Genomic DNA, 57671 nt, shown 5'->3' with positions numbered 1-57671 from the left:
ACGATCAATACTGTCGAGTAGCTTATCACTTGGGTTTTCATTGATACCCATGGTACGGTCGCCCTGCACATTACTATGCCCACGCACTGGACATAGCCCCGAACCCGGTCGTCCGATATGGCCGCGTGCCAGCATCAGATTCGCCAGCATATGAATATTGGCAGTGCCGTGACGATGCTGGGTAATCCCCATACCCCAACAGAAAATAGCCGTTTTTGCATCGAGATACATCTGGGCAATGGATTGTAAATGTTCAGGTGAAAGTCCGGTGTGCTTGTGAATTTCTGGCCATTCAGTCCGGTCAATTTCCGCCAGCATCTCATCGAAGCCGATGGTATTCATTTCGATAAAACTGCGGTCGAAAACGCTATGCTGTCCTTTGGCAAGAGCTTGTTTATCCCATTCCAGTAAATGCTTCATCACCCCGAACATCAGCGCGTAATCACCGCCAATTTTGGGCTGGAAGTAATAGCGGCTGATCGGGGTACTGCCATTGGTCATCATTTCCAAAGGAGCTTGCGGATCTTGAAAGCGCTCCAAACCACGTTCTTTAATCGGATTAATCGCAACGATGTTACCCCCGCGTCTTGAGACCTCTCTCAGGGTGGCCAGCATCCGCGGATGATTAGTGCCGGGGTTATGCCCAAAACTAAAGATGGCATCTGCCTGATCAAAGTCATCCAGAATAACCGTTCCTTTACCTAAGCCAATGGCATCTTTCAAGCCCACACTGGTGGTTTCATGACACATATTGGAACAGTCTGGAAAGTTATTGGTACCAAAGCTTCTGACGAACAGCTGATATAAAAAAGCCGCTTCATTACTGGCTCGTCCCGAGGTATAGAATGCCGCCTGATCAGGATGGTCTAAGGCTTGTAAATGTTTGGTAATCAGCTGAAATGCATCATCCCAAGAAATCGGCACATATTTATCCGTAACAGGATCGTAGCGCATCGGGTCGGTTAAACGCCCTAAGTCTTCAAGATAAAAATCACTCTGCTCGGCTAACCAGCTGACCGTATGCTGGGCAAAAAACTCTGGTGTCACCGTTTTACTGGTGGCTTCAAAAGCAACGGCTTTGGCACCGTTCTCGCAAAAGTTAAAGGCATGGGCATCTTTTTTCTCTGGCCATGCACAACCGGGACAGTCAAAACCGGTCGGCTGATTGATATTGAGTAAAGTAATCGAACCTTTTTTAAGGATATCCTGACGTTTGAGATTGCGTGCCACACTCAATAATGCGCCCCATCCGCCAGCGGGCTGGGTATATGGCTCAATTCTCGCGTAGCCATTATTTTCTTGTTTATGAATTGTTTGTTCTGAATGATCCATTACATCGCCCTCAGCTGAGCTATTTTCATTTCTTACTGCTCTAGTAAGTAACATGAATCTGCTGATTTTTCTATTCCAGATTTGTCTTATTCTCTGATCGTGAGACTGGCCAGTGCTATCCTGCTAGACAACGAATTAAACAAAAAGGTATTGGCACCGCTGGCTTGCCTCTAAGATGGATCAAGATTGAACTCAGGTATGTATTGGGTTGAGCAAATTACTTATTGGCTGAACTGAGTTGCTGTGCTTCAGTGGTATTATCCTTTTGCTGCGACGGCATATAATCGGGTTGATTACTGACTGCCAGAAAGAAAAACACCAGAAATAAACAGCCGAGCAAAATACTGATACCCACTGCTAAATAGGGAAATTTGGATTGCTGTTGCGACATGAGGTCTGCTCCTGTTCAAAGATTAAGAAATGTTTAACCTTGTTTATATCGTGGACAAAACTTTAAAACTGGCACCATTTTGAATCCGGGTCTGCATATATTCAGCATAGACCGACAACTTCTCGAAAATATGTTCGGAATAAAACATATCTTCAATCAGATGCGCAGCCTGCTGTTCGGTGAACTGGCCAATATTTGCCACCAATCCGGCATTCAGACTGGAAAATAAGGTACAAATTCCTTTATGGAATTCATCTTTATTCTTAAACAACAGTTGGCGCATATTGATCATGTCATGATTCACTTGAGGTACATCCTGATCGCTCTCAATCACCGTAATTCTGACCTGTAGATAATCTTGCAATATTTTGAGCTGATGCATATCGATCGGCAGATGAGTCACCAGAAAAATATGGGAAATATCTGTTCTGCACAGGGCTTTCACCAAACTCCGAAAAAGAAAATCCTGCTCATTTTTCGGATCATGCACCAGCTCTATATAAAGTTTTAAGCTATCAAGCACCTCTTCGATCTTGAGATGAATACTTTTCTCTGCCTGATAATATTGATTTAAAACGGTCAATACAGCAGCGGTGATGGGCGTGGTATAAATCACTGGCTGATTTAGATTGGCAATAATAAATGGCGCAAACACATAAGCCAGATGACCCTCATTTTCTGCAATGGGGGCCTGGGCAATGTAGGTGACTTTTTCTTTAGAAAAATCTCTAAGCACCTTGCCTCTTAACAAGGTTGCTTCAAGATTGACATATTCAAGTTGTAACTGTTCTTGTACTGATTGCGATGGTGCCTTGCCCTGAAAAAGCTGGGGCAATGCATTAAGCTCTGGGGTTATAAACATAATTAAACGCCATTCAGTCCGAAGTAAGGTCAGATAAACGACTTACAATGCTTGATCATTATTTAACACACTGTATCGTTGTGTATGCTATTTTGAATGAGCATCTTGATACTGAATAGCTACAGAATTTTGCTAAAAAAATATAACAGATTACTTAGCTCAAGCTTATCTGTTATAAAAAAACAAGAAGAAATTGTACCTACTCATATACAGCAGAACACGGGATGATGAATAAAACTTAAAAGGCTTTTAAATCCAACTAGAACAGTCATAAGGTTCTATGTATTTTCAGTCGTTTAAGTCCGTTCTTTCACATTTTCCTAGCGACTGCTTTACTCGTCTGTTATAGGAGAGGATATATGGATCTCGGTTTTACTGCCTTAGAATTAGCCCGAATACAGTTCGCCTTTACTGTTTCATTTCACATTATCTTTCCTGCCACCTCGATTGGTCTGGCCTGTTTTCTGGCCATGCTGGAGTGGAAATGGCTTCGTACCCAAAACCCGATTTATAAGGATCTGTTCAAGTTCTGGATCAAGATCTTTGCAGTTGCCTTCGGTATGGGCGTGGTTTCCGGTGTGGTGATGAGCTATCAGTTCGGAACCAACTGGAGTGAATTTTCCCGAATCGCAGGGAGCGTAACCGGCCCCTTACTGACCTATGAAGTACTGAGTGCTTTCTTCCTCGAAGCGGGCTTCCTCGGCATCATGCTGTTCGGTTGGGGAAGGGTCAGTCCCAAGGCACACTTTTTTGCCACCTTGATGGTTGCCATCGGCACCTGTATTTCCATGTTCTGGATCCTGTCCTCCAATAGCTGGATGCAAACCCCGCAAGGATTTAGCATTGAAAACGGGATCGTGATTCCTACCGACTGGTGGGCGATTGTTTTCAATCCATCCTTCCCTTATCGCTTGGCGCATATGGCGGCGGCGGCATTTTTAGTCTCGTCACTTCTCGTGGTGGGTACTGCCGCATGGCATTTAATTAAAGGCCGTCGCGATGAACTGGTCAAAAAATCATTTTCAATGGGTCTGTGGATGGTTCTAGTCACTTCATGTCTGCAAGTGGTGATTGGTGACAATCATGGTTTAAATACCTTAAAGCACCAGCCCGCCAAACTGGCAGCCATTGAAGGACACTGGGAAACCAACCATAACGAATCCATGCCACTCTTGCTTTTCGCCATTCCAGACATGGACAAAGAGGAAAATCTGTATGAAATCGGAATTCCACACCTCGGCAGCCTGATCCTGACCCACTCGCTGGATGGAAAAGTCACAGGTTTAAAAGACTTTGCAGCTGAAGACCGTCCCAATGCCACCATTGTGTTCTGGAGTTTCCGCGTCATGGTCGGTCTGGGCATGCTGATGGTACTGCTTTCACTGGTTGCTTTATGGCTGCGTAAAACCGGCAAACTGTATGGCACTTCATGGTTTCACAAATTTGCTTTCGTCATGGGACCGGCAGGTTATATCGCCCTGCTTGCAGGCTGGGTCACCACTGAAGTCGGACGCCAGCCCTGGGTGATTTATGGCGTGATGCGGACCAAAGATGGTCTGTCGCAGACCGTTACCGCCGATCAGGTCGGCATCAGTCTGATTATTTTTGTCGGGGTCTATACCATCGTTTTTGGTAGCGGTATTTACTATATGCTGAAACTGCTGAAAAAAGGTCCTGAATTTATTGATGCCATTGAACATGAACCCGCAGGTCCGGGACATTTCAAAACACCGATGCGCCCACTGAGTGCTGTTGATGAAAGTATTGACGGGCAAGATCAAAGTAAGGAGAAACGCCATGATTGATTTATCTCTGATCTGGGTCGGTATTATTGGTCTGGGCGTACTGATCTATGTGGTGCTGGACGGTTTTGATCTCGGCATTGGCATCCTGTTCCCCTTTATTAAAAACCGTGAAGAGCGCGATGTGATGATGAATACTGTCGCGCCGGTCTGGGATGGCAATGAAACCTGGATGGTGCTTGGTGGTGCAGGCTTATTTGCTGCTTTTCCACTGGTCTATTCCACCGTGCTTTCTGCCCTGTATATGCCAATTACCTTGATGGTGATTGCATTAATTTTCCGTGGTGTCGCCTTTGAATTCCGCTTTAAGGCCAATCGTACCAAGCATTTATGGGATCTGGCCTTTATCTGGGGCTCGGTCTTGTCCAGCTTCTTTCAGGGCGTGATTCTCGGAGCATATATTCAGGGAATCCAGACGACCAACGGGATTTTCTCAGGCTCGGGTCTGGACTGGCTAACCCCTTTCGCACTGTTTACCGGACTGGGTGTGGTGGCCATGTATGCAGCACTGGGTTGTGGCTGGCTGATTATGAAAACAGATCACGAATTACAGGACCAGATGTATCGGTTAATGCCGAAGCTGATCATCCTGTTATTTGTAGTGTTTGCCGGGGTCAGTCTTTATACCCCGCTGACTCACCCTGAAATTGCAGCACGTTGGTTTGCCTTGCCAAATCTGCTGTATTTTAGTCCTGTACCGGTTTTGGTGTTGCTCTTTACTGCCTTAATTTTAAAAGCCTGTCAAAAGCGTCAGGATCTTAAGCCATTTATCTACACCCTGGCACTGGTGTTTTTGGCCTTCACCGGTTTTGTCATTAGTTTATGGCCGCATATTATTCCGCCATCGGTTACGATCTGGGAGGCAGCAGCCCCTGCTTCGAGTCAGAAATTTGCACTGGTCGGTGCGGTGATTCTTATTCCGATCATCATTGCCTATACCATCCTTTCCTACTGGGTGTTTAGAGATAAGGTCCGTGTCGGTGATGCAGGTTATCACTAAGGAGGAAGGTTGCATGAAAATAAAATCTCAGCATTTAAGTTCAACGCAATGGTTTATAATCTTATGGTTACTTGGATTTTTTGCACTCGCCATAATTGCTGGTCTATTTAGACTACTATTGATGTTTGCTTATTAGAACTAGGAATGGAGCAGCTTTTTTAACAAGGCTGCTCTGTTTATTCGGATCAGCCCTATTTTATGTATAAATCAGAACAGTTAGCGCATAACCTGAAACTTCTCATTGAAAACGGGACATGGAAGCCTCATACCAAACTGCCATCTTTACGTGAACAGGTCCAGCGCTCAGGCTTTAGTCTCATTACTGTCATGAATGCGTATCAGGAACTAGAAGCACAAGGCCTGATTTATTCCAAAGAAAAATCAGGGTATTTTGTCGCTGAGCACAATCATATCCAGATTCCGCAAGCCTATTCAGTGGTGTCTTTAAATCCGAAGATTGAAATTAACTCGCTGGTATTTAAATATCTTAAATCAATTCAATCCAAACATATCAGTCCATTAGGCTCTGCTTTTCCAGACAGTCAGTTGCTCTATCCCCCCAAACTGATTCAGATCATGGGGCAACTTTCCCGTAATCGGCAGAGTTATGATCAAACCACCAATCTGCCACCGGGCAATTTAGCGCTCAGAAAACTGATCGCGCAACGCTATTGCATGCAAGGCATCCCCACGGATGCAGATGACATTGTGATTACATCTGGCGGCTTGGAAGCCCTGAATCTTTCGCTGCAAGCGATTACGCAACCAGGCGATTATATTTTGTTGCAGCAAACCATTTTTTATGGAGCCTGGCAGGCTGCAGAGCGTTTAGGACTCAAGGTGATCACCATTCCTGAGCATCCGCAACATGGCTTTGATATAGAAGCTTTTGAACAGGTCATTAAAAATTATCCGATTAAAGTGTGTTGGTTTATGCTCAATGCACATAACCCGATCGGATTTACGGTCAGCGAGGAAATTAAATATAAGATTGCCAAACTATTGCATGAGCATCAAATCCATTTAATCGAAGATGATGTCTATGAAGAACTGTTTTATGGCAATCAAAAACCTTTGCCGATGAAGTATTTTGACCAGCAAAATCTGGTGCTGCACTGCTCTTCTTTTTCCAAAACCCTAGGTTCAGGTTTCCGTATGGGCTGGGTTTATGCAGGCAAATTTTCCGAGCATATTCAGCATCTACAGTTAATGAGCACCATTTCAGCCAATGCGCTGATCCAGAATGCACTGGTTGAGTTTCTCTCTCACCATCATTATGAAAAGCACCTCAGAACGCTCAGACGTGCTTTGGAGAAGAATAAAAAGCAGTTCTTTCAATATCTCAAGCAGCATTTACCTAAAGGCTGTAAGGTCTATAATTATCCGAGTGGCTATTTTCTCTGGATTCAATTGCCCGATAAAGTCAGCAGTATGAAAATCTATGAACAATTGATCCAGCAACAGGTCGGCGTTGCTCCCAGTCCTTTATTTAATGTATTGCCTTCACATCAACATTTTATCCGTATGAACTGCTCTTTTGAATGGACGGAACAGATTGAACATGCTGTCGTGCAATTTATCAATGCCATTCAAAAAGAAGTACTCATCTAATTAAATTTCGGGAAAGCATTTTTGAATAATAAATTATGAAAATCTTTTCCAGTTCCATAGAAATAAAAAAACGACCTTAAAACATGCGTCTTAAGGTCGTTTCAAAAGCACAGCTCAATTAGCCTGGGAAGATACCACGCTCTTTACGTGCTTTTAAGATACGCTCACAACCCAAGATAAAGGCCGCTGTACGTAAAGTACATTCTTTTTCGCTTGATTTATGCCATACATCGTTAATGGCTTGAATCATTAGCTTGTCGAGTCTTTCGTTAATTTCTTCTTCAGACCAGAAGTAGCTCGACATATCCTGAACCCATTCGAAGTAAGATACGGTTACACCACCCGCATTACAGATTACGTCAGGAACAACCGTGATACCACGTTCAACCAGGATATCATCTGCTTCTGGATAAGTCGGGCCGTTCGCACCTTCAAGAACCAGTTTTGCCGATAAGTTTTTCGCACGTTCAACCGTGATCTGGCTTTCTAAAGCAGCAGGGATCAGGATATCCATGTCTACTGTCCAGAACTCTTCATCGCTGATGACCTGAGCACCTTCAAAACCACCCACACCTTGATGAGTTTCCATGTAGGTTTTTAATGCAGCTAGATCAATCCCTTCAGGATTATAAATCGTACCGGTATGATCCTGAATGGTCACGATTTTAGATTTTGAATCACCGAATAGATATGCAGCTTCACTACCCACGTTACCAAAACCTTGAACCGCAATTTTAGCGCCTTCTAAAGGTAATTTGATTTTTTCAGCAACTTGCTGACCTGTGATAAATACACCACGGCCTGTTGCCTTGATACGACCCAGCGAACCGCCTAGGTGAACCGGTTTACCCGTTACCACACCTGTTACCGTATGACCTTGACCAGATGAATAGGTATCCATGATCCAGCCCATCACGTTTGGATTCGTCCCTACGTCAGGTGCAGGAATATCTTTTTGTGGGCCAATAATATGGCTGATTTCACTGGTATAACGGCGTGTTAAGCGTTCTAATTCACGTGGAGAAAGCTGACGCGGATCGACACGGATACCACCTTTTGCACCGCCGAATGGTAAATTCACCACCGCAGTCTTAATTGTCATCCATGCTGAAAGAGCCATTACTTCATTTAAATCTACATCTGGGTGATAGCGAATACCGCCTTTACCCGGACCACGTGACAAGTTGTGTTGTACACGATAACCTTCAAAATGACGGATAGTGCCATCGTCCATAACAATTGGCACGTCAACGATCAAAGCACGTTTTGGGCGCTTTAATGTATCCACATAACCTTCTAGACCTTCTAGATATGGAGCAACACGCTCGATCTGTTCAAGATAGGTTGCCCATGGACCGTCATTTTGAGAGACATAAGATAAATTAGACATGTTTTAACCTTTTGATGAATTCACATGATCCATCAATCAAATATGTAGTTAAAAATTATATAAGCGGCTAATTTGGCAGTTCTACTGTCCAAATCAAACCGTGGATTACATTCCGCCACATCAAAAACTTTAATCTTTCCGGTTTCCTTAATGGCCTCTAGTAATGGGTCAAAGACTGATAAATCAATTCCTTTTACCGCAGGTGCACTTACACCTGGAGCAATGCTAGCACTAAATACATCAAGATCAACTGTAATATACAAATAGTCAACTTTTCCGATAAAAGCATCGATTTTTTCGAGTAAAATTTCAACGTTTTTCGGTTGTAATTCAAAGTCGTAGATATAACTGCAATTTAGTCGATCTGCCGTTTCAAAAAGGACTCGAGTATTTGAGTGTTTTGCCACCCCGATACACAGATAATGAAATTCTTGCTGATGCTGTTCAGACAGTCTTGCTGCATTTAGAAAAGGCGTACCTGAGGTGACATGTTCCGCTTCACGCAAGTCAAAATGTGCATCAAAATTGATGATACCGATTTTCTTATCCGGCTCATGATTTTGCAGGTATTGAAACAGACCTGAAAAGCTACCAAAAGCCACTTCATGACCACCGCCTAAAACAATCGGTTTCATGCCCTGTTTTAGACTACGTTCTACCTGATCGGCCAGTTCAGCCTGTGCCTGTTCCAGTTTGCCATTGTCACATAGCACTGTGCCCAGATCTGCAATTGTCACCGCTTGATGGACAGGCAAGTTTGCCAATTGTGCCCGAATCATATCCGGGGCATCGGCTGCACCTAAACGGCCTTTATTGCGTTTCACCCCTTCATCGGAACTAAAACCGATCAAAGCGAATGACGCGTGCTGCTGCGTATTGACCACCTGATGGAGACGTAAATGTGCTTCACCGTCACCATCGTGTCGTCCTTGCCATTTAAATGAGTGATTCATTATCAATACCACGTTTTAAAAATAAGCCTAGGCTTAGATCGAAATTTCATTGCCATGCTGAATGATGCGTTTTGGCAAATCGCCCCCTAACCAGTAAACGATTTCTGAAGGATGCTCGATGTCCCAGGCAACAAAATCTGCCACTTTGCCCTGCTCCAGACTGCCATGCGTGTCTTGCAAACCCAATGCATGTGCTGCATGAAGCGTTACCGCAGCTAAAGTCTGTTCAGGGGTTAAACGGAATAAGGTACTGCCCATATTCATCATTAAACGCAAAGATAAAGCTGGCGATGTACCCGGATTTAAATCACTGGACAAGGCAATCCGCACACCATGTTGCTGCAAACTCTGCAACGGCGGATACTGGGTTTCTCTCAAGAAATAAAATGCGCCTGGCAATAACACTGCAACCGTCCCCGCAGCAGCCATGGCTTTCACATCCTCTTCTGTCATAAATTCCAGATGATCTGCCGACAAAGCCTGATAACGCGCGGCCAAACTTGAGCCACCGAGCGAAGAAAGCTGTTCTGCATGCAGCTTGATTGGCAAATTTAAAGACTGGGCTGTTTTAAAAACACGCTCAACCTGAGCAGGAGAAAATGCCAGATATTCACAAAAGGCATCGACTGCATCAACCAGACCTTCCTGATGCAATTTTGGCAGCATGTCATTACAGATATGCTCAATATACGCATCGCTTTGATCCTGATATTCAGGCGGCAAAGCATGCGCTGCCAGGCAAGTACTGCGAACCGTCATCGGCAGAGTTTCTGCAATCTGACGAATCACACGCAGCATTTTGCGTTCGTTGGCGTAATCCAGACCGTAACCTGATTTAATCTCAATGGTGGTGACCCCATCTTTGAGCAGGCAACGAACGCGCTTCAGTGCTGATGCAAGCAACTGTTGTTCACTTGCTTCACGCGTGGCACGAACCGTACTGGCAATTCCACCACCACTCGCCGCGATCTCGGCATAACTGACACCTTGTAAGCGTTTTTCAAACTCAACACTACGGTTGCCGCCAAATACACTATGGGTATGACAATCAATTAAGCCGGGAGTCACCCACGCGCCATTCAAATCAATAGTTTCGGAATAAGCATCGGCAGGAACATCGTCAAAGGTTCCAATCCAGTGGATGTGCTGCCCCGAAGTGACCATTGCAGCATGTTCGATACTGGAATATTGCCCATTTTGCATGGTGGCAATATGACAGTTTTTCCAAAGCTTTTTCATTCACATTTCCTCTCACTGCTCAGGTAGGATAAGTACCTGAGCAGTTTGATCTTTAGCTTTCCATTTCGATATTTTGTTGCAAGCTTGCGCTTTCTTTTACCGTATCTTTCTTCGGCTTCACCCAGATGCTATACGCAATCCAGAGTAGAACTAACCAGGTTGCACCGACATAAATTGCAGGTCGTGAGTCCGGGAAATACCCCATCATGGCTAAAATAAACAGCATGAACGCAATTGCAAATGCAGGGGCATACGGCCAGCCAATGACTGGGAAATCCAGTGCCTTGATTTCTTCTTTCGATAATTTACGACGCATCGCAACCTGAGAAAGTAGAATCATCAGCCAGACCCAAACGGTTGCAAAAGTCGCGATTGAAGCAATAATGATGAAGACATTTTCAGGAATCAGATAGTTCAGCAAAACACCAATTAATAACACGCCTGCCATCACCACCACGGTCATCCAAGGCACACCGTTTTTCGAAATTTTCTGGAATACTTTTGGCGCTTGTCCACGGTTTGACATTCCGTACAGCATACGTCCTGCACCAAACACATCACTATTGATGGCAGATACAGCCGCTGTAATGACCACAATATTCAGAACGGTTGCTGCTGATCCAATGCCCAGATTTTCAAAAATCTGTACGAATGGACTGCCCTGACTACCAATCTGGTTCCACGGGAAAATCGACATCAATACAAAAATCGTTAGGACATAGAACAACAGGATACGTACCGGCACGGCATTAATCGCTTTTGGAATCGAAGTTTTTGGATCTTGCGATTCACCAGCAGTGATCCCGATAATTTCAATCCCGCCAAAAGCAAATACCACCACAGATAAACAGGCAACCAAACCTGCAATACCATTTGGCATAAAGCCTTCATGAATCCATAGATTTTGAATGCCTGTGGTAAAGCCACTGTGGTCCGCATGGAAACCGTAGAACATTAGCCCCAAACCACCAACAATCATGGCCACAATGGCAGTGACTTTGACGATGGAGAGCCAGAACTCAAGCTCGCCAAAGACCTTGACATGAATCAGGTTGATTGCACCCAAGAACATGATCAGTGACAAAATCCAGATCCAGCGTGGCACATCGGGATACCAGAATCCCATATAGATTCCGAATGCTGTCACATCGGCAAGTGCAACGATGATCATTTCGAAAACGTAGGTCCAGCCGGTGGTAAAACCTGCAAGCGGGCCAATATATTGAGAAGCATAATGACTGAATGAACCTGATACCGGGTTATGTACCGCCATTTCACCGAGTGCGCGCATCACGATATAAATTGCAATCCCTGCAACAATATATGCGAGTAATACGGACGGGCCTGCCATTTTGATGGCAGTGGCCGAACCGTAAAAGAGTCCTGTCCCAATGGCTGAACCCAATGCCAAAAAACGAATATGGCGGGTGTTTAGCCCCCGCTGTAATGTGGAGTGCTGTGACATTATAATCTCCAATCCTTGAGGAAATTTAGTTAGATTCGGCCACTCCATGTGACCGATTTATTGATCACACTTCAGACAAACTCGGTAATAGCTTCGGAATGAGTAATTCGTTCAGGCAACCACTCGCGAGCAATTCACTTGCCTGCTCGATATCTGGCGCAAAGAAACGATCTTCACTGTAGTAAGGCACTTGATCACGCAACACTTTACGCGCACGCTCAAGTTTTGGAGAACTCTTCAATCCTTCACGGAAATCAAGACCCTGACATGCACCTAGCCATTCAACTGCAAGGATGCCGCGAACGTTGTCAGCCATATACCACAAGCGTTTCCCAGCATTCGGCGCCATGGAAACATGGTCTTCCTGATTTGCAGAAGTCGGTAAACTATCAACACTGGCAGGATGTGCAAGTGCTTTATTGTCACTTGCTAACGCAGCGGCTGTTACTTGAGCAATCATGAAGCCAGAATTGACTCCACCATTGGCAACCAGGAACGGCGGCAACTGTGACATGTGACGGTCCATCATCATCGAAATACGACGTTCAGACAATGAACCGATTTCTGCAATCGCCAATGCCAGATTATCCGCTGCCATGGCAACAGGTTCCGCATGGAAGTTACCACCCGAAATCACATCGCCTTCAGCAGCAAAGACCAATGGGTTATCCGATACCGCATTTGCTTCGATTTCCAGTACTTCGGCTGCTTGACGGATCTGGGTTAAACACGCCCCCATCACCTGTGGTTGGCAACGTAGTGAGTACGGATCTTGAACCTTGCTGCAATCTTCATGTGAATGAGAAATTTCACTTGATTCAGTCAACAAGTCACGATAAGCCGCAGCCACATCAATTTGACCACGTTGACCACGCACTTCATGAATACGTGCATCGAATGGCGCACGCGAACCCAGCATGGCTTCAACGCTTAAACCACCGCACACTGTTGCCGCAGCAAATAAATCTTCTGCTTCAAACAGACCACGTAAAGCATAAGCGGTTGAAACTTGTGTACCGTTTAACAGTGCCAAACCTTCTTTCGCCGCTAAAGAAATTGGCTCTAGTCCTGCAATTTTAAGTGCTTCAACTGCCGGCAACCATTCACCTTTATAGCGTGCTTTACTTTCGCCTAATAACACCAGAGACATATGTGCCAGTGGTGCCAAGTCACCTGAAGCACCAACAGAACCTTTGAGTGGAATATGCGGATAAACTTCAGCATTGATTAAAGCCAAAATCGCATCAATCACTTTACGGCGAATCCCAGAAAAACCACGTGCCAAGCTATTTGCTTTAAGCAACATAATCAGACGTACCATCGCATCATCAAGTGGCTCACCTACGCCAGCAGCGTGTGACAGTACCAATGAGCGTTGTAACTGTTCAAGGTCTTCTGGTGCAATTTTGGTTGATGCAAGTAAACCAAAACCGGTATTGATCCCGTAGGCAGTACGGCCTTCATTCACGATTTTTTCGACACAAGCAACACTTGCATTAATGCCAGCAGAAGCGCTGTCATCGAGTTTCACTTTGATTGGGTTTAAATAAGCGTGGCGCAGATCTGCTAAGCTAAGTTTGCCGGGTTGAATTAGAAGTTCCATTATTGGCGTCCTGTTTTGCACTCTATTGTTCGCTTACGATGCTGTTTACACAATTGCAAAAAGCATCGTAATGTCCTTGTCTGTTTATTGCGTGATCATCGGCAAGTTCAAGCCTTGCTCTTTAGCACAGTCAATTGCGATGTCATAACCCGCATCGGCATGACGCATCACCCCTGTTGCAGGGTCATTGGTCAGTACACGTGCAATACGTGCTGCTGCTTCATCTGTCCCATCACACACAATCACCACACCTGAGTGTTGCGAGAAGCCCATACCTACACCACCACCGTGGTGCAATGACACCCAGGTCGCACCACCTGCTGTGTTGAGCAAGGCATTCAATAATGGCCAGTCCGATACGGCATCAGAACCATCTTTCATTGATTCAGTTTCACGGTTCGGACTAGACACTGAACCTGAATCCAGATGGTCACGACCAATCACGATTGGTGCTGACAACTCACCACTACGCACCATTTCATTAAATGCCAAGCCCAGTTTTGCACGTAAGCCTAAGCCCACCCAGCAAATACGTGCAGGCAAACCTTGGAAGCTAATACGTTCACGCGCCATATCTAACCAGCGATGTAAATGTTCATCATCTGGAATTAACTCTTTTACTTTGGCATCTGTCTTATAGATATCTTCCGGGTCACCTGACAGCGCAGCCCAACGGAACGGACCAATACCACGGCAGAACAATGGACGGATATAGGCAGGAACGAAGCCCGGGAAATCAAAGGCATTTTCTACGCCTTCATCTTGTGCCATTTGACGGATGTTGTTGCCGTAGTCAAAGGTTGGCACACCCATTTTCTGGAAGTCCAGCATGGCTTGAACATGTTGCGCCATCGATTGTTTAGCCGCTTTCACCACCACTTCTGGCTCAGTTTTAGCACGCTGACGGTATTCTTCCCATGTCCAGCCAATTGGCAAATAACCATTCAATGGATCATGGGCGCTGGTTTGGTCAGTCACCATATCTGGATGCACACCACGACGAACCAATTCAGGTAAAATTTCAGCAGCATTGCCATGCAGTGCAATCGAAACTGCCTTACCTTCTTTGGTATATTTTTCAATACGCGCCAAAGCATCATCTAAATCAGTGGCTTGCTCATCGACATAACGGGTACGTAAACGGAAATCGATACTAGTTTGTTGGCATTCGATATTAAGTGAACATGCACCTGCAAGTGTTGCAGCTAAAGGTTGTGCACCGCCCATACCGCCTAAACCAGCCGTTAATACCCAGCGACCTTTCAAGTCACCGTTATAATGCTGACGACCTGCTTCGACAAAGGTTTCATAAGTGCCTTGTACAATGCCTTGGCTACCAATATAAATCCAAGAACCTGCTGTCATCTGGCCATACATTGCCAAACCTTTCGCATCCAGTTCATTGAAATGTTCCCAGTTCCCCCAATGTGGCACCAGATTCGAGTTGGCAATCAAAACACGTGGCGCATCTTTATGGGTTTTAAATACGCCTACCGGCTTACCGGATTGAACCAATAAAGTTTCATCTGTTTCTAAATTCTTTAACGTTTCAACAATCTTGTCGAAACATTCCCAGTTACGTGCAGCACGACCGATACCACCGTAAACCACCAGTTCTTTTGGATTTTCTGCGACATCAGGATCTAGGTTATTCATCAACATACGCAGTGGCGCTTCTGTTAACCAGCTTTTGGCATTGAGCTGTGTACCACGCGGTGCGCGAATTTCTACATCACGAAATTTTGTTGTCGTTGTTGTCACAATCGGACTCCTTCCATTGAGTTTGAACCAGCAAATTAATCTGCTTTTACTGTATAGCAATGTATTAACTTGTATATACATCCATATACTACACAAAACTTTTATATTGAAAAGATGCTTTTCAATTCTTTTATGAAAATAAATTACAAACTAATGAAATAAATAGATTTATTTTTTGATTGACAATAAAAAACACATACAACCTGTGGTCATATGTGTTTTTTAAAAAGTCTAAAAATTAGATTTTTGTGAGCTCAATGAGACAGGTCTGCTTTAAAAACTGTGACTTTATAAGCAATTTTTTTAATGTTTTTTGCTGCTCAATCTTAAGGCTTTGCTGGTGTGCCAAATGAAAAACCTGCTGATCAACTTCAATTTCCAAGGGTTCTGGACTCTGATTAAAAATAAAAATCAGATCGGCTGAACTGAACATCTCAGTGCTTGCTGACTCAAACAGCCATTGGTAGCGAGAACGCCATTTTTCAGGATTATAGATCAGATTAAAGTCCCGAATTGGTCCATCAATCAGTTCACAGCTGGTCTTTCGATCGCCACTAAATTGCGCAGATTGTAAAGTTTTCAGATGTTCAGAATCATCTTCAATATTCAATACGATGCCAGCACCTTCCAGTACCGTGAGGATACGCTGCATGCCCTTAAATAGGGAAAAATCACCCGAAGTTTTGACATCTGCCATGGAAATACGCCAATCAAACGTATCCAGACTGTCACCGTCACTTCGGGCAAGTTCAATGGTATAACCCGCCCCGTTTTTCCATAGCATCTGCTGATAATCAGCTATGTCTAAGTGTTGAATCATTGGGTAAATTTACCTTCCAGATAATAACGACTACCCGGATAAATCAATCGGGCACTGGAAATCAGCTGTTTATTCGACCAGGTACGACGACGAATCAACAGACAAGGTTCGGTCTTATTAATTTTTAGCCATTTGCACTCTTGTGCTGAAGCTAAAATTGCGGTGACCACATGCTCACCTTCCGTCACCGGCGCTTTCGACATTAAATACGCATTGGGTGTAATGCTTTTAAAGTCTTGTGCCAAGTAATCTGGAATCAACATCGGATCGACCAGACGATCTTCGATCTGAACAGGTACATCATTTTCATAATGCACGATGATCGAGTGAAAGAGCTTTTGCCCTTCCCGAATCTGCATCAGCATACTTTGTTCGGCATTGGCCTGAATCTGTTCCAGCACCAAGACTTCAGCATGATGTTTGTGGTTTCGGGCAATAATTTCTTCGGCAATATTATTGACATGAAATAAAGCGGTACGCCCTTGTCCTTCTGCAACAAAAGAACCGACACCCTGAATACGCACCAATAAACCTTCACTGGTGAGCTCGCGTAAAGCCCGATTCACCGTCATGCGACTACAGCCTAGTAAATTGACCAATTCACTTTCTGAAGGAATCTTTTTATTAACAGTCCAGCTTCCCTCATAAATCTTTTGTGAAATCATTTGTTTCACACGAAGATACAAAGGAACCGGACTATCTTCTTCTAAGGACAAATCTAAATCGTTTTGCTTTGTCGCTCTTGACATTGGCTAAAACTCATACTAAATATTCTAAGTCATTGTATATTGAATTAAGGCAAATTGTATATACAAGCCTATACAAATAAACAATTTAGACGAAATAGTACCCAAATCACCGTTTGAACCACCAAATTGATTGCGCCCTACACCGTATATCGTTTGCTTAAACCCCATTCAGCCAAGATACGGCGATACATGGCCGAAGAACGGTCTGCTTCAAAATGTGCTTCCATACTCATATCTAAAGGTAATTCTTCTGGCTTTTGTGCCTCCACCATCTCCTGATCCTCCGCAAAAATCTGTGCATTAAAATCATACACGGCCTGTAAATCACCCGTGGTATCAAAATTGCGGGTTAACGGTACAAATAAACGAGTCTTGTTATGTGAGACGGGACAACAGGCATTTAAAATCTTGAGCACCCCGTCATTCGGAAAGTGAATGGTTAACATTGCTGAAAATGGCGGATAAACATCAAAGATCCGCTCCCATAAAAAATCATCAGGTGCTAAATGCTGTATGCCATGCGGATAATTGCTGACATTACTAATGTAGTTTGTATGCAAACCATAATCGGTACGTTCAGTCGAATATTTAGGTACCACAGGATTATGTCGATCGGCAAAGGCCTGATGATGCACCCAAGCAAAGTGTGCCACATCAATAAAGCCTTCCAGTTGACGACCACTTGAACCTGCAATATCCACAGAAGGCGGCAAAATGGCTTGATGTGTCTCACTCTCCCATGTGTCTAACACAGGAAAATTCGCCAAACTTTCATCTCTGCCCAAAATGCTAGTCCAGACCAATCCATATTTTAAAACCACAGGAAACTTGGTCAGAGAAAAGCGCTCTGAGATATGAGTTAAATCAGGTTGCGCTGGGATTTTAGAGCATTTGCCGTCTTCATTAAAATGAAGTCCATGATAAGGACAAATCAAAGTGTCTCCTTCAACCCAGCCTTTACTCAAAGGCACACCGCGATGCGGGCAAATATCCCGAGCTAAATGAATCTGCCCTGTTTCGGTCTTATACAAAGCTAGATTCATATCCAGTAAGGTGACTTGCTGAGGTTTACTGCTCACATCTTCGATACGTGCAACGGGATACCAATGCTGCGCAAGAATCTGCCAGTCCTGATCATCAAATTGGCTATGGCATGGCTTGTTGGGAAGATTGATGAATGGAATTGCGTTCATATCCTGTGCTCGTTCTTGAGTATTTTCTCTATTGTTTGCAGTGTGGAATAGATCGATATTTCCGTCTATTAGAATGATTTATATGCATCATTCTAAAAATTAGAACAGACTGGGCACTAAAATTGCTTTTGCATCTGCATCAGTTTTTATATTGAGAACCTATGATGGCACTGCCGTTTTCACGTTTTGCAGATTATTTTATTGCCGTTGCCAAAACAGGTAGTTTAAGAAAAGCGGCCGATCAACTTTTTATTTCTGTCTCCGCTGTACATCGACAAATCGTTTTGGCAGAAGAAGAACTCGGTATTGCTTTATTTGAACGTTTGCCCAATGGACTCAAGCTGACCTTGGCTGGTGAATTACTCTATGCCGATCTACGTAGCTGGCAAAAAGAGTTTCAAGCTACGCAAAAGCGTTTAAATGAAATCCAGGGTTTACAGCGCGGTTCCATTGATTTTGGAATGATTTCAGCGCTCAGTGAAAGTTTTGTCAGTATTGTGATGCAGTCGATTGCTCAGCAATATCCATGGATTAATTTTAAGCTTCGGGTCTTGGACAGTGAGCGTATTGCTGATCTGGTAATCAATGCTGAACTCGACTTTGGCTTGATACTGAATCCCAAACATCAGCACCAATTACAGATCAGTACCTTTATTGAAATGCCCTTGGGTTTCGTGATTCCCAAACAGCATGCTTTAGCCCATAAAGAAAAAATCTACTTTTCCGATACGCTGGAGTTCAATCATATTGTTGCTGCCGAGCCTTTGGTTATTCATGATCATGTGCATGCACTCTATAAAAAGCATGACTTCAACCCAGCACACACCATCGAATGTAATGATATCCGCATGATGGTCTCATTGCTTAAGCAAAACTTAGGCATCAGCATCATGAGTTATCTAGATGCAGCCCCATATATTGAAAATGGTGCGTTTGAGTTTAGAACAATCAATGACCACGGCCTTCATCCGATTACGGTCGCACTTTGTACTGCACCAAAACGGCAACTTTCTCGGATTGCGCAAATCATGATGAATCAAATCATTATCGAGATGGAGGCACTAAAATCGCGCATGCAAAACAATATTCATCAATAAAACTGTATTTTTGCACCAAAATAAAACACACAAGCCATTGATTTAAATCAATATAATATTTGACACCCGAAGATTTAATCGGGTAAGTTGATGTGAAGATTCACCTTTTTCACGATTCAGGCATTGCTATGGTTTGGTCCAGTACAGACGCTCATTTAACAGCAGATTATCCACGCGATATGGTCGGTTATGCCGATCAACCGCCCCATGCCCAATGGCCCAATCAAGCGAAAATCGCGGTGCAGTTTGTACTGAATTATGAAGAAGGGGGTGAAAAACATATTCTGCATGGCGATGAAGGTTCGGAACAGTTCTTATCTGAAATCAGTGGCGCAGAAAGTTATCCAGCACGGCACCTTTCAATGGACTCGATTTATGAATATGGTTCACGGGTCGGTTTCTGGCGCATTCAGCAGGAGTTTGCCAAGCGCCAATTGCCCATGACCATTTTTGCCGTTGCGATGGCTTTACAACGTAATCCGCTGGTGATCGAAGCCATCAAACAATACAACTATGATGTAGTCTCACATGGCTTACGCTGGATTCATTATCAAAATATGGATATTGAAACCGAGAAACAACATATGGATGAAGCCATGCACATCCTTAAAGATTTGTTTGGTGAAATGCCGACAGGCTGGTATACAGGCCGTGATAGCCCGAATACCCGTCAATTATTGGCGGAATATGATCAGGTGCAATATGACAGTGATTATTATGGCGATGATTTACCCTTTTGGACAACACTCCGCAATGCAGCGGGTGCAATCCGTCCGCATTTAATTATTCCTTATACACTTGATACCAACGATATGAAATTTGCATCTCCTACGGGTTTTAATCGTAGTGAGGATTTTTTTGAATATTTAAAAGATGCTTTTGATGTCTTGTACGCGGAAGGAGCAACTCGTCCGAAAATGCTTTCGATTGGTATGCATTGCCGCATTTTAGGACGTCCTGCCCGCTTTAAGGCGTTACAACGCTTCTTGGATTATGTACAAAATCATGATCGGGTCTGGATTTGTACCCGTCAGCAAATTGCTGAGCATTGGTATAGATATCATCCTTTTCAAGCTTAAGTTTATTAAAGCGTCCTAAAGTGTCGTATATCCGATTTAAATAATTTATCCAAAGAAAATAAGCTTTAAGCTACTCCTTTAGAATAAGGAGATGATCAGAATGAAAGTACAATATTTTGCAGCGAGTAGCCTAGACGGATTTATTGCGACCGAAGACGATTCTTTAGAATGGTTATTTACATTAGGCGGACTAGATAACTCAAGTTATCCAACCTTTATTGCAAATATTGGTGCTTTGGTCATGGGCTCAGCAACTTATGAATGGATATTGAATAACGCAGAGCAAGTTGCTGCCGAAACAGGTTCACCTTGGCCCTATACCCAGCCAGCCTGGGTGTTTTCCAGCCGTAAACTGCCCCTAATTGAAGGAGCAAATATCCATTTTGTACAAGGAGACATCACTCCAGTTTATGCTGAAATACAATCCATCATCGGGAACAAGAATATCTGGGTTGTAGGTGGTGGAGAATTGGCTGGACAGTTCTACGATGCCAATTTACTTGATGAACTTATTATACAAATTGGTTCAGTCACCCTTGCAAAAGGAAAAGTACTATTTCCCCGACGAGTACTTGCGCCAACGCTTAAATTAATCTCCGTTCATCATATGGGTGAAGGTATGGTTGAATTACATTATACCGTTGCACCCATATAAAATTAGCCAGATGTTGAATGCCTTAAATGATCTATTGCCTTAAATGATTTATTTATCTACCTTACTAGAGAACAGCAAAGCAATTGGCAACCCCCTCAACTCAGCCGAAACAACCTATTCTGTTAAATAAAATGGGTGATTCGGAAGAATTCTCCAATCTTTTAGCTGATACAATTTTATGACCTGATAGCGAATCGACAACAGTGTCTATACGGCATTTCTTAATGCCCAAAGGGAAAATAACTTAAAAGGAAGAACACTTATGGCGCTTATTTCATGCCCCGAATGCAGCAGTCAGGTTTCGACCCAAGCCAACTCCTGCCCGCATTGCGGTTATCCGCTGCAGACCCAACGTCACACGCCCGAGCCAGGGGCATTGCAATCACCGCATGTCTTGAGCCGCGCCATCATGGCACTCGGCGCTTGGCTGGTCACACCTTGGATCGCGCGACTTCTGTTCGGACTAGCGGTGCTTGTCTTCGCCTATTTTTCGCTCAAGAGTAAATAAATGATCTTAATAAAACAACTACATCATCTTGTTGTGGAGTTGTACACGTGATTTTTATTAAGCAACATAGGCATTTGAAGGATTTAAAGCGACTTAATTAAAACAAAACTCGGTCAACATATAAGTAGAGTAATTAGACATGTTTTCAATGAACAGGTTCATGGTGCTGGGAATAGCATTGCTCGCTTGCTCCTGCACGAAGTCACCCTCGGCTGACGAGGAAAAGACCAATGATGCGACTGCGAAAACTGCCAAAGTCGCAGCCAAGTCCGCCGGGGATGTCGACTTCCCCGTGATCCCGCAAATCGTTGTGCCAGAGATCATCGGCATTGGCCCGGCCCAGCGAGCACTGGAAGCATCAATGCAAGACATCATTGATCCAGTTGCTGGTATCAGCGTTAAGCCCGCTCACTGTGCGACCGACGGCGCATTACTCAATGATGCAGGCATCACCAGCATGGATGCGCAAGGCAATCTATCGCGCAACGGTAATGAAGGCATCTTCCATATCAACGCAGATGGCAGTGGCACCGCCAACTATGAAGGCGGCGTCATCGTCATCAACGCAGACGGTAGTGGTACAATCAACGGTAATGGCGACGGTGGTGCTGACGATGGGATCATCTCGGTCGAGGCCGACGGTTCGGGCACGTATAACGGCAAGTACGGCATCATCGTGCTGGACGGCAAAGGTGGTGGCACCTGGAACGGTGAACATGGTGTGATTCGCAACGAAGGTGATGGTTCAGGTAGTTGGAACGGTCCGCAAGGCATTGTCACTATCAATGCCGATGGCAGCGGTACCTGGAACGGCCCACACGGGTTGGTGAGCAACGATGGTAAAGGCAGCGGCAGCATAGGTACACCAGCACGTCAAGTGAAAATGGCACCAATTCCCAAGGTCGCGCCAGCTGGCAAGTTTCCGCCGTTAAAAAAATTCGCTCCATCAGGCGCGCCATGCGGGTTCATCATCACTCTCAATGATCAGGTGTTGTTCGATTTCGACAAGACGAATATACGTCCTGACGCAGCGAAGGTGCTGGACAGCTTGGCCATGGCCTTGCAGAAAGTACCAGCCAAGGCAATAGAAATTCGCGGTCATACCGATGCCAAGGGCAGTGACGCCTACAATCTGGATTTGTCCGATCGCCGTGCCAAATCAGTGGGTATGGCATTGCGACAGCGTGGTGCCGCAGCTGCCGCCAGTACACATGGTTACGGCGAGTCGCAGCCTGTAGCGCCCAACGAGGTCAGTGGCCAAGACAACCCCGCCGGCAGACAGTTGAACCGACGGGTGGAAATCTTCGTGCGCACTTGATGATGCCAGCAGGCAACAATGGTCATGTTTTATGCTCGTAAGCGCATTGCAATAGCTCAGTATTGCAATGCGCATTTGATGAACGATTAAACCTTGGATCTTGTCTATATAAATTCCAATCTAACAACTACAGTAACAATAGGCGCAACAAGTTAGCTGAATGATCACTTTAAAGATACCAACGAATGCGCTAGGTATCTCATGCTACGATATCTCAACTTTGGCTTAGGCTATTTTTGCCATATCCATACTGCGCTGTTGTAACAGCTTCACCGCTTGCTTTGCTTGCCAAGCCAACTCCATCATATCCAGATCAGGAACCTGATCATTTTCCATCACCATTTTCCCTGCTACAAACATCGCCTTAATATGCGCGCGTCCACCACTTGCCACAGGTCCAATCGCCATATCATGTAATCCAAAATAACGAGGATCATCTAACTGATAAATGACCAAGTCAGCCTGTTGCCCCACCTCGATTGTCCCGACTTGATCAAGCCCTAAAATCTTGGCTCCCCCCACCGTTCCCCAACGGATTACATCCTCAATACTAGCAGCATCTGCTCCCCCTTCAAATTGCCCACCCTCATATTGTGGCTTGGCTAACATGCCCTTTCTGGCTCGTTGTAATAACCAAGCAGCATGGGTTTCAGACAACATATCTGCGGCTTCATTAGAACCCGCACCATCTACCCCAATCGAAATCATCATGCCTGCCTGTTCCAAAGCAACCAGATCGGCAATACCACTCCCCAAACGGGCGTTACTCTGCGGGCAATGTGCAATGCCTGTCTGAGTTTGTCCCAGCAACTGAATTTCTTCGGGTAATAATTTCACCAGATGGGCAAACCAGACATCACTGCCAATCCAGTCCTGCTCGGCACAGAACTGGACTGGTGTCATACCAAACTTGGCGCGTGCAGCATCCAGATAATCCACTGTTTCGGATAAATGACTATGCATCCGGATCCCCAATTGTCTTGCGATTTTGGCACTTTCCTGTAATTGCTGTGCTGTAGTCGAATGCAAAGTTGAAGTCGGTGCCATCACGATTTTTCGAAAAGCTTTTGAATCTGGTTGATGATAGTGCTGCACCAAACGCTCAATATCCGCCATATAGTCTTCAAATTTCTCTGGACGCAGGGCTTGAGGTAGCTCACTTTCCAAACCACGTGTAAGTGTTGCACCACCACGACACAACACAAAGCGCATGCCCAGTTTTTCGGCTTCATCAAATAAAATCGCAGCGCCATCAAACGGCATCTTGGGCCAATACAAATAATGATGGTCGGCTACCGTTGCACACCCCGAACGTAATAGCTCGACAAGACCAATCCGCACTGCAACCCGAAAAGTTGCTTCATCGAATGCACCACGGAACCGATATGGCGTACTGGCAAGCCATGAGGTCAGATTTTGATTTAAACCTTGTGGCTCACCCTTTAACAAGGACTGAAATAAATGATGATGGGTATTCACCCATGCCGGGTAAATTACACAATCTTTAGCATCAATCACCTGTTCATTCGGCTGAGCATTTAACCGACCTATTTCGATAATCTTACCTGACTGGATACGGATATCAGTGGATGAAGCACGTGCAGCCTCTCCAGATAAACCCGTTAAAATGGCATGGGCATTTTGAATTAAATAGCTTTGATTTAGCTTTGAACTCATACTTGTTCACTCTCATGCCATTTACTTAGAAAGAACTGGCTTAATAAAGACATCACGACAAATAAGCCCAAACCCGTACAGGTTATCAGGAATAAGGCAGCAAACATCAGCGGTAAATCCAGTTGAAAACCTGCTTGCAAGATTTGATAAGCTAGGCCTGCACTGGTCCCTCCCGCACCGGCAACGAACTCGGAAACTACAGCACCAATCAGCGCCAAACCGCAGGAAATACGTAAACCACCAAAGAAATAAGGCAACGCATTCGGTACACGTAAGCGCATCAGAATTTGCCAACGACTGGCTTTATTGATTTGAAAAAGATTGAGCAAGCCTTTATTGACACTACGCAGACCCAGGGTGGTATTGGTTAATATAGGAAAAACCGCAACCAGCATGGCACAGACCACTAACGCTAAAGTGGTATTTTGAATCCAGATGATGACTAGAGGTGCAATCGCGACAATCGGTGTGACCTGAAATAAAATGGCATACGGCATAAAACAGGCTTCGAGCACGCGACTTTGTACAAACACAAAAGCGATCAATGTGCCAATCATTACGGCGCAGACAAAAGCCAATAAGGTGATTTTTAAAGTCACCCATAAACTGCCAAATAACATACTGGATTGATGAATCAGTGCCATGACAATATCACTGGGTTTAGGTACGACATAAACAGGGACTTCAAGTTGTTGAAAACTCAGTTGCCAAAACAGTAGGAAGATCAAACCGAGTCCCAATGGCGCGGCAATACGTTGTACGGTTGGATGTTGTATCAAGGGTTTAATCATGAGCATACCCTCCGCTTGCCTCAGCCAATAATTGCGATAGATGCGAACATTGTCGGATAAAAATCTCTGAGCTTCGGAAAGCATCGTCACGTAAATAAGGTCCTTCAATGTCCAGATCGGCGACTACCCGCCCAGGCCGTGCGCCCATCACAATGACCCGTGAAGACAGATACACGGCCTCATAAATACTGTGAGTCACAAACACCACCGTGAGATCTCGCTCTGACCATAATTGCTGGATATCACTATCCAGTTTATGGCGAGTAAACTCATCCAAAGCACCAAAAGGTTCATCCATCAATAACAGATCAGGTTCAGTCACCAAGGCTCTGGCCAAAGAGGCACGCATTTGCATGCCGCCCGAAAGCTCCCGTGGATAGACTTTGCTAAACTTCTCTAAACCTACAGCTGCTAAAGCCGCCATCACTTTCGGAGTACTCACTGATTTTGAGATATGTTGTAAATCGAGAGGTAAACGCACATTGTCTTCGATATTGGCCCATGGCATCAGCGTTGCCTCCTGAAACACCATGGCCATTTTGCATTGCGATTGCATCTCAGCCTTGCCATTCCAGCGCACCACACCCGCAGAAGGTTGCTCCAGATCGGCAAACATTTTGAGTAAGGTACTTTTACCGCAACCTGACGGCCCCAGTAATGAAACAATTTCACCACGGGCAATATTTAAATCTAATCGTTGTAAGGCATTGGTGCCATTTGGATAGGTTTTTTCAACCCCTCTGGCCATAATCATCGGCGTAATAAAGCTCGAAGACTCATGTATTGGCGTATCCATTGGTAAAGCAGAATTCATGTGGTTTCCCCTTGATGCAAATGCGCTATTTTATTAACCCTTTCACCATGGCTTCCTTGTAAGGAAAGTATCTAAGATTATTTGGCTGGTTTAATAAACTGCGTGGTATAAGCGGTTTTCCAATTGGTTTTAGTGTTCAGCAACCCTGCACTCACCATAAAATCTCGGGTTGCTTTCCAACGTGCGTCTGTCATCACACCAATGCCTTGAGTTTTGGCATCTCCACCATCAATCAACTTCAATTTGCGCATTTGCCCGACTGCAAAAGTGAGTAGTTCATCATTCATATTCGGATTTTCTTTTTTAATGATGCTATTGCCCAATCGTGGATCAGCTAAATAGTTTTTCCATCCCTCCATCGATGCCTGGACAAAACGGCGCAGCACCTCTGGTTTGTTTTGAATCACATCATTACGGGTCACCAAGATGCCACCGTAAGCTGGATAACCCGCATCAGCAAATAAAAAGAAATTACTCGATGGTTCTGCTTTTTTTGCCTGAAAGACTTCAGAGGTCGCATAAGCTTGTTGCACGACATTTTTGCCTGCTAAGAATGGCTGCATATTGAAGGTATACGGGCGTGCCTGCGCGGCATCTAATTTATATTTGCCTTTTAACCAAGGCCACCAGCTTGCTTGTCCACTGGTCGAGACCAGAATCGTTTTTCCTTTCAGATCGGCCAAAGACTTTACATCGCTATGGGTTAGTACACCTTGCGGATCAAACTGGAATGGTGCTGCCACCGCTTTGATGGGAAAGTTGCTTTCGATACCTTTTAAGACCTGTAGATCATAATTAATAATAATATCGGCTCGCTTGGACAATAATAAGCTCATGTTATTGACCTGCGGCCCGCCGATTTTGATATCGACATCAAGTCCGTATTTTTTATAAATTCCCTGTGCCAGTGCCTGATAATATCCACCTTGCTCGGCTTGCGCATACCATGTGGTTTGTAAAACAAGTTTATCGGCTGCAAAACTGGTTGAGCTGAGAACTGTGCCTAGTCCCAATAACGCGCCCGCAATTACAGTACGTCGCCCTTTGCCTACATAGTGCTGAATATTCATAAATAAGACCCCTAAATCTGTATGGATTCATCTTGCTATTCTTTTTAGGGGGGTAATCAATGTATAAGCTACACATTTCTCTCAAAGCCAAATCAATTGGCTTTGTCCCCGAAAGAGGAACAGCAAACGCTGTAGAGCAATGTCCCGTATGTTTGCCATACTGACCGCTTATACTCAATCATGATTTAGCAAGCTCTGTGCCAAGATTGATTTCACCTTGTTTTTGTTGGTAATTCTCTAGGTCGGATTTATTTTTAATTGTACTAAGATGAATAGACTGTATTGAGTCTTTGGTGTTGAGTGCAGTTTAATAGTGCGTTAAGTAAGTGTAGATGCACTCTCGGGGTGCTGCTGTAAAAACAAAAACTCTAAAAAAATATTAAAATTTGCCCACTGCTTTATCATAACTATATTATTAGAGTTTTTCTTTACCTCAGAAACTTTATATTCATAAACACATTCATTCTTACAATTATATAAATAGCCACCTCCGCCTTCAAAAGAGTCTAGAAATAGAAAATCTTTACTAATATTTAACGCAGCTCGAAGACTTTCCGAATTTCTCTTATAATTTGTATTTAATAAGAACCAAGCTAACTGAATCAGTTCCCCTTTTGTGGTAGGAAAATTAGGAAGACCTTCTGCATGTAAATAAAAGCTAAAAATATCTGAGCTAGGATTTAGACCGTAAGAAATTAATTCGTTCCTGTATGAATCACTTTCTTCATCATGCCACCATCCCTTACCTTTCAGATAATCAATCAACTTTAATGATATTGCCATTTTCTCTCTACCCTGCATACAAACTTGAATACAGATTGTATGTTAGTGAATACTTGAATATTAGAAGTTATGCTGTTTCAAATTTCAATATTTTCACAAGAAATTGCAGCGTTTCTCATCATATTGACCTGTTTCACTTTATAAACTGGCACAAAAACTGCTTCATCCTTTCTGTCAGAGTAGAAGCGTTCAGCATAGTCAGTCACATCGGCTGCTATGTGGGTCATTGCTCAGAAATCAGCTTAGGTTCTTCATCAGAACGATCTTATGAAGGGAATGAAGCTTTTTTTTGAATGTGCCCCCGTCTCTTTCAATTCATTTGATTGGGTCACGGTTTATCCAGAAGATGAGGTTGAAATATGAATAGCGCCAACATGTCTGCATTAGCGGAAAATGACTACAGCTTAGAAGAACTGCAAAAAGAAGCGCGTATGGGCGCTTTGGGACAAGAGACCTTTGAACGTGAAGTTCGGGTGATTGATTTATCCAACTTTGAACAACGTAAGTATGAAATCGCGGAGCAGCTTTGGGCAGCAGCAACGGATATTGGTTTTTTTCAGGTCTCGCATCATGGTATTCCACTTGAGCAGATTCAAACCGCATTTGATATGACACAACAGTTTTTTGCTCTGCCTGAACCGGTCAAAGCACGCTATCCGCTCAACCGAAATGCAGGTTGGGAAAGCAAGGCTCAGGTTCGTCCATCAACCAGTACCCCAGACCAGAAAGAATCCTACCAAATTACTCGTCCACGAATGGAGGGACTGTATCCAACCGAACAAGAGCTGCCTGACTTTAAAAATACCATGCTTGAATTTGAACATGCCTGCTGGCAAGTTGGGATGAAAATACTCTCCTGCTTTGCTTATAAACTGGGTTTTGCCGATAATTTCTTTAGTCTTGCCCACGATCCTGAACAAGACAGCTATCAAAGTACTTTAAGAATGTTGCATTACTATGCCATTGATCCAGCGTTAAAAGACCAATTGGGGCTATGGCGTGCTGGTGCACATACCGATTTTGATTGTTTGACCCTACTGTTCCAGCGTAAAGGCCAAGGCGGATTGCAAGTCTGTCCAGGCAAGGATATGGAACAGCAACAATGGACCAGTATCGATCCACGGGAGGATGTCATCACCTGTAATATTGGCGATATGTTGATGCGTTGGAGTGATGACCAATTACCTTCTAATTTCCATCGGGTCAAAAATCCAGAAGCAAATGAGTATCAAGGAGCGCGTTATAGTTTGGCGTTCTTCTGTCAAGCCAATGAAGATGTGCTGATTGAAAGTCCACAAAAGAAATATCCAGCAATTACAGCCAAAGAATATTTAAAACAACGCATCAGCGCCAACTTCAAAGGTAAATATTAATCCTCTATTCTTTGCAGACAGAGATAGATCGTCTCTGTCTGTTATTTCAGCTTTAGTCTATTTATCTTTATCTTCTATGGGGGTGTTTGCGGTCTTTTGTGCGATCTCTTCTGATTTCTTTTCTTGGGCCTTTTTGGAGGAATAATGATTTTTCCCGTACCTAATCCTCTGAAAAAATAGTTAACAAGATAAATAAATAAAAAACTAAAATAGAAAAATGGGAATATAGTAAAGACACTAAACGTACTTTCCCAAAAAAGTACACCGATCCGATAATTATAACCTAACTGGATAAGTGCACCTCTACGACTACCATCCTGAAAGGAGATATTTTCCAAAAGAAAATGGCTCATCCCCATGATAAAGCAGAATAAAAATATCCCTGAAACAATCGTTTTTTTTATCCATGGCTTCTCCAGCCACGGATATTTCTTCGATGCCTCAAACTCAGCCTGAAAGAATTTACTATAAATTTTTTCCTGAAACGCCTTGTTCATGCCTACTTTCTTAATAAATAACAGACATATGTAACAGACCGCGACAAAAGTTAAAATAGTACAATAAATACTTGAAAGAATAGTAAAAAATGGCAATGGACCTTTAGTCCCCACCGTAATCAACATCTGCTCTGTGATATAACGATAAATCTCAAATTGCCACTGATTGCGTGGATATGCTGGAAATAAAAATAAGGGTAAAACAAATAAGATAATCCAAAAAGCAATCTGTACTTTCGCTTTTCTTTTTTCTTTAGCTTGCTGTTCAAGCGCTAAGCGTCTTTGTTCTAATTTCTCCTGCTTCTTTTGCTTTGTATGCTGTTCAAGCAATTCTCTTGCTACATAGCGTTTTGTTGACATAGAAAATTAGAATAAATATTTAGGTGGTATACAAAAAATCTTAATTAAAAAAATAAAAAGATACGAATATTAATATGCTTGAGAATTCTAAATTAAAACGAATCTCCTTCCAATCTTCTAAGGTAAATATATTTTTTCAATATACAGTCAGAGATTCACAATCTCTGACTGTACTAAAGCCTCGGAGATCCAGCACGGTTGAGATAAATGATGCACATCACAATTACTGCCGCCACCAATACGATCGACCACGAGAAAATCACTATTTTCCTCTAAGGTAATTAAAGGATGGTGCCATATACCCTGATGATAAGTAATCCCCTGTTGTCCGTTACTCATAAATGCATAAATCCTTTGTTCATCGGGACGATCCTGATCAAAAGACAGTGCCACAACAATAATAAATTTCTGCTGCTGTAAAGGCATAAAGGACTGTGAACCATAAGGATGTCGTTCCAGCATCTCAATTTGAAATGGAATCTGAGTTGCAAATAAATTGTGAAAAATGCTCATCCCAACAGCAACATGATCACCTGAAATTTGCGCTAGTGATAAGGCGTGATAACGCTCAGTGAGTCCCTGATTAATCGGGATAAAGTCTTTGCCGCTCTTTTCAATGACCTCACCAAAAGCAGCAAAACTGTCCTGAGTTAAGGGCTGGATTACAATATTTTTTTCATGCATAGCCATTCTCTTTAATACAAAGAAATATCAGCTCAAATCTCACTTATCTAAATGAAAATTATAGTAATATTTCACTATCGTGGTTGGCGGCATGGATGCCGCCTGTTTGGCTGTGGTGTCAAGGACGTACCATCAGCGAATGAGCAGCGGTAAAGCTGCGAAAGACTTTTTCCTTACGCTGTTTCACAGCTCATCATCCTTGAAAAGTAAAAATAACACCTATATAAAAATCAGCTTATAAACAGCCAATTTATGAGATCATACAATTGTACTAAATAATATAATTTAACTTATTCAACTACTTTTCCCCATAAACGAATCCGGCTAATCCCGCCATCGGGAATCATATTGACGCGGATATAGTTTACTTTTTGATGTTGCAGTACTTCTGCAACATATTCATGAATATGATCCATGGTCAAAGGCTGCTGTTCCAATAGAAATGGCCAGAACATACTTTGCGGAATCAGTTGTGCATCGGTTGCATTTTCAACATAAGCGGCTTGAATCGAACAAAATGCGGGGAAATTGCCTTTAAAAAATGCGGTATCGACTTCAATTTTTTCAACGAATCCAGATTGTCCCAAAGCAATAATGCACCAGTCAAAACCAGGTGCACGGCGACGCTTGGTCTCCCAACCATCGCCCATATTTAAGCCACGATCCGGACTGAGCAGATTATTCGGATGACCAAAATGTGCATCGCTAAAGGCTACAATACGCCCGCCATTTTTTAAACCAATCAAGTCCATCTGCCGGGTTGTATCGACATGTTCAAGCAGCACACGGCCATACACTCTTAAACGTGCAATCCCACCATCAGGGAAAATATTAATACGAATATGGGTAACTTTCTGAGCAGCGCAGTCGAAAAAATGATGCTGATCCGGAGATAGAACCGAGTTTTCTAATAAAACAGTCCAGCTGATCCCTTCCAATTGATTATCTGGTGCATAACAGCCCTCAATAGAAGCAGATGCCGGATAATTGCCTGTAAAGAATGAGGTATCAATATCAAATCCAGATACAATCCCCGTTACGCCCAAACGAACAATACACCAGTCATAGCCAGACTCACGCTTACGGCGGGTCTCCCATCCATCCATCCATTTGCCATTGTCATCATATTTTCCTTCAATGAATTGAGCGGGTGCACTTTGCAACATTCTTGCAGCTTCTGCAAAAAACTCATCGGAATAACTCACAATTTTTGCACCAATTCTGGCATCAGCGAGATTGGTTAACGCTTGCAAATGGGTCGGTAAAGCCACGGTTTTAGCAACATGCACTGTCATTGATTGTTCCTGAAGGTTTGATTTCTATTCTATTATGCAAGATCCAGTCCAACTGGTCTGACCTGTTGTTAAAAATATAGCGATTTTTGATCGACAGCACCAACAAAAAGATGAATTTTGTGTAGAATCAAACTGTTTATTTTTATCTTTAAGGCGTGTTGCTTATGAGTCCACAAGCTATGCTCAATGGAAAATCATCTCAGGTGACTGAGCAAGCGGTGGAAGTGATTCATCAACGCATTCAACAGAATACCTACCCTGTCGGTTCTGCCTTACCCTCACAACGTGATCTTGCCCTCCAGTTGGGCATCAGCCGTGCTTCGTTACGCGAGGCCCTCACCCGTCTTGCCGCTTTAGGATTATTGGAAATCAAGGCGGGTAAAGGGGTTTATGTGATTTCACAACATAGTCAGGCCGCCGAACAATGGGACGGCGAACACCGTGTTTCTCTCAAGGATTTCTATCAATTACGCTACGTACTAGAAGGTTTTTGTGCGCTGTTGGCCTGTGAATATTTAACTGAGCATGATAAGTCGACCTTACAGCAACATTACCAGTCGCTGGCCTCTGCAATTCAGGCACAGAACTGGCAGGCAGCCTCTGAGGCAGATTATGCCTTTCATCAGCATATTATTGAACTTAGTCATAATCAATCGATTATTCAAACACTTAAAATGCATACTGAATGGATTAAAAAAAGCCAGATCCTGCCTTTTGTCCAGCCGAATCTGGCATTTAAAACCATTCAGGAACATGAATTCATTCTGCAAGCCTTATTTAATCAGAATGCAGCTGCGGCTGAAAAAGCCATGCAAGCGCATATTATTGGTGCTGCGCAACGTGCGGGTGTCTATTTTTCTCGACATGAGAATGTTTAAAAAGTTCCTTATTTAATTTGAATATAAGCATCTATTCACTATCGTGACTGGCGGCATGGATGCCGCCTGTTTAGCTGTGGTATCAGGAAAGTACCATCAGCTAATGAGCAGCGATTCAAGCTGCGAAAGATTTTTTTCCTTACCAAATAAATCCGTCCCCCTTCAAAAGTAAGGTAAAAAATTATCGTTTTTAATTCTACCGAATTAAGTTATTTAGAATAATATTTTAAAATATGTAGCCTATCGTAATCACATAAATTTAAGAAAAATCTTATTTCTATTTAAGATAAAAACTTGAACTTTTATTAATGCACCACTTTGCCCCATGCCTTGAACCATATCCATGCAGCCTTCCCTTTTATGCTTTTTAATAAAGCAAATCACCTGGTATGACCAGTAAAACCAGTTACTAAAATTGGCACACTTCTCGCTTAGAACTATTTAGAAACTTATTTATATATTTAAGGTCTGAACGATGAATATTGCGATTGTAGGTGCTGGTATGGGCGGTTTGACTGCTGGTATCGCGTTAAAAAAATTTGGTCATCAGGTCACGATCTATGAACAGGCAGCCGAAATATTACCTGTCGGTGCAGCCATTTCACTGTGGTCAAATGGCGTCAAGTGCCTCAACTATCTAGGCCTTACCGATCAAATTCAGGCGCTCGGCGGGCAAATGGAGTCTTTGGCCTATGTCGATGGACTGAGCCAACAAACCATGACTCAATTTAGCTTATCTCCTTTATATAAAGAAGTCGGGCAACGCGCCTACCCGGTCGCCCGGGCCGATCTACAACACTTATTAATGCAGCAATTTGGTCTGGCAGATATCAAACTGGGCATGAAAATGACGGCGATTGAAAGCCATCAAGAAGAAGTCACCATTCATTTTCAGGATGGCTCACAAGTTCGGGCTGATTTACTGATCGGTGCCGATGGTACACATTCTCTCACCCGACAATTTGTACTGGGCTATCAAGTCGAACGCCGCTATGCGGGTTATGTCAATTGGAACGGTCTGGTTAATATTGATGAAGCCATTGCACCTGCCATGCAATGGACCACTTATATCGGCGAAGGCAAACGTGTATCGTTGATGCCGGTGGCCCAAAATCGTTTTTATTTCTTCTTTGATGTCCCCTTAGAGGCAGGACTGGAAAATCGACGTGAATACTATAAGCAAGATCTCAAAACTCATTTTAGCGGCTGGTGTGAACCTGTACAAAAACTGATTGAACATTTAGATGAGCAAAAAACCAATCGTGTCGAAATCCATGATATTGAACCGTTTATGGACTTCTACAAGGGACGTGTGGTGTTGTTAGGTGATGCAGCACATAGCACCACACCAGATATTGGCCAAGGTGGCTGCCAGGCCATGGAAGATGCGATATATCTCGCCCGTGCCTTGCAAATCAATACCTTCGGTCTGGAAGATGCTTTGGCACGTTATCAAAACAAACGTAATGAACGCACACGAGAAATGGTCTTGAGAGCACGTAAACGTTGTGATGTCACCCATATGAAAGATCCTCAGGTGACTGAAGAATGGTATCAATCGCTCTATCAGGAGCAAGGGTCACACATCATGCAAGGCATCATCAGTAATATTATCGGCAATCCACTGGATTAAGTGTTTTTGTTTTTAACTCCCCCCTAACTAGGGGGCTTTTTTTCATCTCAGGTTGCAGTCCACAAAAAATGCATATCCCGACGAGAATATGCATTCGATGTTGAACTCATTGCTTAAAATTTATAACTCAGTGTCAAACGGTTCTGCAAGAAGTTCTTGTCATAACGTGGGGAGGTCTGAATCCCTGCAAAATTACTGATACTGAAATCTTTTAAAGCCCCCGTAAAATTATAAATCCCAAACAGCATATATTCAGATTGGTTACGGCTGGCCACATGCTCTGCTTCCTTTAAATCCATAAATGAATAACGTGCCCCTGCAATCACTTGATCTGTTAGTTTACCCTCTAAGGACAACATCAAAGCATTGCCCGCACCTAAATCCTGAGTACTTGTAAAAAAAGGCTGGGCAAAAATTTCACCTGAAGAGGTTTTGGCGGCATACGGCGTTAACAGTGCACCATTCAGATAACTTTCACGATCTGGTTTAATATAGTTATATGCAACTTTTAAAGTGGCTACAGGCAAGACCTTAACTGCTGCCTGTGCACCAAAAATCTGGCTGTTCACCTCACCTGCCAGTGCTTTGCCCTGATCTTTGCCAGACATATATTGCAGTGAAAACTCAGGGGCATATTTAAGTTTTGGCATTGCCAGATCCGCTTGTGTATAAATCAGGCGGGTATAATCATCATAACTTTGATACCACAACTGGGTTTTTAAGCTTCGATCGTCGGCTAAGTGAAAACGTTTCCCAACACCCACTGACCAAACCCCATCGGTTTGCAGATTCGAATTCTGACGAGCGCTTTTTGTAAACTCATCTTCGCCATAACTTTTATATTTATTGACTTTGGTCAGGCGCAAGAAATCGTTATTGTCTCCGATCTGGACATCGGCGGCCTGATATAAAAACATCAAGACACGGCGGTCTGCATAATCCCCCATAAACGGTAAATTGAGACGCTGATTCCCGACGGTCACCCGAGCCAAATCATTTTTCCACGTCAGATAGGCTTCTGCTAAACCATCACCATCTTCCTTGAGTTCATCGACTTCAGCCTTATTATCTTTCTCATCTAAACGTCGCTGAATATCATAGCCAATTCCTGCCTGCACCCCATAAAAAGGTGCTGTTTCATACTTTATATAACCACCGATGACAGCCGTATCCTGATTCAGATTATCCACAAAATAAGCATTATTGAGTGAGTAATAGGTTGATTTCACTGCACCATGCAGACTGCCACAGGCAAAAGCCGCAGCCAGTTGATCGTTCGCCTGACAATCCTGTTGCAGGTTCAATAGATGATTCAGGCTGGTATCCGTTGCCCAGGCCTGTATGGCTGGGCTCATCACGAGCACGAGTATGGCTGATTTTAACTTAAAACTTCTCATAAAATTCCCCGTAAGATTTGATTTAAAAATCACTTTTGGCTTTTAAAAATCCTGTTTCTGGCTTTTTCAAGACAAAAACTCCCCTTGACCTATTCAAGCTTGAATAAGCAACTTTGAATGATGTGCAGGTAAAAAAAGTGGGATTCAGACTGAATATTCGGCCCTGAACCCGCGATGATCAATGCCCTGAATTTACAGGCAGGCTTGCTACTTCCACTGTTTTTTTAGTGAACGGTAGATGGTTAAAAATGATGTTGAGTAAGATAGCGGTAATACAGGCTGAGCTAATACCTGAATGCAATAAGGTTTTTACCCAGGTTGGAAATTGTGCATAGAATTCCTGATTGACGATAGGAATCATGCCGATAGCCAGCGAAGTGGCCACAATAATCAGGTTTTTATGATCGTTATAATCCACTTTGGCTAAGGTACGTATACCACTGGCGGCAACCGTACCGAATAACACGATGCCAGCACCACCTAAAACGGGCATGGGAATTGATGCCACCAGCCGCCCCACGATGGGCAATAAGCCGAGGATAATCAAGATTCCTCCTGCAGTCGCCACCACAAAACGGCTTTTAATGCCCGTCATGGCAACCAGCCCGACATTTTGGGCAAAAGCTGTTTGCATGAATGAACCAAAGATCGGAGAAATGGCGCTCGATAACATATCGGCACGTAAACCGTCGCCTATACGTTTCGAATCTACTTTAGTTCCAACAATTTCACCGATGGCAATAATATCGGCGGTAGTTTCGGTCATAATCACCAAGGTCACAATCGTCATGGAAAGAATGGCAGAAAACTCAAATACAGGCGAACCAAAATGGAAGAAACTTGGAAATGCAAACACCGGACCTGTGTTGACCTTTGAAAAATCGGTAAATCCTGCCGCATACGCGAGCACAGTACCTAGAATAATGGCAACCAGAATCGCGAGCCGACGGAGCATCTGACTACGCAACATGCTGAAGATAATCACAATCGCCAGCGTCATCACTGCCAGACCGACATTAGCCGGATCGCCCCAGTTCTCAGCTTTGGGATTACCCCCCATAATCCAGCGGATCGCCACAGGCAGCAGTGAAATACCAATCATGGTAATTACACAACCGGTTACGACGGGTGGAAAAAAGCGGATGATTTTGGCGAAAAATGGCGTCAGCAATAGACCAATGAGGGAAGCAACGATTACGGCGCCAAAGGCAGAGGCTAACCCGCCACCGGTGCTGACAATTGCCAGAATGGTCGCCACGCCTGCAAAAGAAACGCCTTGAACAATCGGTAATTTTGCTCCGAAATGCTTGAAACCCAGGGTTTGCAACACCGTCGCCAGGCCCCCTACAAACAAGGCAGCAGCCACCAGCAATCCAATTTCTGAAGCCTCCAGTCCTGCAGCAGCTCCAATAATCAATGGGGGTGCAATAATTCCACCATACATCGTCAACACATGCTGCAAACCATATAAAATGTTTTTATTCATGCCTAAATATTGATGTTCTGCCGAGATCAGTGCATCTCGTTCTGTAGGTGTGTTGTCTTGATGCATGGTTAATTCCTCAAATGAGATTCATAAGGTCCACATTGTTTAAGTTGATTTAGCTGCCGCGATAAGTTGAATAGGAAAATGGACTGATCAATAAAGGCACGTGGTAATGCTGTTGCGTACCAGTGACCTTAAAATCGATACAGACGCTTGGATAGAAACTGGCTGTGTTCAAAGTCTGAAAATAATCCCCTACTTCAAAAATCAACTTATAATTGGCTTGGATAAATGCTTCGATCCTGAAAGCCGGAATACGGCCATCCGCATCCGTCAACTGTTCATCCTGCAAAACATATTGATGATTGATTTCCTGATAGAGTTTCACCAATACCTGAGGTGCTGGCTGCCCCAGTGCTGCATTTAAAATATGTGTGCTGATACCCGCCATTATTGAATCTCCTGTTTTAAACGAAACAAGGCAATTTCAGCCAATTGTTGTTTTACTTCGACTTGCTCTTGTTCGACCGTATTGAGTAAGCGACGTTGCAATTCGGACAAGATTTGCTGACCAGAGCGGCCCGCCGCACGGATCAGAAAAATATGCCCAAATTTGTGCTCGTAATTTAAATTGCCCTGATATAGCGCCAGTTGCAGCACAGCATCCGTTTCAACCTGAGCTTGTTCACGTTGGGAAAAATGCTGCTCTTTCTCAGACAAAACTGCTGCTGCTTTTTTCTCGCCAATGCGGGGATGTTGCGCCAAAGCTACAGAAATTTCAGGCCATGACCATGCCTGCGCTTGCGTCACTGCAGCCTGATAAAGTTGCTCTTTAGCTGGATAAGGACGTTGCTGTAGCAGTTCAGCAATCCAGTTCGGGATATGCGCACAGGCCTGTAAAACACGTGCTGCTCTGTCTGGATCGAGTTGATTAAATGTTTCGAGTTGCATCTCTGCTCCAATTTAAGGCATTGTCTGACTGGTCAGACCAGATATCTTAAATAAAGCAATGAATATGCCAATTATGGCGTATGGAGCTTTCGATAGCGTTTGTTAAAAAATGATCTGGATATCTAAATGAAAAACGGCAATCACCGAGGATTGCCGTTTTTTATTACTATCGATTAAAAAAGCTTTAGTTCAGGCTATAAGCAATCACATAATCACCATGATCAGGTGATTGACGCGCACCACCCGCAGTAATCAGCACATACTGCTTACCTGATTTCGGTGACACATAGCTGATTGGCGTACCTTGACTACCGACAGGTAAACGCGCTTTCCACAGCTCCTTACCTGAAGATGAATCCAGTGCACGCAAGTAATAATCCTGAGTCGCGGCAAAGAAGACTAAACCACCTTGAGTTGCCATTGGACCGCCAATGGTTGGCATACCAATTGGAACAGGCAGGCCCATTTTGATTCCCATCGGGCCAGTATCTTCTACCGTTCCCATTGGCACTTGCCATGCAACCTGACGCGTTTTCATATCTACTGCAGTCATGGTGCCATACGGCGGTTTTTGGCAAGGAATCATCAATTTTGACCAGAAGCGGTCTTTATTGACTTTGTATGGGGTTCCTTTCATTGGCACGGCTCCCATACCGGTATTGACTTTTTCACCACCATTGGCCTGAACTGCCAGATCTTCCGGCGTCTGTTTAATTAACTGAATCCATAAACCCAAACGCATGTCATTGACGAACATATATTGATGGCTTGGATCAAAGGCAATACTGCCCCAGTTCATACCGCCTAGAGAGCCCGGGAAGCTCAATGATTTATCGGTACCCGGTGCAGTGAATAAACCTTCATAACGCATCGATTTAAAGTTAATACGACACATGAGCTGGTCAAATGGTGTGGCGCCCCACATATCAGATTCCGTTATGGTCTGGTTACCAATCTGCGGCATTTCGACTGAACGTGGCTGTGTTGGGCTGTATTGTTCCCCCGGAATATCCGCAGGCTTCACCGCTTGCTCAACCACCTTGGTTAATGGCTGCCCGGTTACACGATCCAGTACAAAGAACTGACCGGATTTGGTACCAATCACCACAGCAGGCTTGTTGCTGCCATCCTTCATCGGGAAATCGACCAGACTAGGCTGCATTGGCAAATCAAAATCCCACAAATCATTATGAACCGTTTGAGAGACCCACTTTTCCTGACCTGTGGTCGCATCTAAAGCCAGTACGGATGAGTTGTATTTATGGTCCAATGGTTGACGGTTACCACCCCATACATCGACAGATGAGCTACCCATTGGCAAAAATACCGTGTTCATCTGTGGATCATAAGACATCGCTGCCCATGAGTTTGCTGAACTGCGTTTATAGGTTTCACCCTCTTTCAACACATAGTTCGGATTAGGATTTCGTGGATCAAAGGCCCAACGTAATTCACCCGTAATGACATCGTATGCACGAATTACACCACCAGGCATATCCGCTGCAAAATTATCGGCAATACGGCTACCGACGACAATTACCGTACCCGCAATGGTTGGCGCTGAAGTGACCTCAAAACGTGGTGCTGTGGTTCCCTCACCCAAGCCTTTGAGCAAGTCAACGGTGCCTTCTACACCAAAGTCTTTACAACGTTCGCCCGTATCTGCATTGACTGCAATTAAACGACCATCCGGTGTATTGGTATAAACACGACGTAAGCATGAAGTATTGTTTGCCACCGCTTTTACCGGTGTCGCTCCCGCTAAAGTCGGCTGAACCAATGCTTGCGTTGAGTCAAAATAAGCAACACCACGGCAACGTTCCCATGCATCTGACTTGGAATTGACTTCTGCTTTCCAGAGTTGTTTACCGGAGTCCGCTTCCAACGCGAAAATGTTGTTATGCGGGGTGCACAGGAAAATCTTGTTGCCGACTTGTAGCGGGGTCATCTGATCTTCTGCACCATTTCCCGAACCTGTGGTGAAATCACCGGTACGGAAACGCCAGACTTCTTTCAACTGGTGCACATTATCACGTGTAATCTGATCCAGTGCCGCAAAACGGCTTCCACCTGCATCCTGACCATAATGCTGCCAGTTAGTCTGCTTCATATCAGTCTTTACCGGGATCAGCGGTAATGCCTGTCCCGACGCAGTGACGGTTGGATGTGGCTGGAACATCTGATAGAGACCAATCACCATGCCAATCACTGTCAATATTCCAAGACCATAAGCAGGTAAATCCGCACTCGGTTGAAATTGATAACGACGAATGGCAGGCAAAGTAAACATCAGGGCTGCAAATAAGCCTGCTGGAAACATCAGTCGAGAAAATAAAGGCCAGAACTCCAGCCCTGCATCAAACAACGACCAGACGATTGTTCCCGCAAACACCAGGGTAAATAACCAGACACCGAGCGCTTTTTTCCTGAAAATAAAAAGTGCAGCGATCAGCGTGAGAACACCTGAAATCACGAAATACCAGGATCCACCTAAAGTCGCCAGCTTTACTCCACCGACTGTAAAAAACAGTCCGGTCAGCAATAAAACCAGCCCCAGAATAAAACACCATATTTTCAGTATGGTATGCGAGCTTGAAGATTCAGACATCTGTCATACTCCTGTATTAGAAATTCAGTCCAACTGAAATACCGGCTACCCAGACATTATCACGAGACGGATTGCCCCTTGGCTGATAAACATACTGGATATTGGGACGTAACATTACGGCTGGGGAATAGTTGTAAACATAGTTCAGTTCAACATTCATCTCATCATCACGATCATGATTGGCAGGGATCTGGTCGTTAAATTTATAACGCCCCACCCCGAAACCGATCTGGTCGGCTGGTCGTGATGGTAAGGCTCCCTTGTACCAGAAGGCGATTTGCTGGGTATCAGAAATATTGGCGGTTTTATCGTTGTTCCAGACCAGATTCACGGCGCCATATAAACCACCCTTTGAATCTGTGGCATTGCGGCTCAACTGTTGCTGGGTATTCAGCCAGATGGCCGACTTTGGATCTTGTCCTGCTTGTGCATCAACCCGGTCATAGTCATGACTACTCCAGAAACCGCCAACTTTATACTCGCCCGCCAATCCGTTTAATTTGTTGGTTTTCCAAGCCAATTCGACTGGAATCAGGACACCTTTCCCCCGATCCGTAGACAGGTTAAAATTGGCATTGTCCTTCACTTCAGTATTTTCGGGATTATTTTCATAAACGCCCACCCCAAACGTCCATTCAGGCAGAAACTGGTATTTAACATTTGCAGCCCAGCCACTCACCGGACCGTTATACCAGACATCGCCCTGACTCTTACCCACTTGGCCACCACATAAAATCAGGCTCTGGAAATTACAGTGTGAACCATTAAAGTCCTCAGACATTCCCATACGCCCAAGCTTAAACTGTAGGGTATTGTCCAGAAATCCTGTTTTAATCCATGCTTGCGTCAAGCGCCAGATATTACCGCGCCCATAGATTTCCGTTGGACTACCGTTCATGCCAATATTGCTGGCAATATTACGTCCATCCCGTTTGGTCACGGTGAGAGCGGCTGTCGTGTTGGGTAATCCCGCAATTTTAGCCAAATCAAAATTTGCACCCAATGCCACCTGATTGGCATTTTTGGTGGGATGATGGTCCAGACCGTCCAGCACTGTTGCTGTCTGGTTCATGACATTGAGGTTAAATTTATAGCCTTCTTTTTCCAGTTGCTGACGCTGACCATTCCAGTCACCGAGGAGCCATTGACGATCCTGTGACCAGGGCTGATCCGCAAAAGCAGATTGAGCAGCACATAGCGCAACAGCCAGACAGCTCATCTTGAGCAAAAATGCATTCGAATTCATATTCAGCCTCCTTGCCGTTTATTTCAGTTTTACAGCTGAACTGAGTTCAGACGTTGCACCCAAACGATCCGTAATATTTGCTGTCACTGAAGCAACTTGTGCTGTTGGTTTCCAAGTCAGCGTCGCTATTCCTTGCGCATTGGTGGCAGCAACCGCCGAACCTAAATAAAACTCGGCTTCCTTTGAATTTGCCGATGAATTTCCAAAAAACTCGACCTGATAACGCTGGTTCGGCTGCGCTTTAACTTCAACTGCAATTTGTCCTTTGGACAAGGTTAATTTCGGTGCCTGAATATTTTGGTTGGGTTGAGCATTACAGCCTTGCTCATTGGCCTGCTTGCAGGTCTTCTGCAAGTTTGCAGGATCAATCTTGACGCCATGACCGCGAGATCCTACAAAATGCGCATGTTCCAGTCCTGGAATGTCAAAAATAATCGCGCCGACACGTTGATTCGGTACGCAGCTGCCGCCTGCTTCACAACGTTTAATCTCTTTACCATTATTCCAGATTTGGTTTTTAGTCAATGTGATATGTGCATCGGCATCTTTCTCGGAACGAATGGCAATGCCAACCCGGTTGCCGTGTACCTTATTGCTGTCAAAAATGTTGCCATCACCTGTCAGGTTAAAACCGTTGGAGTTATTGGTCAGCTCGTTATAAGCAATATAGTTGCGTTTGCCCCAGTTGATCTGCAGGCCATCCGAATAGTTTTCAAATTTATTGCCAATCACGGCATTGTCATTGCCCCACAAGATTTCAATCCCTTGTGATGGTTCAGGATTGGCTGCTGTAGAAATAAAATGGTTATTGGCAACCAAATTGAATGCTGCACCACGGGTCAGTTCAAGGCCATCGCCATTGTCCTGAAAATAGTTATTCAGCACTTTGTTGTTATTGGTTGTGGTCGCGGTTGGATTACCTTTACCATCATCACCCGTCAGCATCACACCTGCGCCGCCATAGTTATGCATGATACGGTTATTTTGAATCAGGTTATTACTGGCACGGTTCATCAGAATACCGATACAGAAATGGCGGATTTCCAGCCCCTGAATGGTCACACCATTGATATCGCGCAATACAATGCCTGGTAAAGTCGTGGTACGGACATTGGTCCCGAACTGCCCTTCAACCGCACCAGGACAGGCTTCAACACCAGTTCCTTTAATATAATTCGATCCATCGACTGCAATAAACTCACCTGTTTTTGCCCATTGCGTCCCAATGATTTTTACAGGCGCTTTGATCTCAGGTAATGGACTGTTGACCTTAATGGCATAAGGCGCTTTACCTACTGCCTGAATCAGAATCTCGCTGGCTTCAGTCGGCTTGCTATTGGCTTGTTCAATTGCCCAACGCAAAGAACCTTTATCTTTATCATCTTGATAACGATCAACAACATAAGTTTCTGCTGCTGCCATTCCCGAAACCGCCATCGCCATCGCTAAAGTGCTTAAACGTAAGTAAATTGCTTTCATGTCTAAAAATCCTTTTTAAATTATTGTGTAGGTTGAACCGTTTTTAAAAACTGTTTCAGTTGCGTAACATCGATCTGACCCGGTGCCGAAGCTTCACCAATCATGCCAAAACTGAAGCTGCCGCCCATATTGGCCGTCGCAATGCGGGAAATCGTCCCAAGTTTACCCATTGACATGGTAAGTAATGGCTTTTTAGATTGCTGACTGACTTTCAATGTCGCATTCATGAGGGTAAATACGTCTTGTTTGCTTTGTGGCATGACTGCGATTTTAAGAATATCTGCCCCCAACTCATCTTGCTTGAGCAAGCGTTTAATGATTTCAGCCTCAGCGGGTGTTTTTTGAAAATCATGATTCGACATTACAATCAGCACTTTTTTCGCATGTGCTAATTTGACCGTATTCTTCACAATTTGCTGATCGCGGAACATTTCCACATCCAGCATATCCATAAATGGCTGCTGTAAATAAGCCTGATAGGTCTTGCCATAATCTGCATCACTAATGGTCAGTTGCCCACCTTCATTATGAGTACGAATGGTGGCAATCATCGGCTTAGTACCCAGAATCTGTTTTAATTCATGTCCCAAGGCAATCACTTGCTTGCTATCACTGGCAAAGCTCAGTAAATCAATCCGAAACTCAGCGAGATCCACATCAGCATTGGCGGCAATCACTTTTGCCTGTGCAATCGCCTGCTCTTTGGTTTTGGCGGTAATTGGTACAATAGTTTTCACAGGCAATTTTGCCAGTTCAGATAATTCAACCTGTTTGTGTAGATTGTCTTGTGCTTGTACGCTTTGAACCATCAATAGAGGGCTAACAAGCAGCATCAATGTTGCCAGTGTTTTCATTTTCATCTGTATCGTCCTTAATAATAGATTTGCTCATTCAGCGGGGTCTTAGCGAATTTTGATTAAATGATAGGATAGGCCTTCGGCTGGACTTACTTTGGCTCCGCCCTGAGAAGCGCTTGAAGCTTCGTAAGGGCAAAAGCATTGTCATCCCGTAAGGTTTCACTTCCGATACCACATTCGTAGCATAGCTACTCGTCTTGCGCTCAGATTGCAGATGACATTCCCGAGTAGCTAATTTCTACATACGTTTCTTTAATATATTTAAATATCAAAGAACACGGTTTCATCATCACCTTGGATACGAATATCAAAGCGATAAACCACTTCACCATCCACTTCACTGCGTTTGGCGATTAAAGTCTGGCGACGTACTGCCCATTCAATGCTGTTTAGCACTGGATCATTGGCATTGGCATCCACTTCATCTTCAAAATAAACACGGGTGTGTAAGCCAATATTGATGCCGCGCGCAAACACTGCCACAGCAATATGCGGCGCCTGAATTGAACCTTTACGCCCAGCAACAGCGCCCGGTTTTACCGTATTAAAGCTCCAGAAACCTGTTTCAAAATTGGCACCTGTACGGCCCCATCCAAGAAAATGTGGATCGGCAGTTTTACCTTGAGTATCCGCCTGACTTGGATAAACACCATTTGCATCCGCCTGCCAGATTTCCAGTAATACATCTCTTAATGGCAAACCAAGACCATCAAACACCTGACCTTCGAGACGAATACGTTGTCCTTGAGTGTGGTCATTGACTAACTGGTTATCAAAGTTATGCTCAAATACTTCAATATTGGCTTGTTGCGGTAATAAACCGATATGAACATAAGGACCACCTGTTTGTGATGGGGTTTCCTTTAATTCCTGAAAATTCCATGCATTCATCGTATGTCTCCCTTAAGTCAAATCATTTTCAAAATAAGTCGCACGACGACCACGAAGATGAATATCAAAGCGGTAACAACGACTATCTGCTTCGATGAAGTTGTTTTTATCTTCCAGTGCGATCAAGGCACGACGCTGATCTTCTGAAGGAATAGTTTTCAAAATCGGGCAAGTATCAATCAAGGTATCGCCTTCAAAATAGAACTGCGAAATCAGACGCTGTGCCCAACCATCTGCGAGTAAGGAGAAATGAATATGCGCTGGACGCCATTCATTAATACGGTTACGCCACGGATATGGGCCCGGTTTGATGGTACGGAAAATATAAAAACCATTTTCATCGGTTAAGGTACGACCACAGCCACCAAAGTTAGGATCCATCGCACCAATGAATTTGTCATTCGGATGACGATAACGACCTGATGCATTGGCTTGCCATACTTCAAGCAAGGCATTTTTTACAGGGCGGCCAAACTGATCACGTACATAACCATGCACAATGATACGTTCACCAACAGGTAGACCTTCTTTGGCATAGTTCAAGATCAGATCATTATCTTTAGGGCCAAAGATATTCGGTGAAAAATGCGGTGAAGTTACTTCAGTCAACGTCTCATTAATAGAAATCAATGCATTCTTTGGCGAGCGTAATACACTGGTCTTATAGCCGGGTGTATATGCTGGCGGATGATCATCAGTATTACGTTGTGGGTATGCACCTAATGTATGCTTTAACATGCCTGTCTCCTTAATCCTGTGGTTGTGCCGCAACGGGTTGCACGTCGATGCCAAGTTCTTTAAAGACTTCTTCTGCCATATGCATCGCCGCATTTGCTGCTGGCAAACCTGCATATAAAGAACTATGTAAAATCAGTTCTTTCAGTTCATCCTTAGTGACACCGTTGTTGAAGCAGGCACGTAAATGCATTCTGAGTTCGTCTTCACGGCCCAATGCCAATAAGATGGCAATCGTGACCAGACTACGGGTATGACGTGGCAAGCCTTCACGCGACCACACTTCACCCCATGCAAAACGACTAATAAAATTCTGGAAATCCTGATTGAAATCATTAAGGTTCGCTAAAGAGCGGCCGACATGTTTTTCACCCAGTACTTCGGTACGGACTTTTAGTCCTTGCTGATAACGCTGTTCATCATTCATGAACGTTGCTCCTCATCTTGAAAATATGAGCCTTAGGTTGCATCGGAATGAGCAACTAGAGATTTAACAAAAATTGCGATGGCTGCTGCCGTAGCAGGAATCATCAACAAGCTGAGAATGGCGGTAAATGACCAGTCATTACCCAATAGCACTGCGCCAATCCATGCACCAAATACGGCACCGAAACGGCCAATACCTGTCATCCATGCCACACCTGTTGCACGACATTGCGTTGGATAGAAACGAGCGCTTAATGCTGGCATTGAAGATTGCGCTCCGTTAATCGCAACGCCTGCACAGAGCACCAAGATCGCCAATAAAGTTGGATTGCTGAGACTTTGCCCAACTGCAATTGCAAACAGACCAGCGAGAAAATAGAAACCTGAAATAATGCGGTTTGGATTGAAACGATCCATTGCCCAGCCAATGAATAAGGCACTGAGCACCCCACCAAACTGGAACAAGCCGCCGATGAACGCCGCGCGTTCCATGGTTGCGCCAGTCTCACGCATCAAGGTTGGTAACCAGCTGGTGAGCAGGTAAACCACCACTAAACCCATGAAATAAGTGGTCCACAATAAAACCGTACCTTTGGCATATTGTTTAGAGAACAGCATGCCAAACACATTTTTCTTTTCTGCCACAGCAGATTTTTCTTCCGGGATATGGAAGCTCTCAGCAGCCTGTGCTTTTTCAGGCGAAATATGGGTTAAGATGGTGCGAATTTTTGCTGAATCTCGACCTTTGACAATCAGAAAACGATAAGACTCAGGCAAGAACAAAATCACCAGAACCATTAAAATCAAAGGCGCCCAACCACCCAATAAAAATAAGCTGTGCCATCCAAATGCAGGAATCAACCAGCTACTGATAAAGCCGCCTGTCGCCATACCGAGGTTATAACCACAGAACATACAGGTCACCATCAATGAACGTACCCGTGTCGGGCAATATTCAGAGAATAGAGTCGCTGCATTCGGCATCGCCGCACCGAGACCGATCCCCGTTAAGAAACGTAATACGACCAATTGATTCAGGTTGTCAGCATAAGCAGATGCCAAGGTAAAACCACCAAAAATCAACATTGCAACAGTTAAAACAATCTTGCGCCCTAAACGGTCAGCTGTTGGACCCGAAACCAGCGCACCAATGATCATGCCACCCAATGCCGCACTCATTACTGGCCCAAGCTGGGAACGGTCAATGCCCCAGTCCTGAGTCAATGCAGGTGCAATAAATCCCATTGCCGCGGTATCAATACCGTCAACAAATACAATGAGAAAACAAACAATTGCGATCATCCACTGATATTTACTAATTGGCGCATTATCAATTAATGCTTGTGCATCTACGCTATTTTTCGATGCAGCAAATTCCTGTGCCATAACTGCCTCCTTGTAGGCGAATTCCTTTCTAACCCTTGCGGTTATATGTTTTGAATAAACTTGGACAATGCCTGTTTGAACACTTGTGGCTGTTCAATATTGGACAAATGAGAAGCTGCCAAGATTTCAAGCTGACTGTTTGCAATGTGATGATGCATAAACTCTGCATCCTGGATTGTGGTGACGGGGTCGTATTGCCCTGCGATAATTAAAGTGGGAATTTGAATCTGACCAAGTTGCGCCCGAACATCGGCATCAGCTAAAGCACGACATGCATTGGCATACCCCTGTGCAGGTGTCACTGCCAGACTCTGAATGGTTTTTTGTGCCAGCACATCATGCGCATAATCAAAATGCTCACTAAACCAACGGGTGTGCGTGGTTTTTACAAGTTCTGCCAAACCGTTTTGCTCTACGCTATCTGCACGGGTATTCCATGCCTCGGCAGTACCAATTTTTGCAGCTGAATTTGCAACCGTAATGCTATGAAAGCGTTGTGCATGATTGATGGCCAAGGCCAAGGCTGTAATTCCACCCATTGAAATACCGCAGAAATGGGCTTTTTCAACAGCTAAAGCATCAAGAATATCGATCACATCTTCAGCCAGATTTTGCAAGGTCGTATCAGCAATTACGGTGCTGGTACCATGTCCACGTGTGTCATAGGTAATGACCTGATAATGCTCAGCCAAAGCTGTCACTTGCGCCTGCCACATACCATGATCAGTTCCCAAAGAGTTAGAGAACATGATCACAGGTGCATCTTTGCGCCCTTGAACCTGAACAGCCAGCAGATGTCCCTGACGATTATTGATATGAGTGACCATGTGCTTACTCTCCTTGTGCTGCATGTAGTACTGCATCGATTTGTGCCTGAATATTGCCTAGGTAAGATGCAGGATTGAACAGATCATCTAATGCCTGATCATTGAAATGGACATTCACTTGCGCCATGTTGGATAACACGGTTTTTAAATGCTGATGCTGGGCAACAGCTTGCTGGCAAGCCTGCTCAACCAGATGGTGTGCATTCAACCGTCCAAGTTTTGGTGCAAGCGCCATCATCACAGCCTCCGCCATGATGAGGCCATTTGTACATTCAAGATTACGTTGCATCGCGTCTGCGTTGACCTGCATGTGCTCAAGCACTTCACTGCCTCGTTCTAAAGCACCTGCACATAGCTGGAAAATTTCTGGAATCGCAAGCCATTCCGCATGCCATGCACCTAAAGCACGTTCATGCTCTTGCACCATGCTTTGATAAACACTTGCCATTAAGGCTGGCACACGATTGGCTGCAGCAAGAATTGAAGCTGCTGCCACAGGATTACGCTTATGTGGCATGGTCGATGATCCACCACGCCCTTTTGCTGTCGGTTCAAAAACTTCTGCGATTTCGGTTTGCATCAGCAATGACCAGTCTTTTGCCATCTTGCCGACATTCCCTACAATCAAGGCAAGCATACTGGCAAGCTCAACCATACGGTCGCGCTCACCATGCCATGTACATTCAGGCGCTGTTAAATTGAGTTGTGCTGCAAAAGCGGCAACCACCGCAGAGCCTTGATCCTGTAAAGATGCCAGTGAACCGACGGCACCACCGAGTTGCGCAGTCAATACGCGTTCTTTCATTGCATGCAGACGATCAAGATCACGCTTAAAAGCACCTGCCCAACGAGCAAATTTATGACCTAAAGTAATCGGTAAAGCTTGCTGTAGCCAAGTACGCCCAATCATGACCTGATCACGATATTGCTGTGCTTGCTTTAAGCTCACCTGATATGCCTGTTGCACTTGCTGTTCGATCAATGCCAAGGCATCACGACACTGCAAAATCGTTGCTGTATCAATAATATCCTGACTAGTCGCGCCCCAATGCACATAGCGGGATGCATCTTCATCCTGCTGTTTCACCAAGGCGGTCAATTGCTTTACAAATGGAATTGCAACATTACCTGCCAGCCCTGCTGCTGTAGCCAACGCATCCATATCGATGTGCGCTACCGCATTTTGTCCAACCTGTTCAATCGTCGTTGCCGCCGAAGCAGGAATGACGTTGACCTTTGCCTGAGCTTTAGCTAAAGCAACTTCGGCCTGCACCATATATCCCAATAAAGCGTGATCACTAAAAATAGCTGTGATATCAGGCTGATAAAATAAGCTGGCGTATAACTGGCTCATAACAGACCTCACTCAACACGTTGAATAATCAAGGCAATCCCTTGACCAACACCAATACACATCGAACACAAGGCATACTGCCCCTTAATCTGTTCAAGCTGATTCAAGGCCGTGGTCACCAGACGCGCACCAGAGGCACCTAAGGGATGACCCAAGGCAATTGCACCACCATTCGGATTAACCCGTGCATCATCATCTGCCAAAGCTAAATCACGGGTGACTGCCAAAGCCTGTGCCGCAAAAGCTTCGTTTAGTTCAATCACATCCATCTGATCAAGATTGAGATTGGCCTGTTTAAGCAGTTTCTTGATCGCAGGTGCAGGTGCAAAACCCATAATGCGGGGTTCAATACCCACTGTGGTTGCGGCAATAATTTTGGCACGTGGTTTGAGTTGATATTTTTCCACCGCGTCGTCCGACGCAATCAACACAGCAGCGGCACCATCGTTAATGCCTGAGGCGTTACCAGCCGTGACGGTACCTTCGGCTTTGACCACACCTTTAAGTTTGGTTAATGCTTCTAAGGTGGTTGATGCACGTGGATGCTCATCAGTATCCACCACAATGGCATCACCTTTACGCTGTGGAATCGTCACCGGGATGATTTCATGGGCAAAGAAGCCTTTGGCTTGCGCAGTTGCAGTACGTTGCTGGCTATTGAGGGCAAACTGATCTTGATCAGCACGGTTGATATTGAATTGCTCTGCCACGTTTTCCGCGGTTTGTGGCATGCTGTCCACACCATACATTTCTTTGAGTTTTGGATTGATAAAACGCCAGCCCATAGTGGTGTCTTCAATCTTTTGACTACGTCCAAAGGCACTGTCGGATTTGCCCATCACATAAGGGGCACGGCTCATACTTTCGACGCCACCGGCAATAATCAGATCTGCTTCATTGGCTTTAATCGCACGTGCAGCCATGGCAATGGCATCCAGTGATGAACCACATAAACGGTTCACCGTGGTGGCTGGTACTTGATAAGGTAAGCCCGCAAGTAAAGCTGACATACGTCCGACATTACGGTTGTCTTCACCTGCCTGATTGGCACAGCCATAGATCACATCATCCACTTGTTGCCAATCAACAGTTGGGTTGCGTTGCATGAGAGCCTGAAGTGGAATGGCTCCTAGGTCATCGGCACGTACAGATGCAAGACCGCCTGCATAGCGACCAAATGGGGTACGGATGGCATCGATGATATAAGCGTTTTTCATGTGTTTTTCCTTTTAATCCTCCCTTAATCCCTCCTTTAAAAAGGAGGGAGACTTCACGCTATTGTTTAGGTGAAGTCCCCCTTAACAAAGGGGGATTTAGGGGGATTTCTATCCTTAAGCTGGTGTCGCATCAATCAACTGAGCACCCGTCAACGCCTGTAACTCCGCAAAGCTCAGACCTTCGACTTTCTCAATCACTTTTAAACCGTCTTGAGTCACATCAATCACACACAGGTCGGTATAAATACGATCGACACATTTCAATCCTGTTGCTGGATATGAAAGCGCTTCAACAATCTTGGGTTCACCTTGCTTGGTGTTGTGATCGGTGGTGATAAACACTTTCTTGGCCCCTACCGCCAGATCCATCGCACCGCCCACCGCAGGAATCGCATCCGCTGCACCCGTATGCCAGTTGGCTAAATCACCATTGGCTGCCACTTGGAAAGCACCAAGCACTGCAATATCCAAATGCCCACCACGCATCATGGCAAAGGAATCTCCATGATGGAAGAAACTGCCACCTGTCAGCATGGTGACGTATTCCTTACCTGCATTGATGAGTTCAGGGTCTTCTTCACCTTTGGCAGGTGGCGGCCCGAATGCGAGTAGGCCATTTTCCGAATGCAGGAATACATCTTTATCGGCTGGAAGATAATTGGAAATCTTGGTTGGAAGCCCAATGCCGAGATTGACATAAGCGCCATCGGGAATATCTTGAGCGACACGTTCAGCGATTTGGTCACGGCTTAGTTTTTGATAGCTCATTGTTCTGCTCCTGTGCCATTGGCTGTATCGACAGCGACCACATGCTGTACAAAAATCCCAGGGGTAATGATGTGTTCAGGATCAAGCTGACCGAGTTCGACCAGTTCAGACACTTGTGCAATGGTGACATCCGCAGCCATCGCCATGATCGGACCAAAGTTACGTGCAGATTTGTTATAGACCAGATTGCCCCAACGGTCGCCTTGATGTGCCTTGATCAGCGCGAAGTCTGCTTTGATTGGATATTCAAGTACATGGTCTTTGCCATCGATATGACGGGTTTCCTTGCCTTCAGCCAAAAGCGTACCGAAACCTGTTGGGGTAAATACAGCACCGAGGCCCATACCCGCAGCTTGAATACGACAAGCCAGATTACCTTGCGGCACCAGTTCCAGTTCAATCTTGCCAGCACGATACAGTTCATCGAAGACCCATGAATCAGACTGACGTGGGAAGGAACAGATGATTTTACGTACTGCCCCTGTTTTAAGTAGTTTAGCCAAACCATAATCGCCATTGCCTGCATTGTTATTGACAATGACCAGATCCTTGATGCCAAGTTTGATCAGTCCATCAATTAGTTCAGCGGGTTGTCCTGCAGTGCCAAAACCACCAATCATGATGGTTGCGCCATCCTTGATCTGTGACAGTGCCTCAGTCAAAGTGAGGGTACTTTTATCAATCATCTACCTACTTCCTGTACGATGCATCACTCGTATTTTCATCCTGAAAGCCGATGAAATTAAGCCGAGTGCTTTGTTCGGATTTCTTCTATTCATTCTTGATAAATTCTGCGCTCACTTCTAGACGTTGAAGTGCATTTTGTTCGATGATTATTTTTTATGTTCGATCATCGAACATTATCCAAGTAAAATAGTCATGTTTAGTTTAGAATAATTCTTCAACAAAAGATTTGGAACGGATACCTAATCAATGGAAAATGATGAAGCTAAAAGTCCTCGATTAATTCACCATAATGAAAATAAAAAGACCATCCGCCATGAAGACTTTATTGCAGGAATCGCGAAAGGCTTGGCTATTCTGGAATGCTTCGGTCCCGAACGACACCGCTTGAATATGAGTACAGCGGCTGAAAAAACCGGCATGACCCGTGCTGCTGCACGACGCCATTTACTCACATTAGAATACTTAGGCTATTTAGATTTTGATGGGCATTATTATTATTTATCTCCCAAGATTCTAAAATTTTCAGGGGCTTATCTGGATGGTTCTACACTTCCCAAAATCTGTCAGCCCTTATTAAATCTTTTAACCAATCAGACTTCACTGATTTACTCGGTCATGGTTTTAGATGGTTATGAAGCAATTACTATTGCCCGTAGTGCGGCTCACCAACAAACCGATCGGGTCAATCCTTATGGTTTGCATTTAGGTAATCGCCTCCCTGCCCATGCCACCTCTGCCGGCAAAATTTTACTGGCACATTTAACGCCCGAACAACAAAAGTGCTGGCTGGAAAAATATCCATTAAAACGCCTGACCAAATATACGCATACCGAAACTGAGCTATTTTTAGAATTACTGCATGAAATCAAGGAACAGGATTGGTGTTACTCTTGTGAAGAACATGAGCTGGGCGTACATGCTGTAGCTGTCCCTATATATGACTCCAATGCCAGCGTAGTCGCCGCACTGAACATTGTGTCCCCGACCATGCGCACTACCAAGGATTATTTAATTGCGCATATTTTACCTTTGCTACAGGAAACGGCGCGTGATTTGCGCCAAGTGATTTAACCCCTCATCTAAATTCAAGGCAAAAAAATGCCACATCTGGAATGTGGCGAAAGGTGTACTGTGACAACAATTGTGTTGGTATGTTTAAATTAATCAACTTTTCTTAAATGAATATTAATTTTCTTAACCATGTTGCTGTTTTATTATTCAGTCATTTTTAGATCTTTCATATCAACATTTAAAATAAATCATATTTAACTAAAATTTTAATTCCAAAAAATTATAATTGGTATTTAAGTATTCATACTAAATGATAAATATACTAAAGACTTAACACTTTTAGTTTCAATGTGATATGCAGCTCACAATTTATACAACACAATCTAAATGTTATGTTTTGTATTTAAAAATTACTTATTGTAATTACTATCTTAATATTTAATTTTTTTGTCACACCTCAATCTAAATAATTAAAATAAAAAATTGATATATAAATATTTTTATAAAATAGCTTAGCTAAAAATCAGTTAATTTGTATTAGTAAAAGAAGCATAGTATTTTAAAAAACACATGAAAAATAAATAAATTTTAAACCTAAACATAGATCGAATAATAAAAGTGAGATCGAAAAATGATTGAATGGTTACAAGGCGAATTAAAACATAGCCCGGAAATCTTATTGTTCTTATCCTTGGCAATCGGTTTCTGGATCGGACAGTTTCAATTCGGAAAATTTCAGTTTGGTGGTGTAGCAGGGTCTCTACTTGTAGCAGTGGTACTCAGTCTTATCGGGGTTCCTGTCGATAACGGAGTCAAGGCAATTCTATTTGCATTGTTCATTTATGCCGTTGGTTTTGAAAGTGGCCCCCAGTTCTTTAAATCGCTTGGCCCCCAATCAATCAAAGAAATCCTGTTAGCTGTATTCATGGCAGTAAGTGGTTTAATTACTGTCTTGATCATGGCAAAGCTATTCCACCTCGATAAAGGTCTGGCAGCCGGATTAGCCGCAGGAGGCATGACCCAATCTGCAATTATTGGGACTGCAGGCGATGCAATTTCCCGTCTCGACTTACCTTTGGCTGAAATTCAAAAGCTACAGGCCAATGTCGCGATCGGCTATGCCGTCACCTATATTTTTGGTTCATTGGGCGCGATTATTGTCTGTGTGAATATTCTGCCTAAATTTATGGGTAAGGAAATTCACGATGATGCTTTAAAAGCGCAGTCTGAACGTCTCAAGGGTGCTTTTGAATTAGCCCCTGGTCAAGAACTGGCAATGCCAGAAATCGTTGGACGTATCTATAAAGTCAAACAAGCCAGTGGCCAAACCGTTGCAGAACTTGAAGCCAAGCAAAGTAGCATCACCATCGAACGGATCAAACGCAAAGATCAATTCATTGATGTGGTACCAGAACTCACATTACAAACAGATGATGTGATCTTACTAGTCGGTCGTCGAGCCAGTGTGGTGACTATTTCCGAGCAGATCGGGACAGAGTTACAGTCATCACAAGGTATGGAAATGATAATGGATACTACAGACGTGATCCTGAGAAATTCCAAATATATCCATCGTACGCTTGCTGATATCAAATCAAATACCCCTGCATATCTAAAACATGGGATTTATGTGCTGGCCATTAAACGCAATGATGAAACCCAAAGTTTGCATGATGATACTGTTTTACAGCAAGGTGATGTCATCACTGTGTATGGGACTAAAAGTGATCTTGATCGTTTAGTGAAAGAAGCAGGAAAAGCACTACCAGAAAGCTTAAAAACCGATTGGATTTTTCACGGTGCTGGTCTGGTGGTCGGCTTATTGATAGGTCTGTTTGTAATTCGCATCGGTGATGTCCCTCTAACACTTGGTGCAGGTGGTGGTGCGTTACTCTCAGGCCTTCTGTTTGGCTGGTTACGTAGCCGTAATCAAGTTCATGGCAACATGCCTTTAGCCGCATCGCAGCTATTGAAAGATTTGGGGCTTGCCGGATTCGTGGCTGCGGTTGGTTTGCAATCTGGGCTACAGGCGATTCAAACTATTAAAGACAGCGGTCTGTCTCTATTTATGATTGGTGTGGTGGTCACCTTAGTTCCGCTGATTCTTTCGATGCTTTTTGCACGTTATGTGCTGCGTTATGACAACGTTGCGGTTATGGCGGGAGCATTATCGGGTTCACGCAGTGCCAACCCTGCCTTTGGTGCGATTTTAGATAAAGCAGGAAACTCCATTCCTACAGTTCCATTCGCCATTACTTATGCACTGGCAAACGTATTCTTGACCTTGCTTGGCCCCCTCATCGTCGGCCTTGCCTAAAGATAATTTTTATTCAGTCACTTATTGCTTCAACTATAATTAAGGAGACTTCCCATGGGGAACGTTGATTATTCAAAATACTCAAAACTCAGTCCATTCGAACTCAAAGATAATTTAATTGAACTTGCTCAAAGCAAAACAGACCGGATGATGCTGAATGCAGGGCGCGGTAATCCAAACTTTTTAGCCACCATTCCACGTCGAGCATTCTTCCAATTGGGGTTATTTTCCACCACCGAATCAGAGTTTTCATTCTCCTATATGCCAGAAGGTTTAGGCGGCTTCCCTCGCCCTGTGGGTCTGCAATCTCGCTTCGATAACTTCATTATGCACAATCGGGATAAACCCGGCGTGGTCTTTCTCGGCAAAGCCATTTCCTATGTCCGAGATCAGCTCGGTTTAGATCCTGATGCTTTTTTACTGGAAATGGTCGAGGGAATCTTAGGCTGTAACTACCCTGTTCCAGACCGCATGCTACGTATCAGTGAATCCATCATCAAAGAATATATCCTGCGTGAAATGGGCGTCCAGGGCATGCCTAAAGAAGGCTTAGACTTGTTCGCGGTCGAAGGTGGAACTGCGGCAATGGCCTACATTTTTAACTCATTAAAAGAGAATAAAATGATTGCCCATGGCGATCGTATCGCGATTGGTACCCCGATTTTTACGCCCTATCTGGAAATTCCGAAACTGAATGACTATCAACTGGAGGAAGTTCTGATTGAAGCAGATCCAAAGCTCGACTGGCAATATCCGGAATCTGAATTGCGGAAACTGGAAGACCCATCGATTAAAGCGTTCTTCCTTGTAAATCCAAGTAATCCACCTTCAGTAAAACTTAGCGATGAAGGTTTGGCGATCTTGGCTGATATCGTAAAAAAACGACCTGATCTGATTATTTTGACTGACGATGTATACGGTACCTTTGCAGACAATTTCAAATCACTGTTTGCCGTCTGTCCAGACAATACCATCTTGGTGTATTCATTCTCTAAATATTTTGGAGCAACCGGTTGGAGACTTGGCGTTATTGCCCTTTCCAACAATAATATTCTGGATCAAAAGCTGGCGACACTGTCGAAAAAAGACAAGAAGGAATTGGAGGAACGTTATTCATCATTAACGACTGATCCAGCCAAGATTAAATTTATAGATCGTCTGGTCGCGGATAGCCGTAATGTGGCACTCAACCATACCGCAGGGCTTTCTACGCCACAGCAAGTACAGATGGTCCTGTTTGCCCTGTTCAATATGATGGATTCACAACAGAACTATAAAAAAGCCGTCAAATCCGTGGTACGTGAACGTGACGCTGCACTGTATCGCCAATTGGGGGTGGCAGTGC

52 protein-coding genes (2 of these 52 only partly in view) are annotated in these 57671 nt (G+C 44.1%); 14 read left to right on the top strand and 38 right to left on the bottom strand.

Features of this window, described 5'->3' with window-relative positions; all coding sequences use genetic code 11:
* The 3 genes from IEV39_RS03390 to IEV39_RS03380 all read right to left on the bottom strand — a co-directional run.
* Positions 1–1332, bottom strand: the 5' portion of a protein-coding gene (locus tag IEV39_RS03390; protein ID WP_005286756.1) for an FdhF/YdeP family oxidoreductase. The gene continues 1077 nt to the left of window position 1, outside the view; only the first 1332 of its 2409 coding nucleotides appear in the window; its start codon is at positions 1330–1332; its stop codon lies off the left edge, out of view.
* 217 nt (positions 1333–1549) lie between these two features.
* Complete coding sequence (locus tag IEV39_RS03385; RefSeq protein WP_005286759.1) at positions 1550–1723, bottom strand: cbb3-type cytochrome oxidase assembly protein; 174 nt, start codon at positions 1721–1723, stop codon at positions 1550–1552.
* Positions 1724–1766: 43 nt separating this feature from the next.
* Complete coding sequence (locus IEV39_RS03380) at positions 1767–2585, bottom strand: hypothetical protein (RefSeq protein WP_005286762.1); 819 nt, start codon at positions 2583–2585, stop codon at positions 1767–1769.
* Positions 2586–2944: 359 nt separating this feature from the next.
* Here IEV39_RS03380 and IEV39_RS03375 point away from each other — a divergent pair, with 359 nt between their 5' ends.
* The 3 genes from IEV39_RS03375 to IEV39_RS03365 all read left to right on the top strand — a co-directional run bounded on the left by IEV39_RS03375 (position 2945) and on the right by IEV39_RS03365 (position 6998).
* Positions 2945–4390 (top strand): cytochrome ubiquinol oxidase subunit I, encoded by a 1446-nt coding sequence (locus IEV39_RS03375; protein ID WP_005286766.1) that lies wholly within the window; start codon positions 2945–2947, stop codon positions 4388–4390.
* Positions 4383–5387, top strand: coding sequence for a cytochrome d ubiquinol oxidase subunit II (gene cydB, locus IEV39_RS03370; RefSeq protein WP_005286769.1), 1005 nt, complete (start codon positions 4383–4385; stop codon positions 5385–5387). Before IEV39_RS03375 ends, cydB begins: the two co-directional genes overlap by 8 nt.
* A gap of 198 nt (positions 5388–5585) precedes the next feature.
* Positions 5586–6998: an aminotransferase-like domain-containing protein gene (locus IEV39_RS03365; protein WP_005286771.1), complete on the top strand. Its 1413-nt coding sequence runs from the start codon at positions 5586–5588 to the stop codon at positions 6996–6998.
* A 118-nt stretch (positions 6999–7116) separates the two neighbouring features.
* Here the strand turns inward: IEV39_RS03365 and IEV39_RS03360 are convergent, their stop codons facing one another.
* The 9 genes from IEV39_RS03360 to IEV39_RS03320 form a co-directional block, all read right to left on the bottom strand.
* The gene (locus IEV39_RS03360) at positions 7117–8388 is read right to left on the bottom strand and encodes a Glu/Leu/Phe/Val family dehydrogenase (protein ID WP_005286774.1); all 1272 of its coding nucleotides are present in this window, start codon (positions 8386–8388) and stop codon (positions 7117–7119) included.
* A gap of 32 nt (positions 8389–8420) precedes the next feature.
* Positions 8421–9341, bottom strand: coding sequence for a formimidoylglutamase (gene hutG, locus IEV39_RS03355; RefSeq protein ID WP_005286777.1), 921 nt, complete (start codon positions 9339–9341; stop codon positions 8421–8423).
* Between the two features lie 33 nt (positions 9342–9374).
* Positions 9375–10580: an imidazolonepropionase gene (gene hutI, locus IEV39_RS03350; RefSeq protein ID WP_005231070.1), complete on the bottom strand. Its 1206-nt coding sequence runs from the start codon at positions 10578–10580 to the stop codon at positions 9375–9377.
* Positions 10581–10632: 52 nt separating this feature from the next.
* Positions 10633–12045: an L-histidine transporter HutT gene (locus IEV39_RS03345; protein WP_005231071.1), complete on the bottom strand. Its 1413-nt coding sequence runs from the start codon at positions 12043–12045 to the stop codon at positions 10633–10635.
* Positions 12046–12109: 64 nt separating this feature from the next.
* Positions 12110–13648 carry a histidine ammonia-lyase gene (hutH, locus tag IEV39_RS03340; RefSeq protein ID WP_005231073.1) on the bottom strand — a complete coding sequence of 513 codons (1539 nt, stop codon included), beginning with the start codon at positions 13646–13648 and terminating at the stop codon, positions 12110–12112.
* Between the two features lie 84 nt (positions 13649–13732).
* Positions 13733–15409 (bottom strand): urocanate hydratase, encoded by a 1677-nt coding sequence (hutU, locus tag IEV39_RS03335; protein WP_005231074.1) that lies wholly within the window; start codon positions 15407–15409, stop codon positions 13733–13735.
* A gap of 238 nt (positions 15410–15647) precedes the next feature.
* A complete protein-coding gene (locus IEV39_RS03330; protein ID WP_005286781.1) occupies positions 15648–16229 on the bottom strand; it encodes a HutD/Ves family protein in 582 nt (193 codons plus the stop codon).
* Positions 16226–16978 carry a histidine utilization transcriptional repressor HutC gene (gene hutC / locus IEV39_RS03325; protein ID WP_005231077.1) on the bottom strand — a complete coding sequence of 251 codons (753 nt, stop codon included), beginning with the start codon at positions 16976–16978 and terminating at the stop codon, positions 16226–16228. Before hutC ends, IEV39_RS03330 begins: the two co-directional genes overlap by 4 nt.
* 137 nt (positions 16979–17115) lie before the next feature.
* Positions 17116–18171 carry a Rieske 2Fe-2S domain-containing protein gene (locus tag IEV39_RS03320; RefSeq protein WP_005286784.1) on the bottom strand — a complete coding sequence of 352 codons (1056 nt, stop codon included), beginning with the start codon at positions 18169–18171 and terminating at the stop codon, positions 17116–17118.
* 164 nt (positions 18172–18335) lie between these two features.
* On the opposite strand from IEV39_RS03320, the gene IEV39_RS03315 reads away from it, so the two are divergent.
* The 5 genes from IEV39_RS03315 (at position 18336) to IEV39_RS03295 (ending at position 22828) form a co-directional block, all read left to right on the top strand.
* Positions 18336–19268, top strand: a complete 933-nt coding sequence (locus tag IEV39_RS03315) for a LysR family transcriptional regulator (RefSeq protein WP_032883167.1) — start codon at positions 18336–18338, stop codon at positions 19266–19268.
* Between the two features lie 128 nt (positions 19269–19396).
* Positions 19397–20347 carry an allantoinase PuuE gene (gene puuE, locus IEV39_RS03310; RefSeq protein WP_005286790.1) on the top strand — a complete coding sequence of 317 codons (951 nt, stop codon included), beginning with the start codon at positions 19397–19399 and terminating at the stop codon, positions 20345–20347.
* A gap of 100 nt (positions 20348–20447) precedes the next feature.
* Positions 20448–21002 (top strand): dihydrofolate reductase family protein, encoded by a 555-nt coding sequence (locus IEV39_RS03305; protein WP_005286793.1) that lies wholly within the window; start codon positions 20448–20450, stop codon positions 21000–21002.
* A 262-nt stretch (positions 21003–21264) separates the two neighbouring features.
* Complete coding sequence (locus IEV39_RS03300) at positions 21265–21510, top strand: zinc ribbon domain-containing protein (protein ID WP_005286795.1); 246 nt, start codon at positions 21265–21267, stop codon at positions 21508–21510.
* A gap of 139 nt (positions 21511–21649) precedes the next feature.
* The gene (locus tag IEV39_RS03295) at positions 21650–22828 is read left to right on the top strand and encodes an OmpA family protein (RefSeq protein WP_005286798.1); all 1179 of its coding nucleotides are present in this window, start codon (positions 21650–21652) and stop codon (positions 22826–22828) included.
* A 225-nt stretch (positions 22829–23053) separates the two neighbouring features.
* Here the strand turns inward: IEV39_RS03295 and IEV39_RS03290 are convergent, their stop codons facing one another.
* The 6 genes from IEV39_RS03290 to IEV39_RS03265 all read right to left on the bottom strand — a co-directional run bounded on the left by IEV39_RS03290 (position 23054) and on the right by IEV39_RS03265 (position 28190).
* Positions 23054–24505 carry an amidohydrolase family protein gene (locus tag IEV39_RS03290; protein ID WP_005286801.1) on the bottom strand — a complete coding sequence of 484 codons (1452 nt, stop codon included), beginning with the start codon at positions 24503–24505 and terminating at the stop codon, positions 23054–23056.
* Complete coding sequence (locus IEV39_RS03285; RefSeq protein WP_005286804.1) at positions 24502–25296, bottom strand: ABC transporter permease; 795 nt, start codon at positions 25294–25296, stop codon at positions 24502–24504. Before IEV39_RS03285 ends, IEV39_RS03290 begins: the two co-directional genes overlap by 4 nt.
* Complete coding sequence (locus tag IEV39_RS03280; RefSeq protein WP_005286810.1) at positions 25289–26110, bottom strand: ABC transporter ATP-binding protein; 822 nt, start codon at positions 26108–26110, stop codon at positions 25289–25291. Before IEV39_RS03280 ends, IEV39_RS03285 begins: the two co-directional genes overlap by 8 nt.
* Before the next feature lie 77 nt (positions 26111–26187).
* On the bottom strand, positions 26188–27180 hold the full coding sequence (locus IEV39_RS03275; protein ID WP_005286812.1) for an ABC transporter substrate-binding protein: 993 nt from the start codon (positions 27178–27180) through the stop codon (positions 26188–26190).
* 318 nt (positions 27181–27498) lie between these two features.
* Positions 27499–27963 (bottom strand): hypothetical protein, encoded by a 465-nt coding sequence (locus IEV39_RS03270; protein WP_005286814.1) that lies wholly within the window; start codon positions 27961–27963, stop codon positions 27499–27501.
* A gap of 77 nt (positions 27964–28040) precedes the next feature.
* On the bottom strand, positions 28041–28190 hold the full coding sequence (locus IEV39_RS03265) for a hypothetical protein (protein ID WP_155757811.1): 150 nt from the start codon (positions 28188–28190) through the stop codon (positions 28041–28043).
* Between the two features lie 132 nt (positions 28191–28322).
* On the opposite strand from IEV39_RS03265, the gene IEV39_RS03260 reads away from it, so the two are divergent.
* Entirely contained in the window at positions 28323–29336 is a 1014-nt protein-coding gene (locus IEV39_RS03260; protein WP_005286816.1) for an isopenicillin N synthase family dioxygenase, read from the top strand.
* 74 nt (positions 29337–29410) lie between these two features.
* Here IEV39_RS03260 and IEV39_RS03255 read toward each other — a convergent pair whose 3' ends face one another.
* The 3 genes from IEV39_RS03255 to alc all read right to left on the bottom strand — a co-directional run bounded on the left by IEV39_RS03255 (position 29411) and on the right by alc (position 32172).
* A complete protein-coding gene (locus tag IEV39_RS03255; RefSeq protein WP_005286818.1) occupies positions 29411–30193 on the bottom strand; it encodes a hypothetical protein in 783 nt (260 codons plus the stop codon).
* 147 nt (positions 30194–30340) lie between these two features.
* Positions 30341–30877 carry an ureidoglycolate lyase gene (locus IEV39_RS03250; RefSeq protein ID WP_005286820.1) on the bottom strand — a complete coding sequence of 179 codons (537 nt, stop codon included), beginning with the start codon at positions 30875–30877 and terminating at the stop codon, positions 30341–30343.
* A gap of 290 nt (positions 30878–31167) precedes the next feature.
* Positions 31168–32172, bottom strand: a complete 1005-nt coding sequence (gene alc / locus IEV39_RS03245; RefSeq protein WP_005286823.1) for an allantoicase — start codon at positions 32170–32172, stop codon at positions 31168–31170.
* Between the two features lie 164 nt (positions 32173–32336).
* Here alc and IEV39_RS03240 point away from each other — a divergent pair, with 164 nt between their 5' ends.
* Both IEV39_RS03240 and hpxO read left to right on the top strand, forming a co-directional pair.
* Positions 32337–33050, top strand: coding sequence for a FadR/GntR family transcriptional regulator (locus IEV39_RS03240; RefSeq protein WP_005286825.1), 714 nt, complete (start codon positions 32337–32339; stop codon positions 33048–33050).
* Positions 33051–33525: 475 nt separating this feature from the next.
* On the top strand, positions 33526–34683 hold the full coding sequence (gene hpxO / locus IEV39_RS03235; protein ID WP_005286829.1) for an FAD-dependent urate hydroxylase HpxO: 1158 nt from the start codon (positions 33526–33528) through the stop codon (positions 34681–34683).
* Between the two features lie 113 nt (positions 34684–34796).
* Here the strand turns inward: hpxO and IEV39_RS03230 are convergent, their stop codons facing one another.
* The 17 genes from IEV39_RS03230 to IEV39_RS03150 form a co-directional block, all read right to left on the bottom strand.
* Positions 34797–36080 carry an OprD family outer membrane porin gene (locus IEV39_RS03230; protein WP_005286832.1) on the bottom strand — a complete coding sequence of 428 codons (1284 nt, stop codon included), beginning with the start codon at positions 36078–36080 and terminating at the stop codon, positions 34797–34799.
* 178 nt (positions 36081–36258) lie between these two features.
* Complete coding sequence (locus tag IEV39_RS03225) at positions 36259–37632, bottom strand: nucleobase:cation symporter-2 family protein (RefSeq protein WP_005286835.1); 1374 nt, start codon at positions 37630–37632, stop codon at positions 36259–36261.
* A 49-nt stretch (positions 37633–37681) separates the two neighbouring features.
* The gene (gene uraH, locus IEV39_RS03220) at positions 37682–38017 is read right to left on the bottom strand and encodes a hydroxyisourate hydrolase (RefSeq protein ID WP_005286838.1); all 336 of its coding nucleotides are present in this window, start codon (positions 38015–38017) and stop codon (positions 37682–37684) included.
* A complete protein-coding gene (uraD, locus tag IEV39_RS03215; protein ID WP_005286840.1) occupies positions 38017–38517 on the bottom strand; it encodes a 2-oxo-4-hydroxy-4-carboxy-5-ureidoimidazoline decarboxylase in 501 nt (166 codons plus the stop codon). Before uraD ends, uraH begins: the two co-directional genes overlap by 1 nt.
* A gap of 184 nt (positions 38518–38701) precedes the next feature.
* Positions 38702–41125 carry a glucose/quinate/shikimate family membrane-bound PQQ-dependent dehydrogenase gene (locus tag IEV39_RS03210; protein ID WP_005286843.1) on the bottom strand — a complete coding sequence of 808 codons (2424 nt, stop codon included), beginning with the start codon at positions 41123–41125 and terminating at the stop codon, positions 38702–38704.
* 16 nt (positions 41126–41141) lie between these two features.
* Positions 41142–42371, bottom strand: a complete 1230-nt coding sequence (locus IEV39_RS03205) for a carbohydrate porin (RefSeq protein WP_005286849.1) — start codon at positions 42369–42371, stop codon at positions 41142–41144.
* Between the two features lie 18 nt (positions 42372–42389).
* Positions 42390–43850 (bottom strand): NosD domain-containing protein, encoded by a 1461-nt coding sequence (locus IEV39_RS03200; protein WP_005286852.1) that lies wholly within the window; start codon positions 43848–43850, stop codon positions 42390–42392.
* Positions 43851–43870: 20 nt separating this feature from the next.
* A complete protein-coding gene (gene aroD / locus IEV39_RS03195; RefSeq protein ID WP_005286856.1) occupies positions 43871–44710 on the bottom strand; it encodes a type I 3-dehydroquinate dehydratase in 840 nt (279 codons plus the stop codon).
* Between the two features lie 258 nt (positions 44711–44968).
* The gene (pcaG, locus tag IEV39_RS03190; protein ID WP_005286859.1) at positions 44969–45598 is read right to left on the bottom strand and encodes a protocatechuate 3,4-dioxygenase subunit alpha; all 630 of its coding nucleotides are present in this window, start codon (positions 45596–45598) and stop codon (positions 44969–44971) included.
* Between the two features lie 12 nt (positions 45599–45610).
* Entirely contained in the window at positions 45611–46336 is a 726-nt protein-coding gene (gene pcaH, locus IEV39_RS03185; protein WP_004772812.1) for a protocatechuate 3,4-dioxygenase subunit beta, read from the bottom strand.
* 10 nt (positions 46337–46346) lie between these two features.
* Entirely contained in the window at positions 46347–46760 is a 414-nt protein-coding gene (pcaC, locus tag IEV39_RS03180) for a 4-carboxymuconolactone decarboxylase (RefSeq protein ID WP_004772813.1), read from the bottom strand.
* A gap of 32 nt (positions 46761–46792) precedes the next feature.
* Entirely contained in the window at positions 46793–48145 is a 1353-nt protein-coding gene (pcaK, locus tag IEV39_RS03175) for a 4-hydroxybenzoate transporter PcaK (RefSeq protein ID WP_005286862.1), read from the bottom strand.
* Positions 48146–48186: 41 nt separating this feature from the next.
* Positions 48187–48972 carry a 3-oxoadipate enol-lactonase gene (pcaD, locus tag IEV39_RS03170; protein WP_005286866.1) on the bottom strand — a complete coding sequence of 262 codons (786 nt, stop codon included), beginning with the start codon at positions 48970–48972 and terminating at the stop codon, positions 48187–48189.
* Between the two features lie 4 nt (positions 48973–48976).
* On the bottom strand, positions 48977–50326 hold the full coding sequence (locus tag IEV39_RS03165; RefSeq protein WP_005286870.1) for a 3-carboxy-cis,cis-muconate cycloisomerase: 1350 nt from the start codon (positions 50324–50326) through the stop codon (positions 48977–48979).
* An 8-nt stretch (positions 50327–50334) separates the two neighbouring features.
* Positions 50335–51543, bottom strand: coding sequence for a 3-oxoadipyl-CoA thiolase (gene pcaF / locus IEV39_RS03160; protein ID WP_005286873.1), 1209 nt, complete (start codon positions 51541–51543; stop codon positions 50335–50337).
* A 114-nt stretch (positions 51544–51657) separates the two neighbouring features.
* Complete coding sequence (locus IEV39_RS03155; protein WP_005286875.1) at positions 51658–52311, bottom strand: 3-oxoacid CoA-transferase subunit B; 654 nt, start codon at positions 52309–52311, stop codon at positions 51658–51660.
* Positions 52308–52997 (bottom strand): 3-oxoacid CoA-transferase subunit A, encoded by a 690-nt coding sequence (locus tag IEV39_RS03150; RefSeq protein ID WP_005286879.1) that lies wholly within the window; start codon positions 52995–52997, stop codon positions 52308–52310. The genes IEV39_RS03155 and IEV39_RS03150 overlap by 4 nt, the downstream gene beginning before the upstream one ends.
* 247 nt (positions 52998–53244) lie before the next feature.
* Here IEV39_RS03150 and pcaU point away from each other — a divergent pair, with 247 nt between their 5' ends.
* From pcaU to IEV39_RS03135, 3 genes are all read left to right on the top strand, one after another.
* Positions 53245–54069, top strand: coding sequence for an IclR family transcriptional regulator PcaU (gene pcaU, locus IEV39_RS03145; RefSeq protein ID WP_005286882.1), 825 nt, complete (start codon positions 53245–53247; stop codon positions 54067–54069).
* A gap of 571 nt (positions 54070–54640) precedes the next feature.
* Complete coding sequence (aspT, locus tag IEV39_RS03140) at positions 54641–56326, top strand: aspartate-alanine antiporter (RefSeq protein ID WP_005286884.1); 1686 nt, start codon at positions 54641–54643, stop codon at positions 56324–56326.
* 54 nt (positions 56327–56380) lie between these two features.
* Positions 56381–57671 carry the 5' portion of a bifunctional aspartate transaminase/aspartate 4-decarboxylase gene (locus IEV39_RS03135; protein ID WP_005286886.1) on the top strand. The gene runs 311 nt beyond the window's last position, so only the first 1291 of its 1602 coding nucleotides appear in the window; it begins with the start codon at positions 56381–56383; its stop codon lies beyond the right edge, outside the window.

Origin of the sequence: Acinetobacter courvalinii (assembly GCF_014635545.1) — a bacterium.
Lineage (GTDB): Bacteria > Pseudomonadota > Gammaproteobacteria > Pseudomonadales > Moraxellaceae > Acinetobacter > Acinetobacter courvalinii.
This window is presented reverse-complemented; position numbering and strand designations above follow the sequence as displayed.

Coding starts and splice junctions, on each gene's coding strand:
- uraH (WP_005286838.1), bottom strand. CDS start 38,017: ATGGCGGGTATCAGCACACATATTTTAAATGCAGCACTGGGGCAGCCA.
- IEV39_RS03300 (WP_005286795.1), top strand. CDS start 21,265: ATGGCGCTTATTTCATGCCCCGAATGCAGCAGTCAGGTTTCGACCCAA.
- IEV39_RS03285 (WP_005286804.1), bottom strand. CDS start 25,296: ATGATTAAACCCTTGATACAACATCCAACCGTACAACGTATTGCCGCG.
- pcaK (WP_005286862.1), bottom strand. CDS start 48,145: ATGGCACAGGAATTTGCTGCATCGAAAAATAGCGTAGATGCACAAGCA.
- IEV39_RS03360 (WP_005286774.1), bottom strand. CDS start 8,388: ATGTCTAATTTATCTTATGTCTCTCAAAATGACGGTCCATGGGCAACC.
- IEV39_RS03330 (WP_005286781.1), bottom strand. CDS start 16,229: ATGATTCAACACTTAGACATAGCTGATTATCAGCAGATGCTATGGAAA.
- IEV39_RS03210 (WP_005286843.1), bottom strand. CDS start 41,125: ATGTCTGAATCTTCAAGCTCGCATACCATACTGAAAATATGGTGTTTT.
- hpxO (WP_005286829.1), top strand. CDS start 33,526: ATGAATATTGCGATTGTAGGTGCTGGTATGGGCGGTTTGACTGCTGGT.
- IEV39_RS03250 (WP_005286820.1), bottom strand. CDS start 30,877: ATGCATGAAAAAAATATTGTAATCCAGCCCTTAACTCAGGACAGTTTT.
- IEV39_RS03260 (WP_005286816.1), top strand. CDS start 28,323: ATGAATAGCGCCAACATGTCTGCATTAGCGGAAAATGACTACAGCTTA.
- puuE (WP_005286790.1), top strand. CDS start 19,397: ATGGTTTGGTCCAGTACAGACGCTCATTTAACAGCAGATTATCCACGC.
- cydB (WP_005286769.1), top strand. CDS start 4,383: ATGATTGATTTATCTCTGATCTGGGTCGGTATTATTGGTCTGGGCGTA.
- hutI (WP_005231070.1), bottom strand. CDS start 10,580: ATGAAAAAGCTTTGGAAAAACTGTCATATTGCCACCATGCAAAATGGG.
- IEV39_RS03290 (WP_005286801.1), bottom strand. CDS start 24,505: ATGAGTTCAAAGCTAAATCAAAGCTATTTAATTCAAAATGCCCATGCC.
- IEV39_RS03150 (WP_005286879.1), bottom strand. CDS start 52,997: ATGATTGATAAAAGTACCCTCACTTTGACTGAGGCACTGTCACAGATC.
- IEV39_RS03255 (WP_005286818.1), bottom strand. CDS start 30,193: ATGTCAACAAAACGCTATGTAGCAAGAGAATTGCTTGAACAGCATACA.
- IEV39_RS03165 (WP_005286870.1), bottom strand. CDS start 50,326: ATGAGCCAGTTATACGCCAGCTTATTTTATCAGCCTGATATCACAGCT.
- IEV39_RS03280 (WP_005286810.1), bottom strand. CDS start 26,110: ATGAATTCTGCTTTACCAATGGATACGCCAATACATGAGTCTTCGAGC.
- aroD (WP_005286856.1), bottom strand. CDS start 44,710: ATGAAAATGAAAACACTGGCAACATTGATGCTGCTTGTTAGCCCTCTA.
- IEV39_RS03295 (WP_005286798.1), top strand. CDS start 21,650: ATGTTTTCAATGAACAGGTTCATGGTGCTGGGAATAGCATTGCTCGCT.
- aspT (WP_005286884.1), top strand. CDS start 54,641: ATGATTGAATGGTTACAAGGCGAATTAAAACATAGCCCGGAAATCTTA.
- IEV39_RS03200 (WP_005286852.1), bottom strand. CDS start 43,850: ATGAAAGCAATTTACTTACGTTTAAGCACTTTAGCGATGGCGATGGCG.
- IEV39_RS03225 (WP_005286835.1), bottom strand. CDS start 37,632: ATGCATCAAGACAACACACCTACAGAACGAGATGCACTGATCTCGGCA.
- IEV39_RS03345 (WP_005231071.1), bottom strand. CDS start 12,045: ATGTCACAGCACTCCACATTACAGCGGGGGCTAAACACCCGCCATATT.
- pcaD (WP_005286866.1), bottom strand. CDS start 48,972: ATGGTCACTCATATCAATAATCGTCAGGGACATCTGCTGGCTGTTCAG.
- IEV39_RS03155 (WP_005286875.1), bottom strand. CDS start 52,311: ATGAGCTATCAAAAACTAAGCCGTGACCAAATCGCTGAACGTGTCGCT.
- hutC (WP_005231077.1), bottom strand. CDS start 16,978: ATGTCAAGAGCGACAAAGCAAAACGATTTAGATTTGTCCTTAGAAGAA.
- pcaH (WP_004772812.1), bottom strand. CDS start 46,336: ATGTTAAAGCATACATTAGGTGCATACCCACAACGTAATACTGATGAT.
- IEV39_RS03265 (WP_155757811.1), bottom strand. CDS start 28,190: ATGACCCACATAGCAGCCGATGTGACTGACTATGCTGAACGCTTCTAC.
- pcaU (WP_005286882.1), top strand. CDS start 53,245: ATGGAAAATGATGAAGCTAAAAGTCCTCGATTAATTCACCATAATGAA.
- IEV39_RS03270 (WP_005286814.1), bottom strand. CDS start 27,963: ATGGCAATATCATTAAAGTTGATTGATTATCTGAAAGGTAAGGGATGG.
- uraD (WP_005286840.1), bottom strand. CDS start 38,517: ATGCAACTCGAAACATTTAATCAACTCGATCCAGACAGAGCAGCACGT.
- alc (WP_005286823.1), bottom strand. CDS start 32,172: ATGACAGTGCATGTTGCTAAAACCGTGGCTTTACCGACCCATTTGCAA.
- hutG (WP_005286777.1), bottom strand. CDS start 9,341: ATGAATCACTCATTTAAATGGCAAGGACGACACGATGGTGACGGTGAA.
- IEV39_RS03380 (WP_005286762.1), bottom strand. CDS start 2,585: ATGTTTATAACCCCAGAGCTTAATGCATTGCCCCAGCTTTTTCAGGGC.
- pcaF (WP_005286873.1), bottom strand. CDS start 51,543: ATGAAAAACGCTTATATCATCGATGCCATCCGTACCCCATTTGGTCGC.
- IEV39_RS03230 (WP_005286832.1), bottom strand. CDS start 36,080: ATGAGAAGTTTTAAGTTAAAATCAGCCATACTCGTGCTCGTGATGAGC.
- IEV39_RS03315 (WP_032883167.1), top strand. CDS start 18,336: ATGGCACTGCCGTTTTCACGTTTTGCAGATTATTTTATTGCCGTTGCC.
- pcaG (WP_005286859.1), bottom strand. CDS start 45,598: ATGAATGCATGGAATTTTCAGGAATTAAAGGAAACCCCATCACAAACA.
- IEV39_RS03205 (WP_005286849.1), bottom strand. CDS start 42,371: ATGAATTCGAATGCATTTTTGCTCAAGATGAGCTGTCTGGCTGTTGCG.
- hutH (WP_005231073.1), bottom strand. CDS start 13,648: ATGGAACTTCTAATTCAACCCGGCAAACTTAGCTTAGCAGATCTGCGC.
- IEV39_RS03365 (WP_005286771.1), top strand. CDS start 5,586: ATGTATAAATCAGAACAGTTAGCGCATAACCTGAAACTTCTCATTGAA.
- IEV39_RS03305 (WP_005286793.1), top strand. CDS start 20,448: ATGAAAGTACAATATTTTGCAGCGAGTAGCCTAGACGGATTTATTGCG.
- IEV39_RS03275 (WP_005286812.1), bottom strand. CDS start 27,180: ATGAATATTCAGCACTATGTAGGCAAAGGGCGACGTACTGTAATTGCG.
- pcaC (WP_004772813.1), bottom strand. CDS start 46,760: ATGAATGATGAACAGCGTTATCAGCAAGGACTAAAAGTCCGTACCGAA.
- IEV39_RS03375 (WP_005286766.1), top strand. CDS start 2,945: ATGGATCTCGGTTTTACTGCCTTAGAATTAGCCCGAATACAGTTCGCC.
- IEV39_RS03240 (WP_005286825.1), top strand. CDS start 32,337: ATGAGTCCACAAGCTATGCTCAATGGAAAATCATCTCAGGTGACTGAG.
- IEV39_RS03320 (WP_005286784.1), bottom strand. CDS start 18,171: ATGAACGCAATTCCATTCATCAATCTTCCCAACAAGCCATGCCATAGC.
- IEV39_RS03385 (WP_005286759.1), bottom strand. CDS start 1,723: ATGTCGCAACAGCAATCCAAATTTCCCTATTTAGCAGTGGGTATCAGT.